A 57,671-nucleotide genomic window follows, 5' to 3' on the forward strand; every position below is an offset into this window, starting at 1 on the left:
ATTCGCAGCGAGAATCCTCGCCGCAGTCAGGCAGAAAATCCACTCAAGCCACTGTCCGAATTTCCGAGGCCGGCTCTGCATGCTGGTGATCATTGGCGCGACGCCAGTCAGCCGGCGACGCGAGCCGGAGCGGTGGGGGGATAGTGTAGCGCCGATTTCAATTCGTCAGGAGGCTCGGGGAGGTGAGCGAATACTCGCCATACCAGATCAGAGCCTGGGAAAAGCACCGTCCAAATCGTCACAGAGATAATAGCAAAGTATGTGTCGAGCGTTGCGTGCTCGACGTACCAGGCTTCGATTTGTCCCTTGTACGGTGCGATGACCTGATCGTAAATGCAGAGCTTGTCGGGTTCGCCCGGAAGGATGTCTTCCTCTCCTCTAAACACGACCGCGCCGAGCCCAGAGAGGCCAGGTCTCGCCTTCACGATGACGGTCTGTAGAGCGGGAGGAAAGGCGTCGAAGCATCGCTCGGTCTGCGGACGAGGACCTATCAAGCTCATATCTCCGAGCAGAACGTTCAAGAGCTGCGGCAACTCATTGATCTTTGTTCTGCGTAGCATAGCTCCCATTGGCAAAATGCGAGGATCGTCCTTTATCGTGACGGTTCCTGTGCCGATGTTCGGACTGTTCTCGAGCATGGTCGCGAATTTGTAGAGGTTGAAGGGCGCGCCATCTTTGCCGATCCGCTTTTGTCGGAAGAAGACCTTTCCCTCGCCGGTGAACCTCAATAAAAGCACGAGTAGAATCAAAAAAGGCGAAAGTAGCGCCAGCGCCGAAGCAGACAGCAGAATGTCAAAAATCCGCTGCATCGTTCGAACTCCTCGTCGAAATCGGTCTGAAGGGCTTGTCGCCCTCGTAACAGAACAGGCGCGACCCTATTGCCCCTCAATATCGAATTTGTAGCGAGCCTTTGGTACAATGTCCGATCATTGGGAACAAGTGAGTGGAGTCCCTATCATCAGTCAGGTATTTCGCAGATCGAATTCGCGTCCGTGCGCCGCCTCGATGCTGTGCGAAAAGTTCGCGCGCCGCACGATGTGACGCCCGATATCCGTCGAGCGTGCGTATTCCGACGAAGCCGGCCAGCGTTCCGATTTGATGTCGGCCACCGGCGTCGAGCGTGCGCAGATAGATTTGGATGATGTTTCGCGTGGAGGCGGTCAAGCCCGTTCGAGCTTTGCGGGCGCCGAGCTGCGCTCGCGGAGGCTGTCGCCGGAGAGCTCGAGCCGGTAGGCGTTATGGATGACGCGGTTGATGATGGCGCCGGCGATTGTCGGTATGCCGATCATCTCGTGCCAATGATCCACCAGAACCTGGCTGGCGATGACGAGGGAGCCGACGTCGTAGCGGTCCTCGACGATCAACAGCAGATCGCGCGCCTGGTCGCCGACGAGCGCCTCCGGTCCTCATGTCGTCGGTCGATCTCGCCGCGACATACGCGACTTGCGCCCGAGAATTATGTTTCGCTCGCGCCGTTCGCACCAGAGCCGTCTGATGACCGCTCACGCCAAATTTATGCCGTCACTGCTGTCGCCACGCCGGGGATTCTCCAAATCGTTCCATTGCTCGCGACAAGAGAGCCAGTGCCCGCTCCTGTCGATTCGCCGACGTTGCAAGCGTCGGTCGCATATGCGCACGCGCCAGCGCCAACGGCTGCGGCGGAGGGGAGTGTTGCGACCGTATAGGATGAAATTTTTACCGGACCCCCGGCAAACGTATGTACGTTGGTGGTTGTCCCGTTGAAATCGTATTTGATCGCCCCGTCGCCGCTCGCGAGAATGACAGCGCCAGTGAGCCCAGCGGGAAGGCCGGTAACCCCAGCGCCTACAATCGTATTGTTTGCGCCGTAGCTTATACCCCGACCCGTGTTGCACCCGATTGCGGTGTTGCCAGATGGAGTGCTCGATACTGCGCTTCCTGTTCCTGTTCCTGGTCCGGATGCTCCGGCGCCAGTGCATATAAAAACGGTTCCAGGATTCGAGTCTGCCGCTCCAATTAATGTGAAATCTGTTGTTCCCGCAGTGACGATGACATATCGCACGCCGTTCGTGAAGCCCAATACGCCGCCGCTGCTGGCGTACTCCGGCGGACTCGTGCTGGTGACAGCGGTGCCAGTTCCTGCCGCGGGGCCTGTCGCGATGAAAAGAGTTCCGGCGGTGTTGCTGCTAGCTCCGATCAGTGTGAAGTCAGTCGTCCCTACAGAAATGATTACGTAACTCAGGCCGGCAACAAAACTTCCCGCCGTTTGTGGCGCGCCGACGACGACCGTTGCGGCGCCCGTGCCCGTGCCGGGGCCGGTGGCCTGGAAGACGGTTCCTACCGCATTATTCGACGCTCCAATCAACGTGAAGTCCGTGGTCCCCGTCGTGACAATCTGGTAGGTGAGCCCTGTGACAAAGCCACCGGCCATTGACGGCAAGCCGAGATCGAGCGCTGCTTGATAGCCGGCAGCGACGAGCCCTTGCCCTGTGTTATTTTGTCCGGCGTATTGACCAATAACAGAAACCTGGTTGCCCGTATTATACTCAGCAGATTGCGTCCCCATTGCAGTGAGGCTGTGGCCTTTGTTCGTATATGCGCTGTAATTTCCAACCGCAGCTACATCATTTCCGTCATTTGAATACCCAGAATAAGCCCCAACAACTGTAGCGCCCCAGCTTGCAGCAGTTACACTATTTCCAGCGCTAAACCCAACTGCGGTAAGAGACCCGGTATTGTTGCTATAGCCGGCATACGCGCCAATGCAGGTAGAAGTAGCGCCTGTGTTGTTGAAGCCTGCATAATTACCAACCGCGGTGACGCTGTCACCTATGTTGTTGAATCCAGTATAATTTCCACAACCTACAAAATCAATGCCGTTATTGTTGTAGCCAGCAGAGGTGCCGACGCCAACAAATCCATCGCCTGTATTGTTGAATCCGACACCGTAGCCCATTCCCGTGAAGCTGGTTTTAGTATTGTTTTTCCCAGCATTAGCGCCGAAGGCGCTGCAATAGGAGGCCGTGCTGGCAGAGTAGAGCGCCTGCATGCCAAAGATGCTGTTTCCGCTGCCTGTTATATTGGCGTAGAGCGCCCTCCAGCCATTCGCAGTGTTATTTTGTCCTGTCGTGTTAGAGGAGAGAGCCGAAACACCGATCGCCGTATTATAATCACCTGTCGTGTTGGCCAAAAGAGAATCGTTCCCGTAAGCGCAATTGGATATAATGCCGCCGGAGCCATAGGCGTAAAATCTGTTGGCGCTGACATTCGTTCCGTCGAAATTAGTCCCTGCCGCTCCGTCGAGCACCCCCCCATTGTTATATTGAAGCTGGCCGGAAGTCCCTCCGGGAGTGAGAGCATTCGGTGCTGAGCCACGAGCAACTGGGTCGGTAATCAATTCGGCCCCCTTATCAAATGATGTAAGCGATCGCCAGCGTGACGGCTGCGCAATTCGAATATTGCCTATCCCAGTTTATTCTTCGTCAACAGGCTCTGATGGGCACGGAGAACCGGCCTCGAGAGGGCGATGTCGAGTTACGTCGGCGTAGCCAATTCCGGGCGATATGGAGCGGGCGACCGAGCCGTCGACCAGCTATTGCAACGACGCCGACATAGGATTCACAAAAGCATCTCGGTGTACGGGTCTGGGCTCGTGGCCCGGCCGCGCCGTTGACTGTCATCGGCGCGTCGATGCGATCGACGCGCAGCGCCATGTTCGTCGAGAGGCTCGTCTCATCGATAATGACGAGCTTTTCCGAGTCGAGATCGAGTTCGCTCGCGAACCATTCCTCTCGCGCCGCGGCGACATCGTCCCGCTCCTGCTCCGCAGCGTGGCCCGTCTTCTTCTTGCGCGTGATCCCATGGCGCGCGAGAAACCGCCAATGGTCCCATAGCCGACCGCGAAATCGTGACGCTCCCTGAGCGCGTCGCGCAGCTCGATGATCGTCATGTCCGCCGTCTGCGCGAGAATGAAATCGGCGTGCGCCTCAATGTGCTGTGAGCGGCGATCGCCGCCCATCTTGGTGGAGTTCGGTTATGCCGAGTCAACGACGCGCGTCAATGCACGGTCGGCGAAGTGCGTCTGCGCGCGGTTCAGTGATATCGGCAATGGCCCGTGCGATCCGATGCAGACCGCCACGCAAAATCATGCTCGACGGATATCTAGCGTCATATCGAACGTGCGAACTTCTCGCACAGCATCGATGCGGTGCGCGGACTCGAATTCAATGGAAGGGGCAAATTGCACGGAGCAAATTTAAAGACGCGGGAAGAGCTGCGCCCGAAATCTGAAACTCGGTGCGGGCCGCCTTACTCTCATGAAATGCGAGACCTATTCGCGCGGCCATTTGCAAAATTTGCGCAGCAACCTTCACGGGGAGCGTTCAGCAGTCGTCCTCTGCAGCTCGTCCACGAGTCGGGGCGCATCATAGACACGCGCGAGCGCTTCTAGGAGCGCGGCCGCAGAGACATGAGCGGTCCGCCGAGGCTTTCCGGCTGCATAGGCGACGTCGGCCGCGATCGCGCCTTCGATGGCGCCGGGTCCGAACACGACTCCGACGAGCCGCCCCTCGGCGTCGACCGTCGCGCTCCCGGAGCTGCCGCCGACGACATCAGCAGTGCTCACGAAATCGAGCGCGACGTCGCGGTCGATCTTGTCGGCGGCGAGCGCCCAGCGCGGCGGCGGGGCGCGTCGACCGTCCGAGAAATCACTGCCGTCGCGGCGGTCGTAAAAGGCGGCCAGCGTGGCGACGGCGGGGATCCGCCTCTCTTGTCGAACCCAGCCCGCCACCATTCCGAATCCGAAGCGCGCGCTGCGCGTTCCGTCGGGATAGCTGCTCTCCGTCCGAGCCGATGCGGCCGCCCGCCGCGCGCGCATTCCCTCCGCTTCGAGACGTCCTTCGCTCTCGCGCCAGGTGTCCGCGATGCGCACGTTTTCGGGTTCGAGCGCGCGCAACATATCGAGCAGGGGGTCGCTGGCGGCGTCGAAATGCTCGCTGTCGGATTCGTATAAGGCGCGGCGGAAGCCCGGGTCGCCGAGCCGTGTGCCGCGGACGAGCTTCTCCGCTCTCTCAGCCGGAGACGCGCCAGCGAGCGCGATTTGTACGATCGGATCGTCCGACCCGAATGTCTCGATGAGGGTCTCGAAGAAGCACCCGAGTCGCACGACTTCGATGTCAGGATCTATGCTTGGAGCCCGGAGCAGCCAATTCTCGAGATCGGCGCGCTCTTTGACGAGAGAGCCGTCGCTGCGGTCCTTCCCCGACAGCTCTCGCTCCCGCCGCAGCTTCAGTAGTATATTGCCAAAGGAATAGAGCGGACCCACCAATTCGACGCCATAGGGCAGCGTGACGACCTGCCCTCGCCAGGGAGGCGGCCCGCCGAACGCGAGAAGCTCGCCTCGAAAGATGTTCTGCGCATGCGCCGCCGCATTCGACGCGAGATTTCGAATAGCTTCCACCGACGGTTCGTCTCGGCGCTCGCCGAGGGTTTTCAAAATCGCATTCTCCTCCTGACGTCGAGAGTGGAGAAACGATTCGTCTTGCAGCGATGCGAGGCGATCCTCGATGATCCGCCGAAAAAAGCCGATCGCGCCGAGAAGCGGCGCAGCGGCGCGAGCCGTGTCCGCGTGTCCTGCGGCGAAGGCGGCGAGCCGGTCATGCAGCTTCGCATAGGCTCTCATCCAGCGCGGCAATGCGATGTCGCGCTGCGCCTCGAGCTCGGCGGCGAAGAGATGGCGGCTGGATTTCGTCGGTGCGCCGCTGATGAAAATCGGATCGCCCTCTGCGAGAGGACAGCGCGACAGCCGCAGGAATTGCGACGCCTGGGCGGGGCTGCCGTTCTCATAGGCCCGCACCAGCGCCACGTCGAACGACGGCGCCGGGTGATCGCCGGGCCGCCGCGCGGCCTCCGCTTCGGGAGCAAAGACGAGCCGTATGTCTGAATAGCGTCGGTAGACATAGAGCATGTCGCGCGCGCCCGAATCGAGCGAGACCACTTCCGCGACGACGCCCGGCGCGTCGGAGGCGTTTCTCTCGATTTCTTCCACGACCTCGCGGCGGCTGCGCTCATCCTCGACGCGCCGCCCGGTCGCTTTGATGCGCGCCGCGATTTCCGCAGTCACATCGGCGTTCGCGACGATGGCGTCGAGCGAGAGGCCGGGAATTTCGCGCTCTTCTCGCTTGCTCCGCGCGACGAAACTGTCGCCCGGAGGATCGGCTTCGCGCGTCGATATCGCCTCGAGGAATTGGCGAGGAATGACATGGCGATTCGTGACGATCAGCCCATCTGCGCTGACGAAGGCGCCCGATCCGCCAATATCGACGTCGAAACGCTTGATGTTGAACCGGACGGTCGACCGCTGAAGGCGATCGAGCCATTCCGATGTCAGATGGATTCCATATTTGCGCGCGATTTTTTCGGTCGGCACCTCGGAAAAGAGCCAAAAGCCTTCCTCGGCGCGGAGAGATGCGGCTCCCGCCCAGGCGAGCAGGCCGAGAGCGAGCGACAGACGAAGACAGGGCGAGAATGTCATGAGATAGCTCCGGCTGCGCGATCTTTGCCGCCACTTCCACGGGAGGGTCACGCGCGGCGTTGCTCCATGCGCTTGCGCGCACGGCGCTTCTGCCGCCAACGGATGAAGCCCGTTACATAGAGCACGAGAGGAACCACGCCGAAGACAGCCATGAAGGCGCGGCCCGCATCGCCGAAAGCTTCGCCCGAATGCAGTGGATATTGCCATTCGAGAAAGCGCTCGCCTACCGTGAAGACGTGGGGATCCTGCGATGCGAGCGTTCTTCCGCTATATTGGTCGATGATCGCGATGCGGCCGCCGCCGGCCTTGTTGACCTCGTCGTCGGCATGTTTGCCGACGACGAAGATTCCCGCGGGACCGACCGGAAATTGCAGCATTTGCAAATAGCCGCCGGGGAAAATTCCGTCCGCGACGGCGGCGATCGCATCCGGGCCGAGCGGCGCGCGCCCTTGCGCCGCCTCCGATCTCGCCTTCATCGGCAGCTCGTGAACCGGCGAAACGAGCGAGACGAGCGCGCGCCATGGCGCCTTGAAATTCATATAGACGCCGGAAAAGATCGAGACGAGAAGAACGATCCCCAGAGTCGCTCCGACGGTCTTGTGGATGTCGTAGACGAGCCGTTCTGGAGCCGCTCGCGATTTCACGCCGATCGCCGTCTTCCATTTGCTCCGCGACGGCCACCAGAGCGCGATCCCGACGAAGGTCGAGACGAGCAGCAACATGCCCACCGCCGCGATCGCGATTCGGCCGAAGGGCTCTAAGAGCAGCGCGCAGTGGAGGCTCATCACCAGATAGACGAAGGGCTGCGCGAAAGGATCGCTCATCTTGTTCTGAAGACGCTCGCCTGTGACCTTCGCGCGATAAGGATCGACGAAGATCGTGCGGCCTTCGATCTTCGAAAGATCAGGCTTTTCGCCCTTGTCGGGAAGGCCGGTGATATAGGCGACCCAGACCGCGCCGCGGCGATGACTCGGAAACTTCATGAAGATCGGGAATTTCGATCCCGGCGCGACGTCCGGCGGCATGTGCTCCCGCGCCGCGGCGAAAATTTCCGCGAGCGGCCGATAGGCGGCGTCGGCGGAGGGTGGCTCGACGAGCATCGTCTCGGCGTTCAGCCATTCGTCTATATCCTGCCAGAAAGCGAGGACGCTTCCCGTCAGACCGGCGAGGACGAGATAGGCCCCGGCGACGAGCCCGATCCATCGATGCGCCGATGTCGAGAAGCGGCGCAGTCGCCCTTTGCTCCGAGCGCGGGCGGCTGTCGGCGCCGCCGTCTCCCCGGTTCTGATCTGGCCGAGGCTCATCTCGGTCCTCCCTCGCTCTGCATCGACGACGGGTCTTGTCTCGGCAATGTCTCCACAATCGGGCGACGGCGACGTCCCGTGCGTCGCTCAGTCTAATCTCCCCACATTTCCGTAGAATCACACGCCGCGATCAATATTCTACGCGCACCGACCCTTTGACGCTGCGCGGCGCCCCGGCGAAAATTGCGAATGCGGCGCTGGAGGCGGCGGGGTAATATCTCGTGTCGGCGAGATTATCGACGTTGAACTGAAGCTTCACAGTGACGCCGTCGAGCTTGAAGTCATAGCCCGCCATCAGTCCGATCGTCGCATAGCCCGGCAATTGGAAGTCATTGGCGTTGTCGCCCTGGCGGATTCCTCGCACCACGACTCCGCCGCCGATTTTCAGTCCGCGCCAATCGCCGCTCTGAAATTCGTAAGTGGTCCATAGGCTGCCGCTGTGCCGCGGCACGTTGAACAGCGTGTGCCCTTTGTTTCCCGTGACGCTGACGAGAACGCCATTCGAATCGGTCACGCGACCATTGTCCTTGGTGATGAGCGAGTCGATGTAGGAATAGCTGCCGATCATTTTCCATCCGGGGAGAATCTCGCCGGCGACGTCGAGCTCGACGCCGCGGTTGCGCACTTCGCCGACCGCGACGCTATATCCCTGAGCCGCGAGCAGCGGATCTGGATTGGGAGCAGGTATATTCTGCTTGATGAGGTTATAATAAGCGATCGTCGCGGTGACGCGCTTGTCGAACCATTCGCTTTTGACGCCCACTTCCCATTGCTCGGCCGTCTGCGGCGGCATCGGATTTTTGGCGCCGACGTTGGAGCCGCCGAAATTGGTCAGATAGGATCCATAAAGGCTCAGCTCTTCGATTGGACGCCACAGGAGGCCGAAGCGAGGGGAGACCTTTTGCGAATCGTCATTCGTCTGCCGCTTCACGACATTGTAGGTCGTGGAATGATCATAGCGCAGCCCGGCGAGCAGAAAGAAGTCATGCGGCAGCTTCACTTGGTCTTGAAGGTAGAAGCCATACCAATTTTCTCGGAAGGCGGTGTCGCTGCGTGTGGTCGGATCATAGGCGAAGGTCGGATAGGAGGTGTGAACGGGCGCATTGAAATTGAGTGGCGGAATATAGCAGAAGCAGGAGAAGTTCAGGCTCGGCGTCAGATTGTAGCCGTTGACGTCGAGATGTTGGAAGTCTCCCCCCACGAGCATCGTGTGGCTGGTGTCGAGCAGATCGAATTTTCCGGTCACGTCGACATTGGTGAAATAGGTGTGGGTATGCCATGCCGGCAGAGCGACGGCGACGCGATCGGCAGAAATCGCCCGGTCCAGAAACGGGAGCTTGAAGATGTTGATGCCGAGCTCCGCGGCGGTCTGGCTCGTCAGATCGACGAGCTCGGCTTGGAACTTGTGCTTGATGTTCCAGCCTTCGGCGAAGTCATGCGAAAACTGATATCCCATCACCACATCGTCGGAATTGCCACGCGACCAAGGCTCGGACGTATTGAAGCCGCGCGGCAGGAAAGAGAGGGGTCGCGCGCCATAGACACGGGACGCCGGCTGGCTGCTCACGAGGCCGGGAATGGCGTAGCCCTTGGGAAAGGCCGCGGACTTATAGTCGAGATAGACGTCGAGCTGCGTCTGCGCATCGAGGTTCCAGCGCAGCCTCGGCGCGACATAGATATTGCGATTGCCCGAGAACTGGAAGAAATCATGATTGTTCTCATAGGCGAAGTCGAAGCGATAGAGCAGCGTGTCGTCCTTCGTGATCGGCCCAGTGGCGTCGACCGTCGTGCGATAGGTTCCCCAGGAGCCCGCCTGCTGCTGCACGGCGTAAAAAGGCGTGGCCTCCGGCTTCTTCATCACGAGATTGATCACGCCGCCAGGCTCGGCGCGCCCGTAGAGGATGGAGGCGGGCCCTTTCAAGACCTCGACTCGATCGACATTGACGAGAGTCTCGGCGCCGGAGTTCTGCTCGATGCTGTTCATGCGAACGCCGTCGCGATAATAATCGTAGGTCTGAAAGCCGCGAATGTAGAACTGCTCGACGCCGCCGGCGGCCAACGGCGGCAGAGCGACGACGCCGCTGACATTCTCGATGGCGCGCGCGATGGTCGTCGCTTGCTGATCCTGCAGCACCTGCTGCGGGACGATCTGGATCGAGGCCGGCGTCTCCATGACCGGTGTGTTCGTCTTCAAGGCCGTGGAGGCGTTCTGTGGCCGGTATCCGGCTTTGTCCTCGGATTGGGGAGCTGGGCGGGAGCTCGGCGTCGAGCCGATCTCGATCGTCGGCAGCGACTCCTGCGACGCGGCGGCGGAGGAGAACAGGGCGAGCGTCAGGACGCCGGCGGAAACGCCGCGCGCGGAAACGAAGCCGGACATGGGAAGACTCTCATTGGCGCGTCGATCGCGCGGCAGATCGGAAGAGATGAGCGAGCGGAAGAGCCGACGCCGTCGCGAGGCGTCACGGAGAGGATGGAGGCGCTCGTTGCGACCAGCCGCGATCGAGTGAATCCGACCGCGCCGGGGCCACGTCGTCGATGGGGAGCAGGCGCCGCGCCGCGGCGCTGGCGAGCCCCGATCCGGGACCGCGGGTCGCGACGCGGTCGGCGAGCGTATGTCCGCATGCGGCGCAGGGGCAACACGCGTCGCAATGACGCCGCTCGTCGTGGGGGGAGGAGCCTCCGGCGGCTCCGTCGACGTGATCGCAGGATTGCGCGGCGAGAGGCGAGGGTTCCGAAGATGGTCCGAGCATGGGCGTAGTGGCGGCGGACGCCGCCGCGGCGAACAGGATTCGCATCGCCAGCAAACAGAGGATGAGCGCTCCTCTGGCGCTCCTCCAGCATTCTCGCGCTTTGTTCCGCCGCATCGCCTATCTTTGGCCTCTCGCCCGGGCTCCGTCGCGCCGCAACTATTAGCGTTCTAAGCTTTCATGAGGATAACATCGCGGCGGCGCGGCGGTTTTTGCTGGCGTCGAGACAAATTTGCCGCAATTATTGCGCTTGCTGAGTGCGACCGTCGAGGCGGAAGGGTCGAGTGACGCGAATATTGCTCGTCGAGGACGAACCCGAGATGGCGCGCGTGATCGCCGCCAAGCTCGGCAAATCAGGGTTCATAACAGATCATATGCGCACGCTCGCCGAGGCGCACGGCGCGCTCGAGGCGCATTCATACGCTTGCGTGCTTCTCGATCGACGGCTTCCCGATGGAGACGGCATGGCGCTGCTCGCAGAGATTCGGAAATTGCAGCCGGGTCTGCGCGTGCTCGTCGTCACAGCCTGCGACGCCGTGAACGACAGGATCGACGGCCTCGACGCCGGCGCCGACGATTATCTCACCAAGCCCTTCGACGCAGACGAATTGATGGCCCGTGTCCGCGCCTGTCTTCGACGTCCGGGCGGAGAGCGTTTGCCGCCTGTCGTCATCGGCGCTCTCTCATTCGATCTCGATGCCCGCGAGGCGCGCATCCACGGGGAATCCATCGTTCTGCATCGGCGCGAATTGGCTTTGCTGGAGACGCTCGTCCGCAACGCCGGCCGGGTCGTTCTGCGCACCTCGCTGATGGACGAAATCTATGGATTCGACGACGACATTCAGGGCAACGCCTTGAACATTCTCGTCTCGCGCCTTCGCCGTCGGCTGTCCGATCATTGCGCTGGAGTCGAGATTCATTCAGCGCGCGGGATCGGCTATCTTTTGAAGAAATCGACGTGAAAAGTTCGCTCTCGCTTCGGCTCGTCGTCGTTCTGCTGAGCGCGCAGGTGATCGCGTTCGGCGCCATCCCGCTTTTCACCTTTCTGATTTCCGTCTCCGGTGTCTGGCCGGCGTCGAACATGACCGTCAATGATTGGGCGCAAAGTCGCGCCTATGATCTCGTCGTGGGCTCGCTCGCCCACGCGGCGGACGGCTCGGTGCAATTGGAGATTTCGCCCGCTCTGCGCGCCTATATGGCCGAGCAGCAAAGGCTACGCATCGCTGCAATCGACGCGAGAACGCGCACCGTCGCGCGAGGCTCTTCGCCCGAGCTCGCCACGGCGCTCGCCGCTCTGGGGCCGATCGAGGCGGCCTCGCTGCGATTTCACATCCGCGGCGACGAGGACGAGAAGTCTCGCGGATACGCCTACCGCACGCCGCCGCCTTTCGAGGATACGCTCGTCGCGGTGTATGGCTATTCGTTTCAATGGAGCGACCTGCTTTTTGTCGTCGGAAATCTCTTCTCCGTCCCTGGGCTTCTTTCCGCTTCACCGATGATTTTCGGCGCGGTGGCCATTGCATGGCTGATGGTGCGGCGTGGGCTGGCGCCGCTGCGCGCGGCCGCCGCCGAAGTGTCACGAATCGATCTCGATTCCCTCGATCAGCGAATTCCCCAAGCGGGTATTCCGGGCGAGGTCGCGCCCTTTGTCGCGGCGGTCAATGAGGCGATCGATCGGCTCTCGGCGGGCGTCGCCAGGCAGCGGCGCTTCACGGCCAATGCGGCGCATGAGCTGCGCACGCCGATCGCCATCTTGCGCGCGCGCCTCGAAACCTATGACGACGCGACCTTCACCAAGGAGCTCAAGCGCGACGTGCGCCGCATTCAGACGATCGTCGAGCAATTGTTGACGGCGGCGCGAATATCCAATGCCGAAAGCGCGATGGATGAGGAGCTCGATCTCGGCGCGGTCGTCCTGACCATGGTCGCCGACTATATGCCGCTCGTCATCGAGAACCGGCGGAACATAGAGTTCGATCCTCCTTCGTCGACCGTGTTCGTGCGCGGAAACAGGCGCGCGCTCGAATGCGTCGTCGCCAATCTGATCGACAATGCGCTGCGCGCGGAGCCAGAGGGTGGGACCGTCCTCGTGCAGGTGCGGGGCGACGCGACCATCAGGGTCGTCGACCATGGCGAAGGGATTTCGTCCGACGAGCGAACGAAAATATTCGAGCCGTTCTGGCGCAAGGACGAACAGTCCCGAGGAACCGGGCTCGGGCTCTCGATCGTGCGAGAACTCGTCGAATTACACGCGGGAGCGATTTTAGTCACGTCGACGCCCGGCGGCGGAGCGACCTTCGAAGTCACGCTCGCGAGCGTTTCGAGGCGATCCACGTAAATTCGGTGGAATAAGACGGGACCTCATGGCCGAAGCCTTGCGCCATGCGACCTCAATACTGGCTCGTGGCGCAGGCTTCCATCGCAGATGCAGGGCGTCTGCCCGCGCAAGAGCTGCTCGAGCTTCGAACGCGAAACTGTGCGATTGAATAGAACCGCCCGGCGCGAGCCGTTCCACAGACCTGAAAGCTGTGCTTTGCCAAGTCGATCGCCAAGACATGGACTTCCGCCATAATGACCTCCTTCGTCGCGGCCCCCTTCCGGGCGCCCTCCGACATCATCCGACGCCGGCCGAAAGGGGCATCCACACCATCAGTTCAGTTACGTTATTTGTAAAAGAGCAATCGAGCCTGCGACTTGCGCCGATTCGGCCGAGCATGCGGCCGTTGAGCGTCGATGCCTGGGGATAAATTAAGTAATTTTAACTCGACCGTTTCTGTAGACCTGTCTAGCTTCCGCCTGTGTGTTCAAGGGGCGAAGGGCGGTCGTCGGTGAACGGGTCGAAGATGGAATGCGGGCAATCGAGGCGATGGATCGAGCGCGACGTCGGTTCGTCGGCGACGCCGAGGCGCCGAATGGCGCAGCGCCTATGGCGCCGGCTCGTGGGCGCGGGCTCGGCCGGAGCGCTGATCGCCTCGCTCGCGGGATGCATGGCGGGCCCGGATTATGCGCGGCCGACGGACGCCATTCCCACCAAGTTCAAAGAAAGCGATCATAAGAGCGCAGCCCCCGGCGCGCGTGAGCGCTGGAAGCCGATCTCGCCGCTCGACGTCGCCGATCGCGGCGAATGGTGGCGCGTCTTCGAGGACGGGGAGCTCGGCAAGCTTCTCGCGCAGGTCGAAATCTCCAATCAGACGGTGGCGGCGGCCGCCGCCGCTTACGATCAGTCGCGTCAGCTCGTGCGAGAAGGCCAGGCGGGTCTGTTTCCGACAGTTACGACGAGCTACGCGCCATCGAGAAATCGATCCGTGTCGAGCGGCTCGGCGGCCTATGCGAGCAATGTGTCGGTGGCGACCAATCTCAATTGGGAGATCGACGTCTGGGGCCGCATACGCCGCACAGTGGAGGCCGACGCCGCCGCGGCGCAGGTCAGCGCCGCAGATCTCGCCAATGCGAGGCTCTCCGCGCAAATTCAGCTCGCCATCGCCTATTTCAACCTTCGGACTTCGGACGAGCTGCTGGCCTCGATCGAAAGCACGCTCGTTCAGTTTCGGCGAACGCGCGATATTTTGAAGAACCAATATACGATCGGCACCACCTCGCGCGCGGATTTCGTCACCGCCGACAATCAGGTGCTGTCGACCGAGGCGACCGCGCTCAATGTGGGATTGCAGCGCGCGCAATATGAGCATGCGATCGCGGTTCTGATCGGGCGCAGCCCGTCGGAGCTCTCGATTCGCAAGCGCCGCTGGGCGAGCCGAACGCCGCCGGCTGTTCCGGCGGGCTTGCCTTCGGAACTGCTGGAGCGCCGGCCCGACATCGCCGCGGCCGAGCGGCAATTGCAGCAGCAGAATGCGTTGATCGGCGTCGCGATCGCCAATTTCTATCCGCGCGTCAGCCTGTCTCCGGCGCTGAGTTTCGCCGCGGCCAAGCCCTGGCCGGTGACGGCCGCGCATGAGGCCTGGTCGCTGGCCGGAAGCGCGACGCAGATTCTGTTCGACGGCGGCCTGCTCGATGCGCAGCACAAGGCGGCCGAGGCGTCCTATCGGCAGGCGGTCGCGACCTATCGACAGACCGTGCTCACGGCTTTTCAGCAGGTCGAGGACGATGTCGCGGCGATCCGCGCGCTCTCGGCGCAGGTCAAGCGCCTCGATCGGGCGGTTGTCGAGGCGCGGGAAGCGGTGGACGTCTATTTCAACCAATATCGGGTCGGCACGGTCGCCTTCACATCGGTCGTCACCGCGCAGGCGACTTTGCTCTCCAGCATCGAGTCGGCGTTGACGGCGCGACAGAATCTATTCGTCGCGACCGTCAATCTGATCGGGGCGCTCGGCGGCGGATGGGACGCCTCGCGCCTGCCCGCGATCGACGCGCTCTCCGCTATCGAGCCGCCGCTCCCGGTTCCGGCGAGCGCGCTTCCGACCGCGTTGGAGGCCGCGCAATGAACGAGTTGAAAATGCACGAGAACGCCTCTCCCCTCGAGCCCGACGCGGCGTCGCCCGGCAGACGCAAGACCGCGATTCTCGCTGGCCTCGCCGCCTTTCGGCGCTCCCGGATCTTCTATGGCGCAGCGGCGTTGCTCGTCGTCGGGGCGTGCTATGCGACCTATCGCGTGATCGGGACGAAGGAGCCGGCGTCGCCACGGGCCGCGCGGCGCGCTCTCGCCGGACCGCAGCCGGTCGCAGTGGCGGATGTGGCGCGGCTCGATGTGAAGATCGTTCGCCACGGCCTTCTCGGAACCGTCACGCCGATCGCCAATGTCTCCGTCAAGACGCAGCTCAGCGGCTATCTCGTCGACATAGGCTTCAAGGAAGGCCAGCTCGTTGAAAAAGGTGATTTTCTCGCGCAGATCGATCCACGGCCCTATGAGGCGTCCAAGGCGCAATATGAGGGGCAGCTGCTCCGCGACCAGGGCCTTCTCGATCAGGCGCGCGACGATCTGCGCCGCTATCAATCGCTGAAGAAGCTCGATTCGATCGCGCGCCAGCAGGCGGACAACCAGAACTGGGTCGTCAAGCAATATGAAGGCGCCGTCAAGGCGGATCAGGCTCTGGTTGATAATCAGAGCCTGAATTTGACCTATGCGCGCATCGTCTCGCCGATTCGCGGACGCGTCGGACTGAGGAAGATCGACGCGGGCAGCTATGTGTCGACGGGCGACGCCATCGCCCTCGTCGCGCAGATCGATCCGATCTCGGTGATCTTCGGCGTTCCCGAAGATTATATTCCCGAGATCGCGAGCGCGCAGAAGAAGCGCGGCGCGCTCGAGGTGACCGTCTTCGACCGCTCCGACACCAGGCAGATCGCTGTGGGGCGGCTGCAGACGCTGGACAACTCCATCGATCCGACGACCGGCATGGTCAGCGGCCGCGCCGAATTCGCCAACGCCGACGACAAGCTCTATCCCAATCAATTCGTCAATGTTCACTTGCTGGTCGATATTCACGAGAAGGCGCTGGTCGTTCCCAAGACGGCGATCCGATCGGGCGCCTCCGGCCTCTTCGTTTACAAGGTGACGGATCAAAATCGCGTCGTCATGCAGCAGATAACGCCGTCCGCCGGCGAGCATTACGACGACTTCGCCGGATACAACAGCGGAATGGTCGAGATCGCGCGAGGGCTGACCGAGGGCGAGCGCGTCGTCACCGACGGAGCGGATCGTCTGCGTGACGGCGCGGATGTCAGGATCGTCGCCGGCGGCGATGGCGCGGGCGCGCCGGATGCGACGCGGCGCCCGCGGCCTGAGCCGACCGAAGCGGGCGCGCCATCCCAAGAGAAGCGCCGTGACGGCCCTGAACGCGCGCGCGAACGCCGTCAGCAGCGGCCGCCCTCGGAAACGCAGTGAGCGCGCGTCGACGCGCATCCATTCGGCAGAGCCGAGGCTGAGACATGAATCCATCGAAGATATTCATCCTGCGTCCGGTCGCCACGACCCTGCTGATGGCGGCCATCCTGCTCGCGGGATTGTTCGCCTATCGGCAATTGCCGCTCTCCGCTCTCCCGGCCGTCGATTATCCGACGATCCAGGTGCAGACCTTCTATCCCGGCGCGAGCCCGGAGGTGATGACCTCCGCCGTGACCGCGCCGCTCGAGCGGCAGTTCGGCCAGATGCCCGGGCTGAAGCAGATGACCTCGGCGAGCTCCGCCGGCGCCTCGATGATCACATTGCAGTTCGATCTCACATTGAGCCTCGACGTCGCCGAGCAGCAAGTGCAGGCGGCGATCAACGCCGGCGGCAATCTTCTGCCGCAAGATCTGCCGGCGCCGCCGATCTACGCCAAGATCAATCCGGCCGACGCGCCCATCATGACGCTCGCCGTCACATCGAAGTCGCTGCCGCTGATCGAGGTGGAGGACTTTATCGAGACGAGGCTGGCGCAAAAGCTCTCGCAGCTGCCGGGCGTGGGGCTCGTGGCGATGGGCCATGGCCAGCGTCGCGCGATTCGCGTCAGCTTCAATCCGACCGCGCTCGCCAAATACGGGCTGAACATCGACGATCTGCGCACCGTCATCGCAAACGCCAACACCAATGCGCCCAAGGGCGGATTCGACGGGCCGAAGCAATCGTCGACGATCAACGCCAATGATCAGATCGACGATCCGAAGCAGTTCGGCAAGACGGTCATCGCCTATCGCAACGGCAATCCGGTTCGCCTCTCTGATGTCGCGGAGGTGCGCAATGGCCCAGAGAATGACCGCATCGCGTCCTGGGCCAATTCGACGCCGGCGATCATCCTCGACATTCGCCGCCAGCCGGGCGCCAATGTCATAGAGGTCGTCGAGAACGTAAAGGCCATGCTGCCGCAGCTGCGGGCCTCGCTTCCCGCGGCGATCGACATATCGGTGCTGAGCGACCGCACGACCACGATCCGCGCTTCTGTCGAGGATGTCGAATTCGAGCTCTTTCTCGCCGTCGCGCTCGTCGTCCTGGTGATCTTCGCCTTTCTGCGCAATTTGCCGGCGACGTTCATTCCGAGCCTGTCGGTCCCCTTGTCGCTCGTCGGCGCTTTCGTCGCCATGTATTTCTTCGGCTTTAGCCTCGACAATCTCTCGCTCATGGCGCTCACCATCTCGACCGGCTTCGTCGTGGACGACGCGATCGTCGTGATCGAGAACATCTCCCGCCACATAGAGGCGGGCGTCGCCCCGCTGGAAGCGGCGCTGCGCGGATCGGCGGAGATCGGCTTCACCATCATCTCGCTCACCGTCTCGCTCGTCGCCGTGCTCGTGCCTCTGCTGTTCATGGGCGATATCGTCGGGCGGCTCTTTCATGAATTCGCCGTCACGCTGGCCGTGACCATCGTCATCTCCGCCTTCGTTTCTCTCTCGCTCGCGCCGATGCTCTGCGCCAAGCTTCTGCGTCATCGCCCCGACCGCCAGCGCGGACGCTTCGATCGCGCGGCGGAGAATGCGATCGACGCAATGATCCGTGTCTATGGACGCGGGCTCGACATCGTGCTCGCGCATCAGCCATCCATGCTCGCCGTGACGTTGGCCACTCTGGCGCTCACCTTCCTGCTCTATGTCGACATACCCAAGGGATTTTTTCCGCAGCAGGACACGGGCGCGATACAGGCGATCTCCGAAGGCGCGCAGGACATTTCCTTCGCCGGCATGGTCGAGAAGCAGCAGGCGCTCGCCGACGTGATCCTCCGCGATCCAGATGTGGAGACCGTCAGCTCCTCGGTCGGCGTCGATGGCGCGAACACGACGCTGAACGCCGGACGTTTCTCTATCTCGCTGAAGCCCGCGCCGCAGCGCAGGTCGAGCGTGAACGAGGTGATCGCGCGGCTCCAGGCTGCGACCTCCCATATTCCCGGCGTGCAGCTCTATATGCAGCCGGTGCAGGATTTGACCGTCGATTCGACTGTCAGCAAGGCCGCCTATCATTTCGTGCTCGAGAACGCCGATCTCGCTTCGCTGCGCGAGTGGACGCCCAAGCTCGTCGAGCGGCTGCGAGAGGCGCCCGAGCTCGCCAATGTCGCGAGCGATCTTCAGAGCCGCGGCAAGGCGCTCGACATTGTGATCGACCGCGCCACCGCGGCGCGATTCGGCGTCACCATGGCGGCGATCGACAACATGCTCTACGACGCGTTCGGCCAGCGCATCGTCTCGACGATCTACACGCAATCGAACCAATATCGCGTCATTCTCGAGCTCGACCCGAAATTTCACGCGTCGGATGCGGCGCTCGCGGGCCTCTATCTTCCGTCGTCGTCCTCCTCCTCGAGCGGACAGGTTCCGCTCACCGCGATCATGCGTCTGCAGGAGCGCGACGGTCCGCTTCAGATCACTCATCTCGGGCAATTTCCGGCGACGACGATCTCTTTCGATCTCGCGCCGGGCGTCTCGCTCGGCTCCGCGGTGCGCGCGATCGAGGCGGGGCAGGCGGAGATCGAGCTGCCGGAGAGCTTCACTCTCGCCATGCAGGGCGCCGCGGCGGCTTTCACCGCCTCGTCGACCAATGAGCTGCTGCTGATCCTGGCCGCGATCGCGACGATGTATATCGTTCTCGGCGTTCTCTACGAGAGCTTCGTGCATCCGATCACCATCTTGTCGACGCTTCCCTCGGCCAGCGTGGGGGCGCTGCTCGCCTTGATGATCACCGGCAACGACCTCGACGTCATGGGCGTCATCGGCATTATTCTGCTCATCGGCATTGTGAAGAAGAATGCGATCATGATGATCGATTTCGCGCTCGATGCGCAGCGCGTCGACGGGCTGGCTCCGCGAGAGGCGATTTATCGTGCGTGCCTGCTCCGCTTCCGCCCGATCATGATGACGACGCTCGCGGCGATGCTCGGCGCGGTGCCGCTCATGCTCGGCTCCGGCGTCGGCTCCGAGCTGCGGCAGCCGCTCGGCGTCTCGATCGTCGGCGGCCTTCTCGTCAGCCAAATGCTGACTCTGTTCTCGACTCCGGTCGTCTATCTCTATTTCGATCGGCTGGCGTCGCGTCTCGCGCGGCCCGGCGGAGTCCGGGAGCGGCGGCGGGTGGAGGCGACCGAATGAATATTTCGGCGCCTTTCATCATGCGGCCGATCGCGACGACATTGCTCACGATCGGATTGACGCTCGCGGGCGTGCTCGCTTTCATTCGCCTGCCGGTCGCGCCCCTGCCACAGGTGGACATGCCGGCGCTCTCGGTCTCGGCCTCGCTGCCCGGGGCCTCGCCCGAAACCGTCGCGACGAGCCTCGCCGGCCCCTTGGAGCGGAGGCTCGGCGCGATCGCCGACGTCACCGAAATGACCTCGACGAGCAAGACCGGGCAAACCAATGTCGTGATGGTTTTCGGGCTCGACCGCGACATAAACGGCGCCGCCCGTGACGTTCAGGCGGCGATCAACGCCGCAGCGGCGGATCTTCCGGCCGGTATTTCTTCCAACCCGACCTATCGGAAGTTCAACCCGGCCGACGCGCCGATCCTGCTCCTCGCCCTGACATCGAAATCGCTTTCCCGCGCGCAGCTCTATGACGCCGCGAGCAATGTGCTTCAGCAGCGGCTCTCGCAATTTCCCGGCGTCGGACAGGTCGCGATCAACGGCGGCGCCTCGCCCGCCGTGCGCGTCGAGCTCAATCCCTCGGCGCTGTTCAAATATGGCGTCGGCCTCGAGGATGTGCGAGCGGCGCTCGCATCGGCCAACGCCAATAGTCCCAAGGGCGACATTACTCTCGGCGGCGCGCGCCGGCAGCTCTACACGAACGACCAGGCGACGCGCGCCGACGACTATCGGCCGCTGATCGTCGCCTATCGCAACGGCAATCCGGTGCGTCTCGCAGATATCGCGGAAGTGGCGGATTCGGTCGCCGATGTGCGCAACGCGGCGATCGCGCAAGGCGAGCCGGCGATCGTCGTGACGATCTTCCGTCAGCCGGGCGCGAATATCATCGAAACCGTCGATCAGATCATGGCTCAGCTCCCCAAGCTGGCGGCGGCGATGCCGAGCGACGTCGAGATCATTCCGACCTCCGATCGCAGCACGACGATCCGCGCCTCGCTGCGGGACACGGAGCTCACCTTGCTGGCGGCCGTCGTGCTGGTCATTCTCGTCGTCTTCCTGTTCATCGGCGAATGGCGCGCCGCGCTCGTGCCGGCGATCGCCGTGCCGGTGTCGATCGCCGGCGCATTCGGCGCCATGTATCTTCTCGACTACAGCCTCGACATTCTCTCGCTGATGGCTTTGACGATCGCGACGGGCTTCGTCGTGGACGACGCCATCGTCGTGCTCGAGAATATCGAGCGCCATCTCGAGGAGGGGCTATCCCCGCGCGAGGCGGCGCTACGCGGCGCGCGCGAGGTGGGCTTCACCGTTCTCTCGATCAGCCTGTCGCTGATTGCCGTGTTCCTGCCCTTGCTGCTGATGGGCGGATTGCTCGGCCGGATGTTTCGCGAATTCTCGGTCACGCTGTCGATCACGATTTTGGTCTCGCTTCTCGTCTCGCTGACGACGACGCCGATGCTCTGCTCCGTGGTGTTGCGCGCGGGACCTGGCCGTGAGCGCCGCGCGAGCCGGCTCTTCGCACTGATCGCGCGCGCCTATGAGCGAAGCCTCGCCGTGGCCTTGCGGCATCGCGGACCCGTCCTGCTGTCGCTCGTCGCCGCCATCGCGATGACCGTCACCTTGTTCGTCGTCATTCCGAAAGGCTTTTTTCCAGAGCAGGACACCGGTCGCTTGCAAGGATCGATTCAGGCGGATCAGAGCGCATCGTTTCAATCGATGAAGGACAAGCTGCAAGAGTTCATCGCCATCATCCAGAGCGATCCCGCCGTGTCCGTGGTGGCGGGCAACACGGGGGCGGGAAGTGGCGGCGGACCGCCCGGCTCGGTCAGCTCGGGCTCGGTCTATGTCACGCTGAAGCCGGTCGGCGAGCGCGACGTGACATCCGCTCAGGTCATCGAGCGGCTGCGGCCCAAGCTCGGCCAGGTCGCCGGCGCGCGGCTCTTCCTGCAGCCTGTGCAGGATCTGCGGGCCGGCGGACGACCGGGCGGCGCGCTCTATCAATATACGCTTCTGGCCGACAGCTCGGCGGAGCTCTCCGAATGGACGCCCAAGCTGATGCGCGCGCTGCAGGGCAGCAGCGTCGTGGTCGATGTGAACTCGGATCAGCAGGAAAACGGTGTCGAGAGCTATATCGATATAGATCGGGACACGATGTCGCGTCTCGGGCTCACGCCGACGCAGATCGACAACACGCTCTATGACGCGTTCGGCCAGCGGCAGGTGTCGACGATCTACAGCGAGATCAACCAATATCGCGTCGTGATGGAGGTCGCGCCGCGCTATTGGCAGGACCCGCAGATTCTGCGCGAGATCTATGTGAGCACGGCGGCCAAGCCGGTGAGCGGCTCCGCCTCCGCCATGCTGCCGGCCGGCTCCGTCACTTCCGCGACATCATCGGCGGCCGCAAATCTCTCGCTCGACTCGGCGCGCAACGCCTCGACCAACGCCATCGCCAATTCGGGCCGCAGCGGCGCGTCGAGCGGCTCGGCGGTGAGCACAGCGGTCGAGACGATGACGCCGCTCGTCGCTTTCACGCGCATGAAGCGAGGCGCGACGCCGCTCGCGATCAATCATCAAGGACCGTTCGTCGCGGCCACGATCTCCTTCAATCTCGCGATCGGCGCATCGCTCAGCGATGCGGTCGCCGAGTTCGATCGTGTCACCGCCGAGATCCATGTGCCCGCGAGCGTGCATGGCGGAATGCAGGGAATCGCTCGCATTTTTCAATCGTCGCAGGATAATCAGCCTCTGCTGATCGTGATGGCTCTGGCGGCTGTCTATATCGTGCTGGGCATGCTCTATGAGAGCTATCTGCATCCGATCACTATTCTCTCGACCTTGCCCTCGGCCATAGTCGGAGCGCTTCTCGCGCTATTCGCCTTCCACGCCGAGCTGGACGTCATCGCGCTGATCGGGCTGTTCCTGCTCATCGGCATCGTGAAGAAGAATGCGATCATGATGATCGACTTCGCGCTCGACGCCCGGCGTCGGAGAGAGCTGAGCGATCATGATGCGATCGTCGAGGCTTGCCGTCTGCGTTTCCGTCCGATCATGATGACGACGGCGGCGGCTCTGTTCGGCGCAATTCCGCTGCTGGCGAGCTTCGGCGATGGAGCGGAAATTCGCCGTCCGCTCGGCATCACCATCGTCGGCGGCCTCCTTCTCAGCCAATTGCTGACGCTCTACACGACGCCCGTGCTCTATCTCACATTCGGCGATCTGCGCGACCGGATCGCGCGTTCATTGCGGAGTCGCGGAAGACGCGGATGAAAGCGGCGGCTCGTCCGCCGCGCTTCGTCGGGCGACGTCGGCCCCATCTCGCCTCCTCACCCAAAGGCTCGCGCTATGGCGAGGCCGCGGCCGCCGCAGCGCCCGTCATCGGCCGAATCGCGTCGCTTTCGCTCCAATTCGTCACGCGCTCGCCGGCGATGCATTGGGCTCGACTTTGCTGATCGTTCATGCGGCAGAACGCCGGTTTACGGAGCGAAACGCCTCGGGTCGCAGCAAGCTGTTGCAAATACATCACAATTTTTGAAAAAACGCGCGGCCGTCGTGGACGCGGCCGCGATTTTTGATATATAAAATAATTACATAAATGATGTGGGCTGGGCCGAAGGCTGGGGATATAAAGATGAATCGAGAAATGCCGCTGCGTCCACTGACGCTATCGCGGTTATATGGCGTGTCGCTGCTGGCCCTCGCCGCCTCCGCCGTCCCGGCGAAGAGCGAGGAGACCTTGCCGCCGATCGAGATCGGGGCCGTCGCCGCGCCGCGGAACGACCGAGCCAATGCCTCCGACTCGCCATTTCGGGCCGCTCGCCCGGGCGATGCGCTGAGCGGCCCGGCGGCCGACAATGCGCCGACGCCGAAAAGCTCGGTGACGATGGAAGGAATCAAGGTCCTCGGCGGCCCGGCGCAGGCGAGCTCGTATAAAGTGCTCGACATGATGCCGAGCGTGATCGAGGACTCGGCCGATCCCTATGGCCTCTCCTTCAATCGCAGCATCACCGTGCGCGGCGTTTCGGATTTTTTCCTGGCGCGCACCATCAATGGGCTGCCGATTCAAGGCATCGTCGGCGGCGCCGATCTGTTCGACCTCGACGACATCGGCCGCGTCGATCTCTATCGCGGAAGCATTCCCGCCAATCAGGGCTTCGGTTTCTCCAACGCCGCCGGCGTGCTGGACCTCAATTTGCTGGCGCCCAAGGAGAAGCTGAGCGGAACCATCTCGCAGGGCGCGGGCTCGAACGGCTTCCACCGCACCTTCGCGCGCATCGACTCCGGCCGGCTGCCGACGGGAACCGCCTTCTTTGTCTCTGGATCCATTTCCGACGCCGAGAAATGGAAGGGCGATGGCGATGCGCGGCGCAAGAATGTCGCCTTCGGCCTCACGCAATCGCTGGGCGACCAGCTCGAGGTTTCCGTCTATGGCGTGCACAATGACCAGAAGGCGAATAATTATTTGCCCCTCACCTTCGTCCAGACGCAGAATCTCGCGGCGACGGCTTTCTTCGACTATAATACGGCCTTCACTGGAAAATCGGGGATAGACGCGAGCTATTATGCGTTCAATCGCACGCGTTACGTCACCAATGCGATATTCGCGGAGATCGCCTATCGCATCGACCCGACGCAATCGATCGTTCTCAAGCCCTATTATTGGCGCAACACAGGCTATCAGGAAACGACATCGGGCGCGAGCGTGCGGCTGTGGCCGATCAGCAATTATAATTTGGGCGGCACGATCGAATATAAGAAGCATCTGCCGTGGGACGCCGATTTCGCGCTCGGCTTCTGGAGCCAGTCGGCGGAGCCGGAGCCGCCGCCATTGCATCAGAAGCTCTATACGGTGACCCCGATCGGATCCCTGAATTTTTCGAGCTGGTCGTCGCTCGCGACGAGCGGCACGCATCAATTCTTCAGCCCCTACACGCAATACACGCAGACCTTCGACGCTACGACCGTCTCCGGCGGGCTGCGCCTGCACATAGAGAACTCGCCGCATCTGCAATATTTCAACGCGAAAGGCCTGCCGGACGTCACCTATTCGGATGTTTGGAGCTATCTTCCGACGCCCGATGCGAATGGCGTGGCGCCTGCCCTCGCCTATTCCGAATGGCTGCCCAATTTCGGCCTGCGCCATCGCCTCTCGGAGGAGTGGAGCGCCAATGCGAGCTATTCGCGCAAGGTCGCCCGCCCCGATTGGGGACCGCAGGCGAGCTCCTTCCTCGGCGCCGAAGCCGCCTATCTCGCCAAGGGAATCACGCTCGCCTCGCTCATGGGTCGCATTCGGCCGGCGACCGTCGATGCGGTCGATGTCGGCCTTCGTTATGAGACCGGCGATCTGACGATCGCGCCGACCTTCTTCGGCTTCTGGACGCATAAGAAGGAAGTGCTCGTCTATGATCCCGCCGTCGGGCAGAGCTATTATCAGAGCAACGCCGCGACGGTCGGCCGCGGCTTCGAGCTCGAGACGATCTGGAAGGCGACCGATTGGCTGACGCTCACGGGCAGCGCCACGATCGCCTCCGAGACCTATGTGGCGAATATTCAGGCCGGCTCCTCATCGGTGATGCAGATCGGCGGCAAGCAGACGCCCTACACGCCGCGCTATCAGGCCAAGCTCGCTGCGACCTATCATCGCGACGGTTTCGAGATCACGCCCGTCATTCGGTTCAACAGCACGCGCTATGGCCTCGCGGACAATTCACAAGCCGTGAGCCCTTACGCCATCGTCGATATCAACGCCTCCTATGAGTTCGGCACGAAGCTCGGCCTCACGCCGATGACCGTCTCGGCGGGGATCACCAATCTCTTCGATCATCGCTATATCAGCGCGATCTCGGTGAACGAGACCAATCTGAGCAGCACCTCATACTATGTCGGCGCGCCGCGGACGATTTTCGCCGGCGTCTCGGCGTCCTTCTGAAAAAAACAACGAGCGGAGGCCCGCCCATGCCGTCGCAATTGGCTCGCATCCTTTGCCTCGCTCTGGCGCTTTTGGCGTCGGCGGCGGCGGGCGAATGTCGAACGATCGTCGACATGGACGGGCGAAGCGTGACTCTGCCGGAGAACGTCGCCCGCATCGTCACGGTGGGACCCGTGCCGGTTCTGAACGGCTTTCTCTTCGCTTTTGGCCGGCAGCAGTCGATCGTAAATGGCTTGCCACGCGAGCTGGCGCGGAAATATCAATTCGTCTTCGCGCCGGACCTCGCAAAAAAGCCGATCCTGCAGAGCTCCTCGAGCGGTCTCGCGGTCGAGGATATCGTCGCGCTGCGGCCCGATCTCGTGTTGACCATGGATCGCAGCGCGACGGATAAGCTCTTGGCGCTCGGACTGCCGGCGTTCTTGCTGAAATGGCGTGAGCCGGAGGACGTCAAGGCGTTGATGACGCTGCTCGGCGCTATTCTCGACGAGAAAAAAGCCGCCGAAGACTATGTTCGCTATTTCGATGAGACTCTGGCGCGGATCGGAACGACGCTCGGCTCCGTCGATGAGTCGAAGCGGCCGCGCGTGCTCTATGTGAACTACCGGCGTCTCACGCAGCCGCATAGAATCGCCGAATGGTGGATTCCGCATGCCGGCGGCCGCAGCGTCACCTCCGACGGGCGTGCGGAGGAGAGCGTGACCTTCTCGCTCGAGCAATTGATCGCCTGGAATCCCGAAGCGCTGATCGTCGCCGATCGCGGCGAGGCCGAGCTCGTCGCGGCCGAGCCGCGTCTGCGCGACGTCTCGGCCGTGCGCAGCGGCCGCGTGCATGTCGCGCCGGCCGGCGCGCATCTCTGGGCGAATCGAACGATCGAGCAGCCGCTCTCCGTGCTCTGGGCGGCCTCGATCATTCATCCCGAAAAATTTTCGCGGGCGATGCTCGAGAGCGAAATGTCCGCGTTCTACGAGCGATTTTTTCATGTCTCTCTCTCGAAAGAGCAGATCGATGAGATTTTGGCGGGCTCCACTGGCCGCTGACGGCGAGGGACGCGGGCTGCTGCTCGCCTCGGGGCTCGCGCTCTGCGCGCTGATACTCGTTTCGCTCGCGCTCGGCCGCTATCCATTGTCGCTCGCCACTGTCGTGGAGACGCTCATCGGCCGTGGCGATGGCTCGCCGAGCGGCGCGACGGCGCAGACCATTATTTTCATGGTGCGTCTTCCGCGCATCGCGACCGCGGTCATGGTCGGAGCCGGTCTTTCGATCGCCGGCGCGGCCTATCAGACGGTCTTCCGCAATCCCATGGCCTCGCCTTCGCTGCTCGGCGTCTCGGCCGGCGCCGGCTTCGGCGCCTCGCTCGCGCTGCTGCTTCATCTCTCGACGATCGCCGTCGAGGCGGCCGCTTTCGTCGGCGGCCTCGCCGCTGTCGGCGCCTCCTATCTCGCGGCCAGCCGCGTCAAAAGCCATTCGCTCATCACGCTCGTCTTGTGCGGCATGGTGATGTCGGCGCTGTTTCAGGCGCTGATCTCGCTGGTGAAATATGTCGCCGATCCGGTCGACACACTCGCCACCATCACCTTCTGGCTGATGGGGAGCCTGGCCAAAGCCAATGGCGCGGATGCGGCGACGGCGGCGGCGCCGGTCATGCTCGGTGGCGCCATGCTGTTCGCATTGCGATGGCGCATCAGCCTTCTCGCGCTCGGCGATCACGAGGCTGCGGCGCTCGGCGCCGATGTGGCGCGGCTGCGCGTCATCGTGATCCTCTGCGCGACGGCGATGACGGCGGCGACGGTCTGCGTCGCCGGCATCGTCGGATGGGTCGGCCTGCTCGTGCCGCATATCGCGCGCATGCTGTTCGGCATGGAGCCCGGCCGCGTCATGATCGCGACGGCGACATTGGGCGCGCTCTTCGTGCTCGGCGTCGACGATGTCGCGCGCTCCGCCTCCGTCATCGAGATTCCGCTCGGCGTCATGACCGCGGTGATCGGCGCGCCCTTCTTTCTCTTTCTCGTCATTCGCGCCCGCAGCGAGCAATGGTCATGACGCCGGCGATCGCGATCGAGGGTCTTTCATTCCGCCGCGCCGAGCGGCTCGTGCTCGACGCGATCTCTTTCGCGCTCGCAGCCGGCGAGACGCTCGTGCTGCTCGGCCCCAATGGCGCCGGCAAGAGCACGCTCGTCCATTGCCTGCTCGGCCTCGCCGCGCCACACGCCGGAAGCGTCCGCGTGCTGGGCGACGATCTCGACCGCCTGCCGAGGCGCGAGGTCGCGCGCCGCATCGCCTATGTGCCGCAGGCCGGCCATAGCGCCTTCGCCTTCACGGTAGAGCAGATGGTTCTGATGGGCCGCTCCGCCCATATGGAGGGCGCTGGATCGCCCTCGCTCCGTGACCGCGAGATTGCGCGGCGCGCGCTGGTCGACACGGGCGTCGAGCATTTGGCGAGCAAGCCCTTCACGCAGATTTCCGGCGGCGAGCGGCAGCTCGCTCTGATCGCGCGCGCTCTCGCGCAGGACACGCCGATCATCGTCATGGACGAGCCGACCGCGAGCCTCGATCTCGGAAATCAAGGCCGCGTGCTCGATCTGATGCGCAAGCTCGCCGCTGGCGGCAAGAGCGTCGTCATGACCACGCATCTGCCCGATCAAGCCTTCAATCTGAAGGCGCGGGTCGCGCTCTTGCGGGACGGCCGCGTGATTGCCGAGGGGCGCGCCGAGGCGGTCTGCGATCTCGGCTCGATGAGCCGGCTCTATGGCGCGCCTTTGCTGAGGCTGGCGGACACAGAGGAAAGAGGCGTCGTCGGCTACGTCCCCGATCTCTCCTGAAGCGCGGCCTCGACGAGCGGCCGCGTCTCGCGCGCCAGCAGAGCGAGCGACTTCTCGAGCAGAGGCAGAGGCAGAAAGCCGAAGAAGGCGCTCAGCGCATTCACATAGGTGACGCCGAGCTCGTCGTGCAGCGCGAGAAAAGCCCGCGCGCAGGTCTGCGGCGAGCCGGCGACGACCATGTCGCGATAGAAATTCTCGGGCTCGAGATCCGCCTCGGCGACGACGCCTTTGCGATTGAAGAGGCCGAAGCCGCGAAGCCGCGTCGTCAGCTTCTCGATCGTCGGCCACAGCTCTTCCCGCGCGCTTTCGTCGGTCTCGCTCACATAGACGAAGCGTCCGAATGGCGCGCGTGCGGGGTCGCCGCCGGCTTCGACATAGGCCTTCAGCAGCCGTCGCTGATTGGCCATGCTGGTGATGCCGTGCAGAATGAGCGAATGGCCCTCGCGCGCCGCCCAGGCCGCGGTCTCATCCGTATAGGTGCCCATGAAGATCGGCGGATGCGGACGCTGCATGGGCTTCGGCTCGACGGAGAGCGCGCTTTCGCCGATCGTGATTTTCTCCTCGGTCCAGGCGCGTCGAATGAGCGCGAGATTGTCCTGGAACAGCGCGTTCACATTCTCCGCCGGAACGCCATAGGCCTCGAGATAGCGGCCATTGCCGCCGCGCGAGACGCCGAAATCGACGCGGCCGTCCGAAAGGACATCGAGCGTCGCGATCTCTTCGGCGAGGCGTATGGGATGATGCAGCGCCAGCAGCAGCACGGAGAAGCCGACGCGCAGGCGCTTCGTGCGGGCGAGGATGGCGGCGGCGAGCGCGATGGGCGAGTGGCAGCGCCGGCCCTCGACCTCGATGATGCTGCCCTGAAAATGCTCCTCATTGATCCAGATCGCATCGAAGCCGAGCGCCTCGACGTGTTCGGCGAGCGCGAGCAATTGCGATGTCGACACGGATTCGAGACCGCCGCCACAGCCCGAAAGACCAATACGAAAGCGCTTCGGCGCTCCGACTTTTTCCTCGTGGCTCACTGACGCGCCCCCGCTAACGCTATGTCAGCTCGATATATATCGCTGACGCGGTCGCGACAACGGATTTTGCGGATGTTCTCGCTCATGGGCGCGGGTGGCGTTTTGTTCTTTGTTCGTTCTCGCAAATGCGTTACGCTGAAACCCTCTTCGATTCGGCATCGGCGCATGGCGACACTGATCATCACGGAAAAGGCCAGTCAGGCGAAAGATCTTCGCGCGGCGCTCGGCGCGCGCTTCGGGCAGATTCTGCCGGCGGAGGGCCATCTGCTTCGCTTGGCCGAGCCCGAGGAGATCAACCCCGTCTGGAAGCGCTGGTCCTGCGTTGTCCTCAAGCCGGACGGGCTCTATCCGACGCGCGAAGCCACGCAAGGCAACAAATCCGCGAAGCTCCGGGCCATAGCGACGGCGCTCTCCGCCTGCGACGATGTGATACTCGCGACCGACTGTGATCGCGAGGGGCAGCTGATCGGCCAGGAAATCCTGGATCATCTCGGCTATCGCGGGCGCGTGCGGCGGGCTCTGTTCACTGCCCAGGACCCGAAGACGCTGCAGCAGGCTTTCGCCCGGCTGAAGCCCAACGCCGACATGCGCCCGCTCTATGAGGCGGCGGTGGCGCGCCAGCAGGCCGATCAAATCTTCAACCTGTCGCTGACGCGGACGGCGACGAAGACATTGCTCTCGCCCGGCGTTCGCGGCGTGATCGGAATCGGCCGGGTCAAGACGCCGACCTTGGCGATCGTCTGCCTTCGCGAATTGGAGATCCGCAATTTTCGGCCCGAGGATTATTTCGAGGTCGTCGCGACAGCGAGCGTCGCAGGCGGCGGCTTTTCGATGCGCCATGCTCCGGCGCCCAAGGCGCGGATCAAGACGCGCGCCGAGGCCGAGACGATCGCCAGAGCCTCCGACGGCCATCAGGGGCCTCTCGGCGTCGTCGTCGATGAAAAGCGGCAGGCGCCGCCGCGTCTCTTCGATCTCCCATCCTTGCAGAAGACCTGCGGCCAGCGCTGGGGATGGACGGCCGACAAGACGCTGTCCGTGGCGCAGGCGCTCTATGATGGCGATGGCAAGAAGCTCATCACCTATCCGCGGGCGGAAGCGCGCTATCTGAGCGAAAATCAGATCGGCGACGCGCCGGCGATCGTCGCCGCGCTGACGCGCCTGCGCGGCTTCGCGCGGCTGGAGATCGCCGCTCCCGTGATCCGACGCGGCAAGTCCGGCCATTTCTGCGACAAGGCGCTGGAAGGCGTCTCGCATCATGCGGTCGTGCCCAATGTCAATGTTCTGGACGATCTCGAAGTCCGCTTGGCGCGTCTCGACGAGGATGAGAAGCGGCTGTTCGCGCTCATCTGCCGTTCCTATCTCGCCGCCGTGATGCCCGATTACGAATATCGGCAGACCATCGTCACAATGGCCGTTCCGATCACGGGCCGAAGCGCGGCCGAGTTTCGCGCTGTCGGGCGGATTCCGCTGCGGCTCGGCTGGAAGGCGATCTATCAGGCGAACGAGCCGGACGCCGAGACAGAGGCAGAGCAGACGCTGCCCCCGCTCCGCGACGGCGAGAGCGCCACCCTTTCCGAGCCGCGCGTCGAGGCGAAGAGAACGCAGCCGCCGCCTCGATATAATGAAGGCACGCTCGTCGATGCGATGCAGAATGCATGGCGCTTCGTCGATGACGCCGGGCTTCGCGACCGGCTGAAGGAAGCCAAGGGGATCGGCACGCCGGCGACGCGGGCGGAGATCATCAAGGGATTGAAGCGGCAGAATTTGCTGACGGCCGATGGCAAGCTGGTGCTGCCGACGCCGGCCGGACTGCAATTGTTCGAGCTGCTGCGGGGCGCCGCGCCCGCGCTCGTCGATCCCGCGACGACGGCTCTGTGGGAGATGCGCCTCGACGAGATTCTCGTCGGAAAGGCTGATTATCATGCTGTCATCGATGGCGTCGCCGCCGCCGCGCAGGAGCTGATCGAGGCGCTGGTCGGAAAATCGGATGGAAAGGTCGAGCTGACGGCGCCGCCGCCGGCGCGTCGATCGGGACGTCGTCGCCGCAGCGGCGCCACCGACGCTCGCCCCGCGGCGGCGCAGAGCGCGAGCCCGCGGCGGCGCGCGTCCAAGGCGAAGTCATCCGCATCGCAGGAGGCCGTCGAGCAGAGCGCTGGGCGCGCCAAAGCGCCGACCGAGAAAATGGTCGCCTATGCGCAAAATCTCTCGCGAGCCAAAAAAGTGAAATTGCCCGATGGCTATCGACAGGACTTCGACGCCTGCCGGAAGTTTCTCGACGAGCATGCGAGATAGCGTCCGCTTCTTTCGCGTCACCTCGACAGGCGACCTTCGTCGTCGATCGGCGCCAGATAGGACGGAGGGGCGTTTCCCCATGACCAGAGCACGAGGTTGAGATCGTCCTCGCGCGTTCCCGGGGCGAAGCTGCGAACCAGCAGCCCGCAATAGCCCGCGCCGATCAAGCGCCGGGCGAAGCTCTGCGTTCTCGCTTCGCCGCTCGCGCGCATCTCGTCGCGCCAGGTCGAAGCCGCCAGCGCGGCCGCGTCCATGCCTTCGCTCGCGAGCGCCGTCGCATCCAGCGTATCGAATATTCGTTCGAGATCGGCGTCATAGGAGACGAGCGTGGTGGGCTGCAGATTGCCGACCTGATTGGCCTCCCGAATGGCGGTCATGATGGAGAGGCAGCAATAGAGCGCGGGAACGCCTTTGGGATTGAAGCGGCCGCCATGCAGCGCCGCCCCGTAGCCCGAGAGCGGCTCGCGCGCATAGACGGGATTGAGCGCTCGATAGAGCTTGCCCCTATAGGCGATGGCCGCGCTCAGGCGTGGACGCCCGCATCGACCGCGTCGACATAATCGAGCACCTCATCCGCCCGGCCGCTCTTGACGAGCTGCATGGCGGTGAAGCCGGAAAAGCCGGCGAGCGGTTCCGAGCGGTACCAGGCATAGGCCAGAAGCGCCGAGCCGAAGCGCGGCTCGACCTTGTTGAGGATCTCGACCATCTCCCGCAGGCGACGCTGCGTCTTGTCGGAGCGAAGCCGGCCGGCCCGCTGCACGGCGTCCTTGCCCAGGCCGGCGGTGCGGGCGATCTCTTCGCTGGAGGTGCGGAGCATGTCCGCGATCTTGCGCGGCGCGAAAATCCCGTCATCCGCATATCGAGCCAGGCTCATTGCTCCGCCTCCGCTGGAAGCCGAATATTATGACGCAATATAGCGTCACAATGAGCGGCGTTCAATGGGCCTGCTTTCGCACTTTTTTAGAGGCTCGTCGCGTCCTCATGGAGAATTTGCGGCTCGGCCTTCTCCCGCAGGCCGATATGCGCGAGAAAGCCGTCGACCATATTCTCGGTCGAGAAGCGCGCGGCGACGCGGGGCGCATTGTCGGCGAGCTCGGCGTGCAGCGCGTCGTCGGTCAGCAGGCGTTCGAGCTGCCGCGCGAGATCGCCGCTGTCCCAGCATCGAAAGATCAATCCGCCGGCGCGGACGCCATCGTCCACCACCTCGGCGACGCCGCCATAATCGGGAACGACCGCCGGAGCGCCGAGGCTCATCGCCTCGGCGACGACGAGCCCGAAGGGCTCGCCATTGATCGAGGGGCATACGGCGCAGCGGCAATGCGCGAAAAGAGCGTCGCGCGTCGCAATCGAGATGGCGCCGGAATGATGGAGATCGACGCCGAGATGCGTCACAATATCCCGAATGGCGGCGCGATAGGCGAGGCCTTTCGCCGTGGCGCCGCAGACGACCAGCTGAAAGCGGAGCCCGCGGGAGAGAAGAATTTTCGCCGCATAGAGAAGCAGGTCGATGCCCTTCTCGCTCTCCTGGCGGCCGACGAAGGCGACGATCGGAAGATCGCGCCGCAGACGCGGAAAGGTCTCCGTCAGAATCGAGAAATCGGGGGCCGTCCCTTGCTTCGGCGGCTCGATCCCGCAATAGAGAACCTCGAGACGAGAACCGTCGAGACGAAGATCATCGACGAGACGCGACGCATAATGACGGCTGAGGACGATCGCCGGCCAGCGCGCGTTTCGCACCGCCTCGTCCACGCGGCGGCGATAGACATCGGTCACGCCACAGGCTTCCGCGAGGCTCGCGAATTCCTCGTCGCCCTGGAACGTCACCAAATAATCGAATGGCTCGCGCGTGCGCTTTTGCGCTTCCTGCGCCAGCGCGCCGATCGAGCCGAAACCCATTTTGACATGGGTGACGCCGTCCTGCTCGATGAAGCGCGCGAGGCGCTCGGCGAGAGCGACGTCGGTCCGCTCGTAGCAAAAGAGCGAGCGCACGAGATTGCGCATGAGATTTTCGACGAAGCCCGGAACGCCCTGGGCGACGGCGCGCCGCAATTTCCGCGGCAGGCGAAAGGCGATGCGGCCGATGACTCGGTCCATGAATTCCGAAGGGCGGGAGAATTGATAGCGCGTGCCGTGGCACAGCATTCTCTGCTCGACTCCCTCGGCGAGAAGCTCGGGCGTCTCTTCGAGCATCCAATAGACGACGACCTCGTAACCGCGGCGGCGGAGCGCATTGGCCAGCGTGGCGTCATGGACGGTCGAGCCGAGATAGGAGCCGCTTCCTATGGTGACGATCGCGAATTTCGGGCGTGACGTCACGGGGGCCACCCTTCCTCGATGAATTTCTTGAAATCGACCAGGACGACGCTTCGTCGCGTCGCGCAATCAGGCGACGGACTCGCGGTCCGCTCCACATCATCATCATTATCGAAAACCGGGATGTGCGCCAAGTCACAGCATCTTCGTCTAAATCTGCGCATGGTCCGGCTCGGCGCGTCGATTTCGACGTCTCCAACGGACCGAGGATCGATCCTTCCGGGCGGCTTCGCCGGCAAATTTGCCCTGTCCCGTAAAGGGATGGCGCAGAGCTTGCTTTTGGGGAAGGCGTCGATGAGCGGCTGTGCCGGCGCGATCTGCATCACGTCGACGCAGATCGAATCGAATTGGATTGTAGATCATGAGGCCGGAGGGAGAATTGCTCTCCGGCTTTTCGAAGCCGAGCTTTTGAGCATATTGCCTTGTTTTTGGGTGCGGCGCACAGGTTCGGCGTTGCTTTCCAGGAAAGCGCGACGATCGGCTTCGATGTTTGAAGAAATAATGCTTTGCGATGGCGGATGTTGCGTCTTCGTGCGCGAATGGATGGGGCTGAGACATGGAGCGAGTAGCGGCTGTTTCTCCCAGCCGATGTAGAAACGCCGAAATTATCGTTGCGGCCACCCGGGCTGGGGGCTCCGGGCTTCTCGACATTGGTGCGGACGCCGATCACGACGCGCTTCGTGCGACGCTCGTGCGCCTTCGCGATAAGGCGGCGGCCGGAAAATGGGGATTGCGTTGGGACGCGCAATTTTCGAGCGTGGCGAGCGTCGCCGAGCTCGAGCGGCTGGTGGACGGCCATGTCGATATTCTCGTCGTCGCCGGGGTTTCCGGCGAAGAGGCCGCGGCGATCCGCGCGAGCGCGGCGCGATTCGCCCGCTTCGTCGCTCTCGAGGTCTATGATCTCGAAAGCGCGCTGGCGGCGCAGGAGGCGGGCTACGACGGCGTCGTCGTAAAGGGCGCCGAGGCCGGCGGCCGGATCGGCAAATCCTCGTCTTTCATACTGTTGCAGGAATTTTCGGGCGCGCTGCGCATTCCCTTCTGGGCGGAGGGCGGCATAGGGCCGCGCAGCGCCGCGGCGGCGGCGCTCGCCGGCGCTGCGGGCGTTGTGCTCTCCGAGCAGCTCTGGCTCACCGAGGAAGGGCCTTATGGAGCGCCGGCTCTCGCCGCTTCCTGGAGCCGGCTCGACGGCGGCGAGACGGTCGTCATCGGCGACGGCTCGTCGATGGCGCGGCTTTCGAGCCGGCACGGAAGGGAGAAGCTGCGCGCGCTGGAGCGCGCCGTCGCCGAGGGTGAAGATTGGCGGGCGCTGCTGCGCCGATCGTCGCAGGGCGAAGACCCTGTTCTGCCAATGGGTCAGGACATCGCCTTCGCGGGCGGATTCGCGCGCCGCTATGGCTCGACCGGGCGCGCCGTCGCCGCGATCGCCGAGGCGCTGGAGACGGCCGCGCCGCCGGGCGTCGAGGCGCTTTTCGCCGAAGGCTCCGATCTCGCGACCATTCACGGAGCGCGCTATCCGATCGTGCAGGGGCCGATGACGCGGGTGAGCGACGTCGCGCCTTTCGCCCGCGCGGTGGCGGATGGCGGCGCTCTGCCCTTTCTCGCTCTGTCGGTGCTGCGTGGATCGCAGGCGCGCGCGCTGCTCACGCAGACGAAGGCGCTCATGGGCGAGAAGCCCTGGGGCGTCGGCATGCTGGGCTTCACGCCGCTGGAGCTGCGCCAGGAGCAGATCGAGGCCATTTCCGAAACCAAGCCGCCTTTCGCGATCATCGCCGGCGGCCGTCCGAGCCAAGCGCGCGATCTCGAGGCGATCGGCGTCTCGACCTATCTTCATGTCCCCTCGCCCGGCCTGCTGCAGGGTTTCCTGAAGGAGGGCGCACGAAAATTCATCTTCGAGGGCGGCGAATGCGGCGGCCATACCGGCCCGCGCGCGAGCTTCGTCCTTTGGGAATCCGCGATCGAGATTCTGGCCGACGCCAAGATCGACGATCCGCGCTCGGTGCAGATTCTCTTCGCCGGCGGCGTGCATGACGCTCTGTCGGCGGCGATGGTCTCCTGCCTCGCCGCGCCGCTCGCGGCGCGCGGCATGAAGATCGGTGTGCTGATGGGCACGGCCTATCTCTTCACCCGCGAGGCGGTGAGCGCCGGCGCGATCCTCGAGGAGTTCCAGAACCAAGCGTTGCGCTGCGAGGAGACGGCGCTTCTGCAATCGGGCGTCGGCCTCTACACGCGCTGCGCCGCTACGCCCTTCTGCGACGAGTTCGACGCGACGCGCCGGCGCCTTATCCGCGAGGGGAAGTCGGACGAGGAGATATTGGTGGCGCTGGAGCTGCTCAATGTCGGCCGTCTGCGCATCGCATCCAAGGGCCTCGCGCATAAGGGCGAGCAGAAGGGCCTCGACGAGAGCGGCGGCTATGTCGCGCTCGACCTCGAGGCGCAGCGCCGCGAAGGCCTCTATATGATGGGCGAGGTCGCGCGTCTGCGTCGCGACACGCTGTCCATCGCCGAGCTGCATGACGAGGTTTCGCGCGGCTCCGCCGAGCTGCTCGCGAAGCGGCGCATCGCGGCCGAGGCGGCGAGCGCGCGCGCCGCGCGACAAAAGGGCGAGGACATCGCCATCGTCGGCATGGCCTGCGTCATGCCCGGCGCGAAGGACGCCCGCGCCTTCTGGCGCAACATCGTCCAATCCGTCTGCATGTTCCGCGAGGTCTCCGAGGATCGCTGGCGTCCGAGCGATTTCTTCGACACGGCCCGCGCGCCGGATCGCGTCTATTCGAAATGGGGCGCCTTCCTCGACGAGATCGCCTTCGACCCGACCGCCTATGGCATTCCGCCGGCGAGCCTGCCGTCGATCGAGCCGGTGCAGCTCTTGGCGCTGCATGTCGCCACCAAAGCGCTGGCCGACGCCGGCTTCGATCGTCGGCCCTTCCCCAAGGATCGCACCGCGACGATCTTTGCCAGCGGCGCGATGAACGAGCTCGGAACGCTCTATGTCTTCCGCACGCTGCTCTCGCATTATCTGCCGAAGGTCGCCGGCCTCTCGGAGGAGACGCGCGCCCATATCGTCTCCTCTCTCCATGGAAAGGAGCTCCCGCAATGGACGCCGGATTCCTTCCCCGGCTTTCTCGCCAATGTGGCCGCGGGCCGCGTCTCCAATCGCCTCGATCTGCGCGGCGCCAATTTCACTGTCGATGCGGCCTGCTCCTCCTCGCTCGCCGCGCTGGACGCCGGCATTCGCGAGCTGCAGTCGCATGACGCCGATGTGGCCCTGGTCGGCGGCATAGACGGCGCCAATGGCTGCATGGCCTTCATGTCCTTCGCCCAGACGCATGCGCTGTCGCCGACGGGCGTGTGCCGCCCCTTCTCGGATGCGGCGGATGGCATAGTGCTCGGCGAAGGCGTCGCGGCGATCGTGCTGAAACGCCTCTCGGACGCGGAGCGGGACGGCGATCACATCTATGCTGTGGTCAAGGGCGTCGGCAGCTCGAGCGACGGACGCAATCGCAGCCTGACCGCGCCGGACAATAGAGGCCAGGCGCTGGCGCTGCAGCGCGCCTATGAGAAAGCCGGCGTGAGCCCGGCGAGCGTCGCGCTCATCGAGGCGCATGGCACCGGCACGGCCGTCGGCGACAAATGCGAGATCAAGTCGATGACCCAGGTCTTCGGCGAGGATGGCGCGGCGCGCCAGTCCTGCGCGGTCGGCTCGGTCAAATCGATGATCGGCCACACCAAGGTGACGGCCGGCCTCGCGGCGATCATCAAAGCGTCCCTCGCGCTGAAGCATCGCGTGCTGCCGCCGACGCTCGGCGTCGACAAGCCCAGCTCGCGCGTCGATTTCGCGCAAACGCCGTTCTACGTCAATACGCGCGCGCGGCCATGGCTCGCGCGCTCGCCCGATGAGCCGCGGCGCTGCGGCGTCAGCGCCTTCGGTTTCGGCGGCACCAATTTCCACGCCGTGCTCGAGGAATATGACGGCGGCTATCGCGAGAGCGACGTCGAGAATTTCACGCCGCGCGCCGCCGAGCTCATCGTGGTGACGCGCGCCGACGGCGCCGAGGTCGAGCGCGCGGCGCAGAGCCTTCTCGAGCGGCTCGTCCATCCAGACCTTCTCTCGCTCGGGCAGCTCGCCTATTCGCTGCATCTCGACGAGCAGGCGATCCGCCATCCCGCCGGCGAGCCGGTGAGCCGTCTGGCGATCGTCGCGACCTCGGTCGAGGATCTGCGATCGAAGCTCGAATTCTTCCTGCGCCAAGGCAAGGGCAAGCGCGCGATCAAAGCGCCGCAAGGGATCTATTTTCATGATCGCGGCGCACAGACGCCGGCCGGCGGCGTCTGCATGCTCTTCCCCGGGCAAGGCTCGCAGAAGCTCGACATGCTGAGCGATTTCGTGATGTCGCGCCCGTCGAGCCACGGCCTCTTCGAGCGCGCGGATCTGGCTCTCGCGGGCGCGCTGCCGCAGCGGCTCTCGCAATATATTTTTCCCCTGCCGAGCTTTTCCGAGGAGGAGCGCGAGCGTCGCAAGGCGGAGCTCGACGACACGCGCGTCGCGCAGCCGGCGCTCGGCGTCGCCGATCTCACCGCCTATGATCTTCTCGCCGAATTCGGCCTCGCGCCGGAGTTCGTCGCCGGCCATTCCTATGGCGAATATGTCGCGCTCTGCGTCGCCGGCGCGATCTCGCGCGACGATCTCTTGAAGCTGTCGCAGATCCGCGGCCAGATTTCGGCCGAGGCCGCCGCGGCGGATGGCGGGACGATGGCCGCCGTCGCCGCCGACGAGGCGCGCGTCGCGCAAGTGATCCGTTCACTCGGCCTCGAGGTCGCGATCGCCAATCTCAACGCGCCCGATCAGACGATCGTCGCCGGCGCCGGCGCTTCGATCGACAGAGCGGTCGAAGCCTTCCGCGCGCAGGGTCTGCGCGCGAAGCGCCTGCCGGTGACGGCGGCTTTTCATTGCGCCGCAATGGCGCCGGCGCAGGCCCGCCTCGCCGCGGATTTGTCGAAGATCGAATTCGCCGCGCCGAAGCTGCCCGTCTACGGCAATACGACCGCCGCTCCCTATCCGAGCGAGGCGCGGGAGATCGAGGCGCTGCTGGCGCGTCATATCGCCGAGCCGTTGCGCTTCGTCGAGGAGATCGAGCGCCTCTACGAGGCGGGCGCGCGCGTCTTCATCGAGGCGGGGCCGGGAATGGTTCTGAGCGGCCTCGTCGATCGCATTCTCGGCAAGCGCGAGCATGTGACGCTCGCCGTCGATGCGCCGGAGCGTCCGGGCTGGCTGCAATTCGGGCATTTGCTCGCCCAGGCGATCACGCTCGGCCTGCCGGTAGACGTGGCGCAATGGTTCCGTCATCGCGGCTTCGCGGAAGCAAGGCTGCAAGCGCTGCTCGACGAGGCCGAGGCGGCGGCCGATCCGCCGGCCTCGGTCTGGCGCGTCAGCGGCGGCAAGGCGGTTCCTTGGCGCGCTCCGGCGTCGACGGCGGCCGAGAAAAAATCGGCGCCCGAGCCGATCCGCATTCCGAGCGAAAAGCCGCCCGCGCCCGTCGCCGTCAATGGCGCGAGCGGACCTCGAAAGCCCGTCGAATCGAATGGCGTCGCAGCGACGCCGATCTTGCATCGAAGGAGAGAAATGGTGAGCGACAAAGAGCCGAAAGCCGGCGAGCCCGCGCCGGCCGCGGCGAGTCCGCGAGGCTCGCCGCCGACGATGGCGCGGATGCGCAGCGAATTGACGCAGCTCATCGAATTACAGCGCGAGCAGCAGGTGACGCTGCAGCGTTTCATCGCGCTGCAGGAGCGGCTCCTCGTCGGCTCCGAGACGGCGTCTTACGAGGAGCCTGCGCCGGAGCCGGCCCGGTTCGAGGCGCCGCAGCGCCTCGAGCCCGTCGCGCCGGCGCCGCAACGTCTGCTGACGCCGAGCGTGCCGGTTCCTGTGCTGCCGGAGGCGATTCTCGCGGCCGCCAATGGCGCGTCGGCCGCGCCCATTGCGAAAGCGCCGGCGCGCGCCAATGGCGCCGCGGCCCCGAAAGCCGAGGGCGCATCGGCCGAATTGCCGCCGACCGCGCAATTCAAGGCCGAGCTTCTCGCCACAATGATCGAGCGCACCGGCTATTCGGAGGAAATGCTCGATCTCGACGCGCATATGGAGGCCGATCTCGGCGTCGACTCCATCAAGCGGATCGAGATTTTCAATCAGCTCAAGGATCGCTTCCCCTTCATGGAGGGGCGCGACGAAGAAGCGATCTTCGACGAGCTCGCAGGGCTCAAGACTTTGAACGCCGTCGTCGAATGGTATGACGGCCTGCATGCGCGCCGCGCGGAAGCGGAAGGAGCCGAACCGGCAAAAAAATCTCAGGCTCCATCGTCTCTGTCCCCGCTGGGGACGGTGGAGTCCAATAGTGAGACAGTGGGTTCCGAAGAAACGCTTCGCTATGTCCTCGCCCCCCTCCCCGCGCCGCGCGCCGCGCGGGCGTCGGAGATGGACGGCTATCCTTATGAGCGCATGATCCTCATCGTCGGCGAGGCGACGCCGATCGCCGCGGCGCTCGACTCGGCGCTGAAGGCGCGCGGCTATCAGGTCTGGCGCGTGCTGCCGGGCGACCAGACGACGACGCTTGCGACGGATGCGATGACGATCGACTTCGCCGATCCCGAAGGGGTGAAGGCGCTTGCGACGCGTCTCGCCGAGGGGCGCCATCGCATCGGCGCGCTGTTCAACCTCGCCGGGCTCGACGCCGAGGGCGCCTCCGATCGGCGCCGGCTCGCCTGCGCGCGCAATCTGTTTCAGCTGCTCAAGACGTTCGAAGGCGATTTGAAGGATAGCGCCGGCCGCGGCGGCGGCTGGCTCGTCAATGTGACGGCGCTCGACGGTCAATTCGGCCTGCGGCGACAGCAAAGGTTTTCGGCCGCCGCGGCGGGCTCGCTCGGCGTCGCCAAATCCGCCGCGCAGGAATGGCGGGATTTGCGCGTGCGCTGCATCGACGTCGATCCGCGGCTCGCGGCGGATGTGATCGCGCGCGAGCTGATGATCGAGGCCGGCCTGCGCGCCGCGCCGCTCGAGATCGGCCTCACCGAGGACGGGCGCTGGACGCTCGATCTCGGCCAGGCGAGCGCCGCGACGGCCGAGATCGAGAGCCTGCGTCTCGATCCCGAGGCCGTCGTGCTCGCGACCGGCGGCGCCTATGGCATCACCGCCGATATAGCGAGAGCGGTCGCCTCCGCCTATCGTCCGCGGCTCGTCCTCGTCGGGCGCAGCCCTGCGCCGGCGGCGGAGCCCGAGGAGACAAGGCGACTTTCCGCCAGCGCGCTGAAAGAAGTTCTGATCGGCAGGCTGCGCGCCGAAAATCCGAAGGTTAAGCCCGTCGAGATCGAGCGCGAATGGAAGCGCATGCTGAAGGATCGCCAGATCCTCGCCAATCTCGAGGCGATGACGGCGGCCGGCGCGCGCGTCGAATATCATTCGCTCGACATCACCGACGCCGACGCTTTCGGCCGGCTCATCGATGATGTGTATGTGCGCTTCGGCCGCATAGACGGCGTGCTGCATGGCGCCGGCGTGCTGGACGATCGCCTTATTCGCGACAAGACGCTCGACTCCTTCGATCGCGTCTTCGCGACCAAGGCCACGCCGGCCTTCACGCTGATCGAGAAGCTGCGTCCCGAAGGGCTGCGCTTCCTGCTGTTCTTCTCGTCGATCGCGGGTCGTTTCGGCAACGCCGGCCAGAGCGATTATAGCGCGGCCAATGAGGTGCTGAACAAGCTCGCGTCGCGGCTGACCCTCGAATGGCCGAAGACGCATGTCGTCGCGATCAATTGGGGGCCGTGGAACGGCGGCATGGTCACGGACGAATTGCGCCGGCTCTACGAATCCAAGGACATTCGCACGCTCGAGATCGAGCAGGGCCGGCAGGAATGCCTGGACGAGCTGGCGCGCGGCGCGACCGGCAATCCAGAGATCGTCGTCGCGGCGAGCATGCAGAGAATTGCGCAATTGGCGCTGCGCCAATGAGGCGTCGAAACGGGCGGGTCGAAGAGGGGGTTTAAAAAATGTCTTTCGCACTTACCGAGCGCCTTACGCGCGCCAGCGTCAAAAATGCTTGCTGCCTCACCGATTTCGTTCCGGTGCGCATGGCCGATCCGACGCCGCAAGGGCTGACGCTGGAGCTCAGCGCCTATGGATTCGCACGCGCCTTCTGCTCGCGCAACGGTCTGACCGACAAAGAGGCGTTTTTCGCCAAGCATCAGGAGATCAGGCAGAAATTTTCCAATTACGGATTGTCTCCCTCGGTCGTGAAAGCGCGCCAGCTCGTCTTTTTTCCGTGCCTGAAGGATATCGTCTTCGTCGATGGCGAATTCTCCGTCGCCGAGCCGGAAGAAGAATATATGCGGCTCTTCGACAATTACCGCGATCTCAATCCGAAGGATTTGAAGGCGCGGCACGAGAGCTACGCGCATGTCGCGGATGATTGCCTCGAGAAAATGTACGCCGACGCTTTCGAGGCGCCCGACGATCTCATCCATGTCACCTGCTCGGGCTATCTCGCGCCGAGCCCGGTCGAGCGCATGACCGCGAAAAAGGGCTGGCTGCGCACGACGGTCACGCACAGCTATCATATGGGCTGTTACGGCGCCTTTCCGGCCATACGCATGGCGCATGGCTTTCTCGCCTCCTCCCATATGGGCGTCACGCCGCCCAAGGAGCGCGTCGATATCGTGCATACGGAGATTCTCTCCGCGCATCGCGACGCCGAGGAGCTCACCGCGCAGAACATCATCACCATGACTCTGTTCGCGGACGGCTTCATCAAATACTCCGCCGTCACCGAGGATTATCTGAGGAGCCAGGGCCTCTCCGGCCTCAAGGTGCTCGCCTATAATGAGCATCTGCTTCCCGACTCGGCCGACGACATGACCTGGGTGCCGGGTCCGACGCGCTTCCATATGAGCCTGTCGATCATGGTGCCGGTGGTCATCAAGGCCGCGGTCAAAGGCTTCGTCGAGGACCTTTTGCGCCGCGCCGGGCTGGATTTCGAGCGCGAGCGCAGCCGGCTCTATTTCGCCATTCATCCCGGCGGACCCAAGATCGTCGAGCATATCCAGTCCGAGCTGAAGCTCGACGACGATCAGGTGGCGATGAGCAAGAATGTGTTCTTCGAGAATGGCAATATGTCCTCCGCCACCGTGCCGCATATTCTGAAGGCGATCGTCGAGGAGCGCTCTATTCCCACGGGCGCGCATGTCGTGGCGCTGGGCTTCGGCCCCGGCCTCACCGCGACCGGCCTCGTGCTCGAGAAGATCTGAGCGCCGATCGCATGGACGCCATGCTCGAAGCTCGGGATCGGATCGTATCGAGACGCGGCGGCGCGCTGCCTTTCGTCGGCCGAGTCATCGCCGCGACGCGAGGCGAGAGCGTCCTCGTCGAGCGCGTCCTGCATCTCGACGAGGACCTCTATCTCGCCGACCACGCCTTTGTTCACGCGCCCGGCGTCAAGCCGCTCTCGGCCTGCCTGCCCGTGCTGCCGATGACGATGAGCATAGAGGCGATGGCGGAGGTCGCCGCCTGCGTCGTTCCCGGACAGGGGCTCATCGGCGTCGAGGAGATAAAGGCGACGAGATGGATCGATCTCGTCGATGTCGAGTCCGCGATGCTGACGATCGAAGCGCGTCTCGACCGCTATGACCCGCAGCGCGCCGCCACTTTCGTGCGCGCCGCCATTCGCGCCGAAGGTCAGGGCGGGCCGTCGATCGAGGCGACGCTTCTGTTCGGCCGCCATTATCTGCTGGAGCTGTTCCCGGATTTCGGCGCGCTCGACGTGGGAATGGCGCAAAGGATCGACGCCGCGCGCCTGTACGCCGCGCGCCATTTGTTCCATGGCCCGGCCTTCCGCTGCCTCTTCGGCGAGGTTTTCGTCGAGGATCGGCGTATCGCCGGCCATTTGCGCATCCCCTCGCCCGCCGGCCTGTTTCGCTCCACAGCGGAGCCGCAACTGCTGCTGCAGCCCTGCGTGCTGGACGCCATCTGCCAGATGGTCGGCGTCCATGCGATGCAGCGGGATCGCTATGCTTTTCCCGTGGGGCTCGGCAAGCTCGAGCTCTATCGGCCGACGCCGCCAGCGGGATCGCTCGTCCCCGTGCGCATCGAGCTGCGCAAGACCGACGGCAAGACCATTCACGCCGATGTCGAGGCGGAGGATGGCGAAGGCGGCGTCTGGATGCGCATCGCGGATTTGCGCTGCTGGAAATTCCAATGGGAGCGGCGGCTCGTCGATTACCGCCGCGCGCCCGGACAATTTCTGCTCGGCCGCCCCGCGCCGGTCGGGAACACGGCCGACGGCCCTCTGGTCCTCCAACTCGCCGAGCCCGATCTCGGCAAATTCGATCCGCGAATGCTCGCGCGCGATTGCCTCGGCCTCGAGGAGGCCGCCGTCTATGAGAGCCATGCCCGCTTTCCGGCGCGCCAGCGCCAATGGCTGCTCGGTCGCACGGTCGCCAAGGATTGCGTCCGACGCTGGATCAGCGACCGCACGGGCGCCGAAATGGCGCATCCGGCCGCGATCCTCCTCCGGTCCGACCCGTCCGGCAGCCCCTATGTCGCCGGCGCGGACGGGCGCGAGGCCCTGCCCCATGTCAGCATCGCCCATTGCGAGGATCGGGCGATCGCCGCCGCCCATAGCGGGCGCGTCGGCGTCGACATAGAGCGGATCGCCGATCGGGACGACGGATTTCTCGCCGCCGTCGCCGGCCCTGACGAGCGAGAGAAGGTGAAGGCGCTCGGAGCGGCCCGCCGCGCCGAATGGATCACCCGGCTCTGGGGAGCCAAGGAGGCGGTGGGAAAGCTGCTCGGCTCCGGCGTCGACGGAAGGCTGAAATCGCTCGAAGCGGTCGATTTTTCGCCAGAGGGGAGCATTCGAATCCAGGATCGGGAAACCATGTCCGCCTATGCTGTCGAGACTATAGAAAGCAATGGCTTTATAATAGCTTGTGTGACGGAGGACGCTCCTCTTCCGCCCCGAGGCGCGGAAAGCGCCTCGGCTTGAGTATTTTCCGAGGGCGCCGCAATGTCCCCCGCGGGGCGGCTGGCGGCGAGGTGGAAAGGGTCCTTGTGTCCGGCGATACCCTATACGCGCTGAAAAGCCGCGCCGAGAGCGTCTCGGCCGCCGCGTCGAAAGGCGCGCGGATGACTTTGCTCATCGCATGGCGAAATCTCGTCCATGATCGCATCCGCTTCGCCATCACGCTCACCGGCATCGCCTTCTCCACGATATTGATGGGCATTCAGCTCGGAATGCTGCTGAATTTCGTTCACACGATCTCGACCGTCGTCGATCACGCCGGCGCCGATCTCTGGATCACGGCGGAAGGCGTGCCCAGCGTCGATCTCGCGACGCCTCTGCAGGAGCGGCGGCGCTTTCAGGCGCTGTCGGTCGAGGGCGTCGCGGCGGCCGAGCCCTATATGCTCCACTTCGGCTTTCTGAAGCGCCCGGACGGCGTTCGGCAGATCGTCATCGTCATCGGCATCGATCCCGATTCGACCATGGGCCTGCCCTTCGCCATGGTCGAGGGGCCGAGCGCGAAAGACGCGCTGGCGGAGCCGGACGGCGCGGTGATCGACCGCCTCTATGCCGATAAGCTCGGCATTCGCACGCTCGGCGAGACGGTCGAGATCAACAGCCACCGAATTCGCGTGGTCGGCTTCACGGACGGCATAAGGACCTTCACCCAGGCGCCCTATGTGTTCATGTCGCTCGCCAAGGCGCGATCCTTCTTCTATGCGCCGGACAATGACATCGCCTATGTGCTGGTGCGCGTCGCCGAGGGCTATAAGCCGGAGGCCGTGGCCGAGGCGCTCGCCGCGCGCATGTCGGAGGTCGAGGTGCTGACGGCGGGACAGCTCGCCTGGCGCAGCCAATATTATTGGCTCGTGACCACCGGCGCCGGCATCACGCTGGTCAGCTCGACTCTGCTGGCGCTGCTCGTCGGCGTCGTCATCGTCGCGCAGACGCTCTACGCCAGCACGATGGACCGCCTGCCGGAATACGCCGTCATTCGCGCCATGGGCGGCCCGCGCTCCTATCTCTACCGCATCATCGTGCAGCAGGCCGTGCTCGGCGGCGTTTTCGGCGCGGGGATCGGCCTCGGCGTCATCGGGGTCGTTGTCATCTTCACCCGCAATCTCAGCTCCGCGCCGGAGGTGCCGCTCTGGCTCGCCTTCGGCATCGTCGTGGCGACGATGCTGATGTGCGTCGCCGCCTCGATCGGCTCGCTCGGCAAGGTGATGACGATCGATCCGGTGAAGGTGTTCCGATGATGCAGCCCATTTTGAGTGCGCGCGGCCTCGTTCACAATTTCGGCGAAGGGCCGAGCGCCGTCCAGGTTCTGAAGAATATCGACATCGATATTCTGCCGGCGGAAGTCCTGCTCCTCGTCGGCCCCTCCGGCAGCGGCAAGACGACGCTGGTCCATATACTCGGCCATCTGCTGCGCCCGACCGCCGGCAAGATCACCATTTGCGGCAAGTCCACCGAGACTTTGGACGAAGATCGGCTCGCCGAGCTCCGCCTTCAACATTTCGGCTTCATCTTTCAGGCGCATAATCTGTTCCCGATGCTGACGGCGACGGAGAATGTGATGGTCGCGCTCGATCTCATGGGCGTCGATAAGGATGTCGCGCGCGTCCGGGCGCATGAGCTGCTCGGCAGCGTCGGCCTCGGTCATCGCATCGACGCTTTTCCGGCGGAGCTCAGCATCGGACAGAAGCAGCGCGTGGCGATCGCGCGCGCGCTCGCCGCCGATCCCGAGATCCTCATCGCCGACGAGCCGACGGCGGCGCTCGATTCCGAGAATGGCCTCAAGGCGATGGAGCTTCTGCAGGCGCTCGCGCGCAACGGCCGCCGCGCCGTCGTCATCGTCACGCATGACTTTCGCATTTTTCAATTCGCCAATCGCGTCTTGCATCTGGAGGACGGCTGCATCGTCGATAAGCCTCCAGAATCGTCCCATTCCTTCGGCGCAGGGAGCGCGTCATGAAACTCGATCGGCCGTCGCCGGCCATTCTTCTTCTCGTCGGCCTCGCCGCCGTATCGTCCACGATGAGCGGCCGCGCCGAGCAGGCGCTCTCGTCGAGCGCCAAGCTCGTCTCGCAGCACCGCGTCGCCGCCGCGCCCGGCGTCGTCGAGCCCAACAGCAAGGAGCGCGAGATCTCCGCGCAGATCGTCGGCGTGATCAAGGAATTCAAGGTCGAGGAGAATGACGAGGTGACGGCGGGGCAAATCATCGCCATCATCGACAATGCCGAGCAGAGCGCGCGCGTCGCCTCCGCGCAGGCGCAGCTCGCGCTCCGTCAGGCCGAGCTCGATCGCATATTGCATGGCGCGCGCGCCGAGGAGCTGCGCGAGGCCGAGGCCGCTCTCTCGGAAGCCGACGCCGGGCTCAAATATGCGCGGCGCGACTATGAGCGTCGACAGCCGCTGGCCAAGCGGGGCGTCTCGCCGCAGGCGATGCTCGATCAGGCGAAGGCCAATCTCGACGCCAGCGAGGCGCGCCGCACCGTCGCCGCCCAGCGCCTCGCGCAATTGCAGAGCGGAGCGCGCTCCGAGGACGTCGACGCCGCGCGCGCGCGGCTGCGGCTCGCCGATGCGGAGCTGGCCTCGGCGAAGGCGATGCTCGACAAGACCTATATTCGCTCGCCGGTGGCGGGAACCGTCTTGCGCCGCACCCATGAGGTGGGCGAGACCGTCACCAATGTGCCGCCGACGGCGGTCGCCATCGTCGGCGATCTGCGCGGCCTCAAGGTGCGCGCCGAGGTGGACGAGACCGACATTGGCAAGGTGACGCCGGATCAGCGCGTCGAGGTGGTCAGCGACGCCTATCCGGGGCGCAAGTTCCAGGGCCGCGTGAGCTGGGTGTCGTCGCGAATGGGCTCGAAGATCGTGCAGACCGGGCGCCCCGGCGACCGCGTCGATACAAAGGTCCTGCAAGTGCTCATCGATCTCGACGACGACGCCAAGCTGCCCGTCGGGCTCAGAGTGGATGCCTATCTCTTCGGAGAGCTCGTCGCCGCCAAGCCGTCTCGTTGAAGAAGGCCGTCTCGCTGTGAGAAAAAGCCGGCCCTTCGACGGGATATTCTCGGCGGGTCCTCTAGGGCGTATCCACGCCGAAGAACTTGCCGCGCACATTCTCGAAGTGCTGCTCGGCGTCGTAATGCTCGACGTCCAGATTCAACGCCGCCCGGTTCAGCCGGCCGATCGAGGCCAGCGCCGCATAGGAGGCCACGACGACGTCATGCTGTGAGACGACGACATTCACCCGCGCATGGAGCAGGCTCTGCTGCGCGTTGAGAACGTCGAGCGTCGTGCGCAGGCCGACCTTCGCCTCCTCGCGCACGCCGTTGAGCGCCATTTCCGCGGCTTTCACCGTGGCGTGGTCCGACTTCATCTGCAGCTTGGCGGCCTCCAGCGAGGCGTAGCTGCCGACGACATTGGCGCGCGCGTCGCCCATCTGCATATCCACGCCGAAGCGGGCCTGGCCCACCTGCTCTTTCGCCTGGCGCACCGAGGCGAAATCGGCGCCGCCCTGATAGAGCGGAACGCGGAAATTCACATTGACGCCATAGCTGAACTGCCGCCATCCGGGCAGGCCCAGGAAGAAGTCGTTCTGCTGCGAGAGCTGGCCGCTCACCGAGGCGGAGGGAAGAAGATCCGCCTCCGCGGCATGGACGGCGAATTCGGCCGCATCGACCTGATGATGCGCCGCCTCCACGCCGGGGTGAGCGCCCGTGGCGATGGCGATGGCGTCCTCGACGCTGCGCGGCAGCAGCTTTTCCACCGAGCCCGCGGGCTGCAGCCGCTTGGGCTCCTCGCCGACGATGCGATGATAGCTGGCCGCGCTTCTCTTCAGCCGCGCCTGCGCGCCATAGAGATCGGAGCGCGCCTGCGACAAGGCCGCTTCCGCCTGAGCGACGTCGGTCTCGGTCAGATAGCCGGCCGCCGCATTCTCCCGCGTATTGGCGAGCTGCAGCTCCAGCACGCGAATATTGTTCTGACGCAGCGACAGGATCGCCGTGTCGCGCAGCACGTCCATATAGGCGGTCGCGGCGTTTTGCAGGACGGCCTGCTCGATCAGCCGCAGATTGGCGCGCGCCGAGAGAACGGTGGATTCTGCCTTCTTCACATTGTTGAGCGTGCGGCCGCCGTCGAAAAGCGTCTGCGAGACATTGACGGTCACGGCCTGCGGATTGCCGTCGTGGTCGCCATGCAGATAGATGCGCTCATGCATGAAGGGCAGGCGGATCGTCGGCACCAGCAATTCGGTCCGCATGGCGCCGAGGCCGGCGATCACCGAGGCGTTGGGCCGCAGGCCGCTCCAGGCTTTGGCGACGCTCTCGTCATGCACGCGCACGCTGGCGCGCTGCTGGTTGAGATCGGGATTATAGGCATAGGCGCTCGCGAGAGCCGATGGCAAAGTCTCGGCGCTGGCGGGCGCGAGTATCGCGCCGACCGCCGTCAGGCCGATGATCATGCACGCATGTATTTTCATCCGTGCCAGCCGCCCTTTGGAGCGCGAATTACAAATATGACACGAGCGTAAAGCTCGGGGCGGCCGAATTAACGACCTGTTGACGGTACTAGCTTTCGAGACACGCGCTGTCAAGGAAAGCTAGTCTCTGAGATTGCCTGCAAGCTCAGAAAATTGCTCATAAAAGCGTCTTTGTCGTCATGCCGCGTCACTATGGGCCGAGTGAGGCTCGGAACCGCTCACGACGGCGGTTCCGCAAGCGCCTTCTCCGGTTCCGCCGCCTCGACCGCGCCGCCGCCCGCCGTCTGGCTGGCGAGATATTCGGCCAGCGCGCGCAGCGTCGGATGATCGAAGACGACGGTCGAAGGAATGGAGACCGAGGCGCCGAACTGCCCGAGCAGGCGATTGCGCAGCTCCACCGCCATCAGCGAATCCATCCCCAGCTCGAGGAAGCGGCTGTCCGGCGCGGGCGGCTGCGCGAGCCCCAGAATATGCTGCAATTGCCCTTGCAGATGCTCGGTCAGGAAGTCGGCGCGCTGCGCCTCCGGCACTTTTTCGAGCTGCTTCAAAAAGGCGCCGTCGAAGGCCGGCGCCGCGGCGGCCTTGGGCAGCACATGCTCCAGCATGGGCGGGCGCGTCGGTCCCATCAGCTTGGCGATGCGCTGCCATTGGGCGCCGATGACGATGGCCTGCGTCGCGCCGTGACGGATCATCTCCGCCATGGCCGAGAGCGCCATCGCCGGCTTCAAAGGCGTCAGCCCTTGCCTTCCGAGATTGACGCGCGCGGCCTCGCTCGCCGCCATGCCGGCCTCGGCCCAAGGCCCGTAATTCACGCTCGCCGCCGGCAGGCCCAGCGCATGGCGATGCGCCGCGAGGCCGTCGAGGAAAGCGTTGGCCGCCGCGTAATTCGCCTGCCCCGGCGAGCCGAGAACGGCCGACGCCGAGGAGAACATCACGAAGAGCTCCGGCGCGTCCTCGAGCGTCAAAACATGCAGGAGCCAGGCGCCGAGCGCTTTCGGCGCGAGGGTCTTGAGCACTTTTTCCGGCGTCTGCTGCGGGATCAGCGCATCGTCCAGCACGCCGGCCAGATGGAAGATGCCGCCGAGCGGCGGTCCGTCGCGCCGCACGCCCTCGAGCAGAGCGCGAAGGCTCGCTTCGTCGCCGACATCGGCCGTGATGGCGTCGACCCGGCAATCATATTGCGTCGCGATCGCCGCGATCGTCTCTTTCGCGCTGTCGTCCGGCGGCCGGCGGCTGGTGAGCACGAGACGTCCGGCGCCCTGCTGCGCCAGAAATTCCGCCGTGCGCAGGCCGAGCGCGCCGAGGCCGCCGGTGACGAGATAGCTTCGATCGCGGCGCGGCGCGGGCGCCTCCGGCACGGTGAGCACGATCTTGCCGATATGGCGGGCCTGCTGCATGCAGCGGAAGGCCGTCTTCGCCTCGGTGATCGGATAGGCCATGAAAGGCAGCGTCTGCAATTCGCCGCGGCGAAGATCCTCGGCGAGCTTATCTAGCATTCGCTTGATGCGCGGAAGATCGTCGCGCATCACATCGTCCAGCGCCAATATGTGATAGGCGATGTCGGGCCGGGCCGCGGCCATCGCCTCGGGCGTCCAAATGTCGCGCTTGGCGATCTCGATGAAGCGGCCGCCCTGCGCCGTCGCGCGCACAGTGGCGGCGACGAAGCCTTCGCTGGTCAGGCTGTTCAGCACGATATCGACGCCGGCGCCGCCGGTGTCCGCCAATATCTGGTCGGCGAAATCGAGCGTGCGCGAATCGTAGATATGTTCGACGCCGAGATCGCGCAGCGTCTGCTGCTTGGGCGCGCTCGCCGTGGCGTAGACGATCGCCCCCGCCTTTTGCGCGAGCTGCACCGCCGCGAGGCCGACGCCGCCAGAGGCCGCATGGATCAGCACGCGCTCGCCCTTTTTCGGCAGCGCCCATTCGTAGCCGAGCATGACGGTCAGCATGGCCGCCGGCAGCGTCGCCGCCTCCGCCGCGCCGATGCGCTCCGGCTGATGCGTCAGGAAAGGATAGGGCGTGTTCACCGCCATGGCGAAAGCGCCGCCCGGCGCGAAGCCGAAGACGCGATCGCCGACCGCGAAACCCTCGACGCCCTCGCCCACCGCCGTCACCACGCCGGCCAGCTCGCCGCCGATCTCGCCCGGATCGCCGGGATAGAGGCCGAGCACATTGAGCACGTCGCGGAAGTTCAAGCCGCCCGCGAGCGGACGGACCTGGACATGCCCCGGCCCCGGCGGCGCGAAGCTCTCCGGCGCGAGGCGCAGATTGTCGATGGCGCCGCGCTCGCTCGGCTGCAGGCGATAATCCTGCGTGGGCGCCGCGAGCAATCCGCTGCGCGCCCAGGGCATCAGCCGCGGCGCCATGCATTTTTTCCGGCGCAGCGCGAATTCCGGCTCCGGCGCGCCAGAGAGCAGCGCGTCGACGAGGGATTGCAGAGCCTCGGCGCTCCCATCCGTGTCGACGAGCGCGCAATGGGCGTCGGATTGCTCGGCGAGAATGGTGCGGCCGAGGCCCCAGATCGCCGATTGCGCCGGATCGACATTCTCGCTCGGATCGGCGGCGACGGCGCGCTCGGTGACGAGCCACAGCCCCCGCGCCGGCGCCGTCGCGCCCGGGCCGACGAGATAGCGCGTCGCGCCGATGATTCCATCGAGATCGCCGGTGAGGCGGCGGACGAGCGCATCGCTCGGCTCGGCCTCGATAGGCCCGGCATGGCTGGTCGCCAGAAAGACGAGCGCGAAGGCGCTCTCGCCCGCCTCGGCGAGCGCGAGAAAAACCTTGCGCCAATGTTCGGCGTCGCGCGGATCGAGCGTGAAGCCGTCGTCCCGCCGCTCATAGGCCGCGGCCGGGGCGACTGCGACGACGCGGCGTCCACGCTCGGCGAGCGCGGCGTGCAGAGCCGGCAGCCGCGGATGATCGGGCGCGGCGACGATGAGGGCGATTTCGGGCGTTGCGGCGTCGGCGGCCGGCGCCGCGACGAGCGGCCGCTCGCGCCAGCTCATGAGATGCAGCAATCGGCCGGCGTCGACGCCGAGGCCGCGCAGCAGCGCCTGACGAGGGGCGCGCTTGACGACGAAATCGTCTATGCCGCCGAGATAGCGTCCCTCGCCATCGGCGAAGACGAGATCGAAGGCCTGCGTCTCGGAGCGCTCGTCGGCGTCGGCGCGCCAGCGCGCATGGCAGTAGAAGCGGCGCGGCATTTTCTCGCGCAGAGTGACGCGCTCATAGCGCAGCGGCAGGAACAGGCTGCCGTCGTCGGCCGCGGCCTCGGGCGCCGCGGCGAGCAGCACGGCGCCGGCGACGCCAGTGCAGAGATCGAGCAGCACCGGATGAATGGGCTCGCTCGAAATATGCTCGGCAAGCTCCTCGCCGGCCTGCAGCTCGCCCACCGCCTCGGGGCCTTCCGCCCAGAGCGCGCGCAGCGAGCCGGACCAATTCGGCCCCCAGCGCAGCTCATTCTCCGCGAAACCGTCGAAGAGGCGCTGCGGCGACATGGGCGACAGCCGGCCGATGATCGCATCCATGGCCTCGGGCGCCTCGTCGCCGATCGCGGTCTCGAGCTCCACGCTGCCGGAGGCGTTGAGCGACCAGCTCGCGTCGCGATCGCCGCGCGGGCGGCTGTGAACCTCGAACTTGCGCAGGCTGGGCGAGGCCTCCTCGCTGGCGCGCAGCGTCAATTGCACGTCGCGCTGCTCCTCGCCGGTGAAGACGATCGGCTCGTAGAAGAACACTTCGCGCAGCTGCGCCGGCGCGCCGACGGCGGCGAGCGCCATGGAGGCGTAGGTGGCGCCGGGCACGACCATGGCGCCATAGATCACATGGTCCTCGAGCCAGGGCAGATGCTTCACGCTGAAGCAGGTCGCATAGACCGTATCGCCCGAGGGGAGATCACAGAGCGAGCCGAGCAGCGCGCCGGCGCCCGTCGCGCCGCCGCCCCGCGCGACGATGGCGCGCGGCCAATATTTCTTGCGCTGGAACGGATATTTCGGAATGTCGACCTTGCTGCGCTTCCACGGCGCGTCGATCGCCGCGAAATCCGGCCGCCGCGCGCCCGCGACATAGAGCTGGCCCAAGGCCTCCTCGATCTGCCGCGCGTCGGAAGAGTCCCGGCGCAGCGAGGCGACCGCTTGCGGCGCGGGCCGCGCATCCGGCCAGGCGCGCAGCGACATGGCCGCGAGCACCGGCTGCGGGCCGATCTCCACCAGCACGCGGCAGCCCAGCTCGGCGAGCGTCTGCACGCTCTGCGCGAATTGCACCGGCTGGCGCGAATGCCGACGCCAATATTGTGCGTCCAATCGCGTCTGCGCATCCAGCGTCCGGCCCGTGCGATTGCAGACGAGCGTATGCGTCAGCGTCTCGAAAGGCGTCTGCGCCGCGAAGGCTTCGAAAGCGTCGAGCGCCGGCTCCAGCAGCTCGGAATGGAAGGCGTGCGAGGTCTCCAGCTCTTCCGTGCGGCGGCCTTCGCCGCGGAAGGCCTCGACCAGCGCTCGAACATCCTCCTGCGGACCGCTGATGACGATATGCGCGCCATTATAGGCCGCGATCGAAACGCGCGGATAGGAGGCGAGCCGCGCCTCCACGACGCCCGCCTCGGCGAAGACCGCCGCCATCGAGCCGCCGGCCGGCAGATCGCCGAACAGACGTCCGCGCTCGGCGAGCAGACGCGCGCCTTGCTCCAGCGAAAAGGCGCCGGCGACGCAGGCGGCCGCATATTGGCCGACGCTGTGGCCGAGCACGACGTCCGGCGTCATTCCCCAGCTGCGCCACAGGCGCGCGAGGCCCATCTCCAGCGCGAACAAGGCCGGCTGCGCATAGGATGTGTGATTGATCGCGCCGTCCTCGCCGAACATCACGTCGAGCAGCGGGCGCGGCAGAATATCGGCGATCGCCGCGGCGCATTGGTCCAGCGTCTCCTTGAAGAGCGGCTGCGTCTCATAGAGCGCGCGGCCCATGCCGGAATATTGGCTGCCCTGTCCGGTGAACAGCCAGGCGGTCTTCGGCGGGTCCGCCGAAACGCCCGAGTGCAGTCCCGGCGTGGGACGCCCCTCGGCGAGCGCCGACAGCAGGCGCGCGGCGTCGGCGCCGTCCTGCGCGACGATCGCCGCCCTATGCTCGAGATGGGAGCGCGCCACGCCGGCCGTATGGCAGACATCGGCGAAGGCGGCCACAGAGGGCAGCGCCTCGACGCGCGCGGCATAGGCCTGCGCCAACGCCTGCAGCGCCGGCGCGTTGCGCGCCGAGAGGGGCAGCATATGCCAAGGGCGCTCGGCGGGAGCGGCGGTCTCGCCTGCCGGCGCGGCGGCGGGCGCCGGCGCTTCCTCGAGGATCACATGGGCGTTGGTGCCGGAGAAGCCGAACGAGCTGACGCCGGCACGCCGCTTGCGCTCGGAGCGCGGCCAAAGGCGCGCCTCCGAGACGATTTTCAGCGGCAGCTCCTTCCACGGAATATGCGGCGAAGGCGTCTTGAAATGCAGATGCTTGGGCAGCAGCCCATGTTCTAGCGACAGCACCACTTTGATGACGCCGGCGACGCCCGCCGCGGCTTCCAAATGGCCGATATTCGTCTTGGCGGAGCCGATGAGCAAAGGCCGATCGGCGGAACGTCCGGCGCCGAGCGCGGCGGCGGCGGCCTGCGCCTCTATGGGGTCGCCGAGCGAGGTGCCGGTGCCATGGGCTTCGATATAATCGACATCCGCCGGAGCGAGGCCGGCCTGATCCAGCGCCGCGCGAATGACGCGCTGCTGGGCGCGGCCGTTCGGAACGGTGAGGCCGCTGGAGGCGCCGTCCTGATTGACGGCGCTGCCACGCAGCACGGCGCGAATGCGATCGCCGTCGCGCTCTGCGTCCGACAAGCGTTTCAGCACCAGCACGCCGACGCCCTCGCCGCGCGCATAGCCGTCCGCCGAGGCGTCGAAGGTCTTGCAGCGGCCGTCCGGCGAGAGCATGCGCGCGCGGCAGGCGGCGATGGTCGTCGCCGGGCTCAAGAGCACATTGACGCCGGCGGCGAGCGACATGTCGCATTCGCCCGCGCGCAAGGCCTGGGCGGCCTCGTGCAGCGCGACGAGCGAAGACGAGCAGGCGGTGTCGATCGCCATCGCCGGACCTTCGAGCCCGAGCGAGAAGGCGAGGCGGCCGGCGATCACGTTGAGCGCATTGCCGGTGATGAAATAGGCCTGAATCTCCTCCGGCGAGCCGGCCAGGAGATGCGAATATTCATTGGCGCCGACGCCGACGAAGACGCCGGTTCGGCTGCGCGAGAGCCCCGCCGGGCCGAATCCAGCGTCCTCGAGCGCTTCCCATGCGGTCTCCAGCACGAGGCGCTGCTGCGGCTCCATCCACAGAGCCTCGCGCGGCGACACGCCGAACAGCTCGGAGTCGAAGAGATCGACTCCCTCCATATAGCCGCCGTTGCGCGTGTAGACCTTGCCGGCCGCTTCCGGGTCGGGATCATAGAGCTCGTCCATGTCGAAGCGCTCGGACGGAGCCTCTCGTATGGCGTCGACGCCATGCGAGAGCAGATCCCAATAGGCGTCCGCGCCGCCGGCGCCGGGCAGGCGGCAGGCGAGGCCGACGATGGCGATCGGCTCGTCGGCGCGCAAAGTCTGGATGACGGGCGCGGCCTCGGCCTGCGCCTCATTCTGCAATCCGATGCGCGAGAGCAGGAAATCGGCCGCGTCGGTCAGGCGCGGATGGTCGATCGCCATCGTCGCCGGCAGCGTCTCGCCGAGGTCCTTTTCCAGCCGCTTGCGCAGCTCGATCGCCATCAGCGAATCCATGCCGAGATCGAAGAAGCCGGCCTCCTCGCGAATTTGCGCCGGGTCGAGGCGCACCACCTCGGCCAGCACTTGCCGCATATGGTCGAGCAGCATGCGCTTGCGGCCCTCGGCCGGCGCCGCGAGCAGGCGCTGCGCCAGCGCGCCGCCGCCGATGATCTGCTCCTCGCCCTCGGGCGTCTCCTTCTCCAGCTCCTTCATGAAGGCGCGCCGCGCCTGCAGCTGGAACACGGGCAGGAAGCGCGCCCAGTCGACGCGCGCGACGACGCCGCGGCCATCGGCGGATTCGAGCACCGCCTTCATGCCGTTCAGCGCCAGCTCGGAGGAGAGCTCGAGCACGCCGCGCTTGGCCAATTGCTCGCGCGCCGCCTCATCCGCCATGCCGGCGGACCAGGGGCCGAAATTCACGCTCGCGCCCGGCATCCCTTGGCGGCGCTGCCAGGCGGCGAGCGAGTCGAGAAAGCCATTGGCGGCGGCGTAGGCCGTCTGGCCGAAGCTACCCCACACAGAGGCGATGGAGGAGAAGGAGATGAAAAAATCGAGCGACGCGCCTTCGAGCGCGCGCGTCAGCCGATAGGCGCCCCAGACCTTGCCGGCGAAGACTTTCTCAATGTGCTTTTGCTCGAGCGCGGTGAGGCGCGTCGCGTCGATCTCGCCGGCGGCGTGAATGACGCCGGCGAGCGGCGGCATGGAGTCGCGGATGCGTTCCAGAATGCGCGCGACATCCGCCTCGGAGGAGACGTCGCCCGGAATGACGCGCAGCTCGCAGCCCTCATAGCGCTCGCGCAGCGCCTCGAGACGCTGATGCGCGCGATCGTCCGGCGTGCGCCGGCTGGTGAGCGCGATGTGACGCGCGCCCTGCCCCGCCAAATAGGCGGCCGCCTCCAATCCCAGCGCGCCGAGGCCGCCGGTGACGAGATAAGTCTTGCCCGGCCCGATATCGAGCGGCCGCGCCGTCGCGATCGTCCGGCGACGCAGGCGCACGATGAAGGTCTGTCCGCCGCGAATGGCGAATTGGTCCTCGCTCTCGCGCGTCTCCGCGCGCAGAATATTCGCGCAGGCGCGCCAGTCGGCGGCCGAGGCTTGGCCTGCGGGAAGATCGACGAGACCGCCCCAGAGATCGGGATGCTCGAGCGCCAGCACCTTGCCGAAGCCGAAGGCGCAGCCCTGCGTCGGATCGATGGAATCGTCCTCCGCGACCGGTTGCGCGCCGCTGGTGACGAGGAAAACGGGCGTCTTGGCGCCCGACGCCGCGAGAGCCTGCGAGAGGCCGCAGGCGCCCGCCATCGCCACCTGCTCGAAGCGCTTCAGCGAGGCTTCGCCGAAGCCCTCGGGCGTATCGATATTGGTGAGGATGGCGACGCGCGTCGGCAGAGCGGCGGCGACGAGACGCGGGAAATCCGCGGCGGCGGCGAGATCGACGAAGCGCGCGGCGTG

31 protein-coding genes and 2 pseudogenes (1 of these 33 running past the window's edge) are annotated in these 57,671 nt (G+C 65.0%); 18 read left to right on the plus strand and 15 right to left on the minus strand.

Annotated elements, in window-relative coordinates:
- Positions 1-107: 107 nt before the first annotated feature.
- The 8 genes and pseudogenes from ACT53T_RS15775 to ACT53T_RS15810 form a co-directional block, all read right to left on the minus strand.
- A complete protein-coding gene (locus ACT53T_RS15775) occupies positions 108-809 on the minus strand; it encodes a sugar transferase (protein WP_476161903.1) in 702 nt (233 codons plus the stop codon).
- Between the two features lie 153 nt (positions 810-962).
- Positions 963-1,109, minus strand: a complete 147-nt coding sequence (locus tag ACT53T_RS15780; RefSeq protein WP_476161904.1) for a hypothetical protein — start codon at positions 1,107-1,109, stop codon at positions 963-965.
- A 51-nt stretch (positions 1,110-1,160) separates the two neighbouring features.
- Positions 1,161-1,406, minus strand: a pseudogene (locus ACT53T_RS15785) (ATP-binding protein); the annotation flags it as partial.
- A gap of 107 nt (positions 1,407-1,513) precedes the next feature.
- Entirely contained in the window at positions 1,514-3,376 is a 1,863-nt protein-coding gene (locus ACT53T_RS15790) for a beta strand repeat-containing protein (protein ID WP_476161905.1), read from the minus strand.
- 250 nt (positions 3,377-3,626) lie between these two features.
- A pseudogene (locus ACT53T_RS15795) lies at positions 3,627-4,000 on the minus strand (transposase); the annotation flags it as partial.
- A gap of 348 nt (positions 4,001-4,348) precedes the next feature.
- Positions 4,349-6,511 (minus strand): S46 family peptidase, encoded by a 2,163-nt coding sequence (locus ACT53T_RS15800; protein ID WP_476161906.1) that lies wholly within the window; start codon positions 6,509-6,511, stop codon positions 4,349-4,351.
- A 47-nt stretch (positions 6,512-6,558) separates the two neighbouring features.
- Positions 6,559-7,815 (minus strand): PepSY-associated TM helix domain-containing protein, encoded by a 1,257-nt coding sequence (locus ACT53T_RS15805; protein ID WP_476161907.1) that lies wholly within the window; start codon positions 7,813-7,815, stop codon positions 6,559-6,561.
- 130 nt (positions 7,816-7,945) lie between these two features.
- Positions 7,946-10,192: a TonB-dependent siderophore receptor gene (locus tag ACT53T_RS15810; RefSeq protein ID WP_476161908.1), complete on the minus strand. Its 2,247-nt coding sequence runs from the start codon at positions 10,190-10,192 to the stop codon at positions 7,946-7,948.
- Positions 10,193-10,846: 654 nt separating this feature from the next.
- On the opposite strand from ACT53T_RS15810, the gene ACT53T_RS15815 reads away from it, so the two are divergent.
- The 6 genes from ACT53T_RS15815 (at position 10,847) to ACT53T_RS15840 (ending at position 22,828) form a co-directional block, all read left to right on the plus strand.
- A complete protein-coding gene (locus ACT53T_RS15815) occupies positions 10,847-11,524 on the plus strand; it encodes a response regulator transcription factor (protein ID WP_476161909.1) in 678 nt (225 codons plus the stop codon).
- Positions 11,521-12,900: a sensor histidine kinase gene (locus ACT53T_RS15820; RefSeq protein WP_476161910.1), complete on the plus strand. Its 1,380-nt coding sequence runs from the start codon at positions 11,521-11,523 to the stop codon at positions 12,898-12,900. The genes ACT53T_RS15815 and ACT53T_RS15820 overlap by 4 nt, the downstream gene beginning before the upstream one ends.
- Positions 12,901-13,474: 574 nt before the next feature.
- The gene (locus tag ACT53T_RS15825) at positions 13,475-15,004 is read left to right on the plus strand and encodes an efflux transporter outer membrane subunit (protein WP_476161911.1); all 1,530 of its coding nucleotides are present in this window, start codon (positions 13,475-13,477) and stop codon (positions 15,002-15,004) included.
- Positions 15,001-16,404: an efflux RND transporter periplasmic adaptor subunit gene (locus ACT53T_RS15830; RefSeq protein ID WP_476161912.1), complete on the plus strand. Its 1,404-nt coding sequence runs from the start codon at positions 15,001-15,003 to the stop codon at positions 16,402-16,404. Before ACT53T_RS15825 ends, ACT53T_RS15830 begins: the two co-directional genes overlap by 4 nt.
- A 44-nt stretch (positions 16,405-16,448) precedes the next feature.
- A complete protein-coding gene (locus tag ACT53T_RS15835; protein ID WP_476161913.1) occupies positions 16,449-19,568 on the plus strand; it encodes a multidrug efflux RND transporter permease subunit in 3,120 nt (1,039 codons plus the stop codon).
- Positions 19,565-22,828: an efflux RND transporter permease subunit gene (locus ACT53T_RS15840; protein ID WP_476161914.1), complete on the plus strand. Its 3,264-nt coding sequence runs from the start codon at positions 19,565-19,567 to the stop codon at positions 22,826-22,828. Before ACT53T_RS15835 ends, ACT53T_RS15840 begins: the two co-directional genes overlap by 4 nt.
- A 252-nt stretch (positions 22,829-23,080) precedes the next feature.
- Here the strand turns inward: ACT53T_RS15840 and ACT53T_RS15845 are convergent, their stop codons facing one another.
- Positions 23,081-23,455, minus strand: a complete 375-nt coding sequence (locus tag ACT53T_RS15845; protein WP_476161915.1) for a hypothetical protein — start codon at positions 23,453-23,455, stop codon at positions 23,081-23,083.
- Between ACT53T_RS15845 and ACT53T_RS15850 the strand changes: the two genes are divergently transcribed.
- Genes ACT53T_RS15850 through ACT53T_RS15865 form a run of 4 tightly spaced genes read left to right on the plus strand, consistent with a single transcriptional unit; the run spans position 23,442 to position 28,306 of the window.
- A complete protein-coding gene (locus ACT53T_RS15850) occupies positions 23,442-25,487 on the plus strand; it encodes a TonB-dependent receptor (protein WP_476161986.1) in 2,046 nt (681 codons plus the stop codon). The genes ACT53T_RS15845 and ACT53T_RS15850 overlap by 14 nt on opposite strands.
- 26 nt (positions 25,488-25,513) lie before the next feature.
- A complete protein-coding gene (locus tag ACT53T_RS15855) occupies positions 25,514-26,524 on the plus strand; it encodes an ABC transporter substrate-binding protein (RefSeq protein WP_476161916.1) in 1,011 nt (336 codons plus the stop codon).
- Positions 26,493-27,527 carry a FecCD family ABC transporter permease gene (locus ACT53T_RS15860; RefSeq protein ID WP_476161917.1) on the plus strand — a complete coding sequence of 345 codons (1,035 nt, stop codon included), beginning with the start codon at positions 26,493-26,495 and terminating at the stop codon, positions 27,525-27,527. The genes ACT53T_RS15855 and ACT53T_RS15860 overlap by 32 nt, the downstream gene beginning before the upstream one ends.
- A complete protein-coding gene (locus tag ACT53T_RS15865; protein WP_476161918.1) occupies positions 27,524-28,306 on the plus strand; it encodes an ABC transporter ATP-binding protein in 783 nt (260 codons plus the stop codon). The genes ACT53T_RS15860 and ACT53T_RS15865 overlap by 4 nt, the downstream gene beginning before the upstream one ends.
- On the opposite strand, the gene ACT53T_RS15870 is transcribed toward ACT53T_RS15865, so the two are convergent.
- Complete coding sequence (locus ACT53T_RS15870) at positions 28,285-29,331, minus strand: LLM class flavin-dependent oxidoreductase (protein WP_476161919.1); 1,047 nt, start codon at positions 29,329-29,331, stop codon at positions 28,285-28,287. The two genes, ACT53T_RS15865 and ACT53T_RS15870, sit on opposite strands and share 22 nt — an antisense overlap.
- 165 nt (positions 29,332-29,496) lie before the next feature.
- Here ACT53T_RS15870 and ACT53T_RS15875 point away from each other — a divergent pair, with 165 nt between their 5' ends.
- Complete coding sequence (locus ACT53T_RS15875) at positions 29,497-31,623, plus strand: DNA topoisomerase (protein ID WP_476161920.1); 2,127 nt, start codon at positions 29,497-29,499, stop codon at positions 31,621-31,623.
- Between the two features lie 17 nt (positions 31,624-31,640).
- Here ACT53T_RS15875 and ACT53T_RS15880 read toward each other — a convergent pair whose 3' ends face one another.
- The 3 genes from ACT53T_RS15880 to ACT53T_RS15890 form a co-directional block, all read right to left on the minus strand.
- On the minus strand, positions 31,641-32,138 hold the full coding sequence (locus ACT53T_RS15880) for an RES family NAD+ phosphorylase (protein ID WP_476161987.1): 498 nt from the start codon (positions 32,136-32,138) through the stop codon (positions 31,641-31,643).
- 8 nt (positions 32,139-32,146) lie between these two features.
- Positions 32,147-32,497, minus strand: coding sequence for an antitoxin Xre/MbcA/ParS toxin-binding domain-containing protein (locus ACT53T_RS15885; RefSeq protein ID WP_400771280.1), 351 nt, complete (start codon positions 32,495-32,497; stop codon positions 32,147-32,149).
- Positions 32,498-32,583: 86 nt separating this feature from the next.
- On the minus strand, positions 32,584-33,939 hold the full coding sequence (locus tag ACT53T_RS15890; RefSeq protein ID WP_476161921.1) for a glycosyltransferase family 4 protein: 1,356 nt from the start codon (positions 33,937-33,939) through the stop codon (positions 32,584-32,586).
- 27 nt (positions 33,940-33,966) lie between these two features.
- Here ACT53T_RS15890 and ACT53T_RS15895 point away from each other — a divergent pair, with 27 nt between their 5' ends.
- From ACT53T_RS15895 to ACT53T_RS15925, 7 genes are all read left to right on the plus strand, one after another.
- The gene (locus tag ACT53T_RS15895) at positions 33,967-34,530 is read left to right on the plus strand and encodes a hypothetical protein (RefSeq protein ID WP_476161922.1); all 564 of its coding nucleotides are present in this window, start codon (positions 33,967-33,969) and stop codon (positions 34,528-34,530) included.
- Between the two features lie 97 nt (positions 34,531-34,627).
- Entirely contained in the window at positions 34,628-41,932 is a 7,305-nt protein-coding gene (locus ACT53T_RS15900; RefSeq protein WP_476161923.1) for an SDR family NAD(P)-dependent oxidoreductase, read from the plus strand.
- Positions 41,933-41,970: 38 nt separating this feature from the next.
- Positions 41,971-43,224 (plus strand): 3-oxoacyl-[acyl-carrier-protein] synthase III C-terminal domain-containing protein, encoded by a 1,254-nt coding sequence (locus ACT53T_RS15905; protein ID WP_476161924.1) that lies wholly within the window; start codon positions 41,971-41,973, stop codon positions 43,222-43,224.
- A 20-nt stretch (positions 43,225-43,244) separates the two neighbouring features.
- A complete protein-coding gene (locus tag ACT53T_RS15910) occupies positions 43,245-44,960 on the plus strand; it encodes a 4'-phosphopantetheinyl transferase superfamily protein (RefSeq protein WP_476161925.1) in 1,716 nt (571 codons plus the stop codon).
- A gap of 140 nt (positions 44,961-45,100) precedes the next feature.
- Positions 45,101-46,231, plus strand: a complete 1,131-nt coding sequence (locus ACT53T_RS15915) for an ABC transporter permease (RefSeq protein ID WP_476161926.1) — start codon at positions 45,101-45,103, stop codon at positions 46,229-46,231.
- The gene (locus ACT53T_RS15920) at positions 46,228-46,950 is read left to right on the plus strand and encodes an ABC transporter ATP-binding protein (protein ID WP_476161927.1); all 723 of its coding nucleotides are present in this window, start codon (positions 46,228-46,230) and stop codon (positions 46,948-46,950) included. The genes ACT53T_RS15915 and ACT53T_RS15920 overlap by 4 nt, the downstream gene beginning before the upstream one ends.
- Positions 46,947-47,999: an HlyD family secretion protein gene (locus ACT53T_RS15925; protein WP_476161928.1), complete on the plus strand. Its 1,053-nt coding sequence runs from the start codon at positions 46,947-46,949 to the stop codon at positions 47,997-47,999. The genes ACT53T_RS15920 and ACT53T_RS15925 overlap by 4 nt, the downstream gene beginning before the upstream one ends.
- A gap of 61 nt (positions 48,000-48,060) precedes the next feature.
- Here ACT53T_RS15925 and ACT53T_RS15930 read toward each other — a convergent pair whose 3' ends face one another.
- Positions 48,061-49,458 (minus strand): TolC family outer membrane protein, encoded by a 1,398-nt coding sequence (locus ACT53T_RS15930; RefSeq protein WP_476161929.1) that lies wholly within the window; start codon positions 49,456-49,458, stop codon positions 48,061-48,063.
- Positions 49,459-49,676: 218 nt separating this feature from the next.
- Positions 49,677-57,671, minus strand: the 3' portion of a protein-coding gene (locus ACT53T_RS15935) for a type I polyketide synthase (RefSeq protein ID WP_476161930.1). Its footprint extends 3,048 nt past the window's final position; only the last 7,995 of its 11,043 coding nucleotides appear in the window; its start codon lies off the right edge, out of view — the gene reads right to left on this strand; the stop codon is at positions 49,677-49,679.

The organism is Methylosinus sp. DMC45 (assembly GCF_056313885.1).

Excerpts from the sequence above, each read along its gene's own strand:
- ACT53T_RS15805 (WP_476161907.1), bottom strand. The coding sequence starts at position 7,815 with ATGAGCCTCGGCCAGATCAGAACCGGGGAGACGGCGGCGCCGACAGCC.
- ACT53T_RS15840 (WP_476161914.1), top strand. The coding sequence starts at position 19,565 with ATGAATATTTCGGCGCCTTTCATCATGCGGCCGATCGCGACGACATTG.
- ACT53T_RS15865 (WP_476161918.1), top strand. The coding sequence starts at position 27,524 with ATGACGCCGGCGATCGCGATCGAGGGTCTTTCATTCCGCCGCGCCGAG.
- ACT53T_RS15835 (WP_476161913.1), top strand. The coding sequence starts at position 16,449 with ATGAATCCATCGAAGATATTCATCCTGCGTCCGGTCGCCACGACCCTG.
- ACT53T_RS15850 (WP_476161986.1), top strand. The coding sequence starts at position 23,442 with ATGGAAGGAATCAAGGTCCTCGGCGGCCCGGCGCAGGCGAGCTCGTAT.
- ACT53T_RS15875 (WP_476161920.1), top strand. The coding sequence starts at position 29,497 with ATGGCGACACTGATCATCACGGAAAAGGCCAGTCAGGCGAAAGATCTT.
- ACT53T_RS15930 (WP_476161929.1), bottom strand. The coding sequence starts at position 49,458 with ATGAAAATACATGCGTGCATGATCATCGGCCTGACGGCGGTCGGCGCG.
- ACT53T_RS15855 (WP_476161916.1), top strand. The coding sequence starts at position 25,514 with ATGCCGTCGCAATTGGCTCGCATCCTTTGCCTCGCTCTGGCGCTTTTG.
- ACT53T_RS15825 (WP_476161911.1), top strand. The coding sequence starts at position 13,475 with ATGGCGCAGCGCCTATGGCGCCGGCTCGTGGGCGCGGGCTCGGCCGGA.
- ACT53T_RS15830 (WP_476161912.1), top strand. The coding sequence starts at position 15,001 with ATGAACGAGTTGAAAATGCACGAGAACGCCTCTCCCCTCGAGCCCGAC.
- ACT53T_RS15915 (WP_476161926.1), top strand. The coding sequence starts at position 45,101 with ATGACTTTGCTCATCGCATGGCGAAATCTCGTCCATGATCGCATCCGC.
- ACT53T_RS15910 (WP_476161925.1), top strand. The coding sequence starts at position 43,245 with ATGCTCGAAGCTCGGGATCGGATCGTATCGAGACGCGGCGGCGCGCTG.
- ACT53T_RS15905 (WP_476161924.1), top strand. The coding sequence starts at position 41,971 with ATGTCTTTCGCACTTACCGAGCGCCTTACGCGCGCCAGCGTCAAAAAT.
- ACT53T_RS15860 (WP_476161917.1), top strand. The coding sequence starts at position 26,493 with ATGAGATTTTGGCGGGCTCCACTGGCCGCTGACGGCGAGGGACGCGGG.
- ACT53T_RS15810 (WP_476161908.1), bottom strand. The coding sequence starts at position 10,192 with ATGTCCGGCTTCGTTTCCGCGCGCGGCGTTTCCGCCGGCGTCCTGACG.
- ACT53T_RS15925 (WP_476161928.1), top strand. The coding sequence starts at position 46,947 with ATGAAACTCGATCGGCCGTCGCCGGCCATTCTTCTTCTCGTCGGCCTC.
- ACT53T_RS15800 (WP_476161906.1), bottom strand. The coding sequence starts at position 6,511 with ATGACATTCTCGCCCTGTCTTCGTCTGTCGCTCGCTCTCGGCCTGCTC.
- ACT53T_RS15775 (WP_476161903.1), bottom strand. The coding sequence starts at position 809 with ATGCAGCGGATTTTTGACATTCTGCTGTCTGCTTCGGCGCTGGCGCTA.
- ACT53T_RS15885 (WP_400771280.1), bottom strand. The coding sequence starts at position 32,497 with ATGAGCCTGGCTCGATATGCGGATGACGGGATTTTCGCGCCGCGCAAG.
- ACT53T_RS15920 (WP_476161927.1), top strand. The coding sequence starts at position 46,228 with ATGATGCAGCCCATTTTGAGTGCGCGCGGCCTCGTTCACAATTTCGGC.